The following is a 56,248-nucleotide window of genomic DNA, read 5'->3' on the forward strand; positions in this document are numbered from 1 at the left end:
TTGTCGAAGATCGTGATTTTCGGGAACTTGCTGCCAGCTTGCTGCGGGTGGGCGTTGGTCGGCGAACTCGATACCCCGTTGCCGAACATGTTCATCGAGACGATAAAGTGCGTGCTTGGATCGAGCGCTCGTCCTGGGCCGAAGAAGCCCTCATTGCGACGATGCGTTCCGGTCATGAACGTTGGCAGCACGACAACGTTGTCCTTCCGGGCGTTTAGCTCGCCGTAGCTTTTGAAAGCCAATTGCCCGTCGAGCAGAACTTCACCGGACTGCAGCTCGACATTCCCGAGCCTGAATACTTCGTAGTCCAAAATATCTCTCTCCTTGGGTCCGTCTAAGTCGGCGCGCGCCATCGTGACATGGCGCGCGCCTGAACGCCCTTAGTAGAGGCGGAGATATTCTTTGACCTCCCAATCGGTCACCGACTGATGATAGCGCTCCCATTCGTCGACTTTGTAGGCGAGGTAAGACTTGAGCATCGTGGGTCCTAGCACCTTCTCAGCCAGATCGTCTTTGCTCAGATATTCGAGTGCTTCGGAAAGATTTTTCGGCAAGCGGCGGATACCAGCTTGATCCATTTCCTCTCTCGTCATGCTGTAAAGGTCACGATCCGTCGGCTTTCCGGGATCGATCTTCTCGGTGATCCCTTTGACCGCAGCAGCTAGCGTCAGACCAAGGGTCAAGTAGACGTTCATGGTCATGTCAGCCGCTCTGTTCTCGAGGCAGTAGCGACTCTGCGGCAGCCGGAACTGCGCCGAGCGGTTGTTGAAACCGTAAGTGATGTTGGTCGGTGCCCAAGTTACGGTGCCACCTTCGAAGCCACCAACTCGAGGGACGAGGCCATTGTAGGAGTTGACCGTGGCACATGCCAAAGCGGTGATCGCCTCGGAGTGCGCGATGAGTCCGCCCGTTGCGTAGCGCGACTCGTCTGACCAACCACCCTCTTTCGTCTGGAACAGGTTTTTGTCGGGCGACGACGTCGGCCGCAGCGAGAAGTTGATATGCGCGCCCGAGCGCCAGTCTCCGGTCGTCGGCTTCGGCATAAAGGTGACGAACATCCCATGCTTCTTCGCGACTTCCTTCAACAAAATGCGAAGGAACACGAGACGGTCCGCCATCTCGAGCAAGTGCGTGTAATGGAAGTCCAATTCGAACTGCGAGTAGGCGCCCTCCGCGACAACGTCATGAAGGCTCCAGCCCAGTTCGTTCAAAATGTCGATCATCTCTTTGAGGAACGGCATCGAGTTCGTCGTGTATTCCACGTCGTAGCCGAATGCCTGCCTACGCGGACGCAGTCCCTTTCCTGGCGCGGGATCGTCGTCGAACGCCTTGACCGGCTGCCCTTCCTCGTTCCACTTCATAACAATGAATTCAGGCTCAATGCCCGCATAGCCAACGTAGCCAGCGTCATGCGCCTCACTAATCGCGCGCTTCAGCGCTTGGCGAGGGCAAACATTGTAAGGCTTATCTTCCCAAAACAAGTCGGCAAAGATGAAGGCTGTCGTTCGATCCCAGGGGCAGATGTAAACGGCATCCAAGTCGGGGACCATCACCTGATCCGAATCCGCAGACGTCAATTCGGGCACGTAGGATATCGAATGCACCGCAAATTGCGGTCCTTTGCCGGCACACAGATCTTCAAAGTCCGTCATAGGCACGGGCTTCGTTTTTGGAACTCCAAAGAGGTCGATCCAGCAGGAGATCACGTATTTAACGCCAGCTTTCTCGAGCCGCTGGCGCACTTCCGCGACTTTCTCTTTACTCGGCAAGGCGTCGTTGAAGGACTGATGATATTTCGGAACGGGATTGGTCTTTCCCGGGCCGGTCAGATTGACCGTTGGTTCGGCGCCTCTATCTGTCTTTGTTGACATAAGAGTTATCTCCCATTTTTTCTCTATTGGCCAAGTCTCATCCTGCTTAAAGCGTAACGATATATGACTTTAATTGATGATTGCGTAATTGCAAGAGCGCTACACTGCGCTTTGCGTATTTTGATGCCGCCTTGAAAAAGTGAAGGCCGAAGCACATCACGAGCGTGTGCTTCGGCCGCCAATTCTCAGGGGAGCTGGAAAAATTCGTTCGAAACCAAAACTACGGCGACGCCTGCAATCAGCGCCACGTAAGGGAGGATGCCGGCCCGGCGCTCGCCAAGAGAACCTTGCGCGACACCCAAGTCGATGAGCGCGCATGCCGGAAGCTGGCCCTTATCCTGAACGTAATGGCGGAAGATAAACACCGGTATGATGAGGGCCGCAAAACCGAATCCGACCCAGAGAGCATTTGAATAACCCCAGACCTTCGCACCAGCTCCAAGCAGGACGCAGTTCACAAACGCAAGGAGGGTATTGAACCCGATTAGGAATGTGGGCGCACGCCAGGGACGCTCTACATGCGGAGAATCTATACGATGGATCCAGCCCGCATTGAGGTTGAGGAAGTTGAATATGATGTAGCCGACATTGGCCACTGCGAGCACGAAGAAATACCCAGCGGGATCGGATGCGAGCGCTAGTAGGCCAAGATTGAAAACTAGATCCGTCCACATGGCTCGCGTAGGTGCGCCGTTTTCATTCACGTGGCTAAGATACTTCGGCAGCCAGCCATCGACGGAGCCTTGGTAGAGCGTGCGCGAGGAGCCTGCCATCGCAGTCATAATGTTGAGCACTACTGCTAAAATCATTAGCCCCACGAGCAGCGAGAGCACCACAGGCCCGCCCCCGACCATGCCGGCCAAAGCAGCGCCAACGCCGGAACCATCCAAAATCGAGGGATCAAGCATGCCTTGCACGCCTAGGACGCCCTGGAATGTGAAGGGCACCAAGGAGAACATCACGAGGCAGAGGAGACCCGAGTAGAAGATCGCTTTGAAGGTATCTCGCTTCGGATCCTTGAGTTCGCTCGTATAGCAGACGGCGTTCTCGAACGCGTAAGTCGACCAAGCGGCAATAAACAAACCGCCCAAAAACAATGTCCAGCCCCCATTGCTCCAGGCACCCGGCTCGGCCGAGTAGGGTGCAGCTGGCGGCACGAGGTTGGCAAAATTGCTCCAATCGATTTTACCCATGAGAATGGGCGTAACCCCGACCACCGCAATGGTGCCGATCACCACCATGCCAATGAGTTTCTGCACGCCCGCTGTGGCGGCGACGCCGCGATGTTGGATCGCAAAGATGATCAACATCAAAGCCGCGCCGATGAAGAACGTCGCATTCAGATGCGCGCTCGCAAGGCCGAGGATATCGAAAGATGCGAGTTCCCAGGTTCGAATGGCGGGCGTCAGAGCAGCTACTGCATCCGACTGCAGTAACGCTTGCTGAGCGTCGATAGCGGTCTTGCCAGCGTTTGCCGCCAACCACTCCGTGATACGCTGCGCATCGATCGCAGTTCCCGCATGTGCACTCACCCACTCTTTGACGACTGAGGAGTCAACCGAGGGAATCGGCGCAAAAGCGTTGAGTAAGTAGGCCGCAGCGATGGCGCAGCCGAGAGAGAGGACCGGCGACCACGCAAACCAGTTGCACCAGACCGACAGCGGCGCAACCAACTTCGAATATCGGATCCAAGCAGTTGCACCGTAGACGGATGCGCCGCCGGACTTGTTTGCAAACATTCCCGCAATTTCTGCGTATGTGAACGATTGAAAGAAGCCCATCGTGATGGAGATCATCCACACGAGAAAGGCAAGTTTGCCCGTGGTTCCCGCGATGCCGCCGATAGAAAATAGAAAAGCTGCCGGTATACCACTCGCGATCCAGAAAGCGCCCGTCCAATCGATAGAACGGATGAGCTGTCGCTCCTCGGAGCCAACGGTGGCTCCTCCTCCCGTAGGTGCCGGCACCACCGTCTCTTGCATCATATCCCTCCGCATGTGCGCTGCCCGATCAGCATTCAAGCTACACGCTGAATGCGGTATCCACACTAAAGCGATGCGTATGATGTGTAAATCGTAATTGCGTGCCGATTGCGCTGCGCTTTGCGTAATAATCAAGCATCGCAATGCAGCAATTGATTAGTCATTGGGCCTCCCATTGGTCTCGGAGCATTTCGGGAGTGCGATCACGCGAGATCCAGTTGCCAGCGTCGAAGATAGCTTCTGTTGCGCAATGCTCCGAGACTTGCCGGTGAGTCGAGCGTTGCTCGGCCCCCGTCGGCGGCAAGCCTAGCTGACCGATAACCCAATGCTGCTGTTATAAAAGGGACCCAACTGATGTGGCTAAATTCTCAGGCGTCGGCTGGGACGCGCGTGAACTCTCGCGCCAGGCAGAGCAGCAGCGCCGTGGCGATCGCAGATGCGGGGGCAATGATCATAGCAGTGCGTGGCCGGCCGTGAGATCGATCGCACTACAGACCCGCGCAAACCCGGCGGATGGACCATGGGGCCTCATAATCGGGAGCATGAGCACCAGGTCGTCGCGGCGCGTCACACACACCCGCAGGAGGAACCTTGAGGAATTCGCCGGTCCGATAATTACGGTTCTCGGCTGGCTGCGACGCCTTCTTTGAAATCGGTGCATTCAAGCCACCGCTCGTCACCTTTGACGGACTTGGTTCTACAGACCTGCCGAGGCAACATTGACCCCACAACTCTTCCTGCCGATTACCGGCGCTCATTGTGGTTGTCCTTCGCAGTCAATCGAATTTGCCCATCTTGCGGCTGCCGGATGCCCCCCCTTCTCAGCCAAAGCTGAAGTCGTCGGGAGCCGATCGTCCGGACTCGGAATTTCTGCAAAGGGTCAAAATTGACGGTTGGTAACCAGATGACGGAAGAAATTGCCCAAAACCAGCCGTTAGATCCGCTGCTGGGTTGCGACGGGCGCATGCTGTTCTGTCTCTCAATGAAGGAGACAGAGCATGGAAGACCATACTGAAGAGCTGAACCCCTCACGCCGTCCGCCCTGGAACAAAGGCAAGCTTATTGGCGCAAAGCCGCCCCTCAGGCCCAGTCACGTCTGGTCGATAAGAACCAAGCTCCAGATGACTGGGCGAACGCGCGATCTCGCACTGTTCAATCTCGCCATTGATAGCAAGCTGCGTGGCTGTGATGTCGTAGCCGTCCGGGTCGATGACGTTGCGCCGAGCGGCTATGCAATGGACCGCGCGACCATCAAGCAGAAGAAGACCGGCAGGCCAGTGCGCTTCGAGCTAACCGACCAGACCCGTCTAGCGATTGATGAGTACCTGCGATGGACGGGACGAAAGCCGGGTCAGTTTCTGTTCGCGGGTCGAGGCGATGGCTCAAGTGGGCTCACCACTCGGCAATATGCCCGGCTTGTACACGAGTGGGTGGCCAGCATCGGGCTCGATCCGGCCAAGTTCGGTACCCACTCATTGAGAAGGACAAAGGCGGTGTTGATCTACCGGCGCACCGGAAATCTGCGGGCAGTCCAGCTTTTGCTCGGGCATTCGAAGATTGAGAGCACCGTCCGGTATCTCGGGATCGAAGTCGATGATGCCATCGAGATCGCAGAGAAGATCGACACCTGAAGCAATGCATTCATTAGCGGACGTGGTCGGCGACGGCCGCCGCCTCGCCGGTCATGTAGTAGGCGACTTCCGCTTCTGGGATCTTGTAGCCAAATTGCAAATCTGTGGGCGTCGAAAATTCCGACCTACGCTTACGATTTCACTTACACGAGGGCGCCGTTCAACTTCCCGCAGATGCCGAACGCCTACTCTCCAACGGGTCATTTCCAGGCCCTCGCCTACCACACCGTGGATATTCAGTTCCTGTTCCAGAATTTTTCGGGCGGAATTCTCGGCGTGAATCTCGATCAGCAGACCGGCCTGCCGCGCGAGCTGCAAGGCACCGAGGTCAAGCTGTCCGACCAGCCCGTGGCGGCTTGGACCAACTTTGCAGTGACCGGCAACCCGAACGGACCCAGGGCTCTCGAATGGGCACTGTTCAAGGCCAACTCTGGACCATTCCTCCAGCAGGATATTCCCACCTCGAAATATCCTCGACTGCGCCCTATCGTTTGGCGCAGTCGATGACGAGAACCATACCTAATTATCGGCCCGCATATCACCGTGTGCCATTCGATAATGGTGCTCGCGAAATCGTGAAACCCCGCCAAGCCCTGCCAAACCCCCCAATTCCCCAATCGCAAACATCGGGGGTTGTCGGAGTTATGAGATCGATCAATATGCGTGGGAAGATTGGTAAGCGAAGGAGATCAGCTAGCAAAACCATCGAAGTAAAAAATGTTCGCAGACTTCGAACGCGGTTATGAGGATCTCGAACTCAGAACCCGCAAGCTGAAGGACGCGCGCTTCGCTATAAACGAAGCCCACACTGTTACGCCCAATTTCACGGCGTCGCGGCGATTGTGGCTGAATTATGGCGCCCCGTAGGGGACTCGAACCCCTGTTGCCCACGTGAGAGGCGGGTGTCCTGGGCCACTAGACGAACGGGGCAGGCGCAAAGGACGTGTAGTCGAGTGTTCGCGGCCGATCAAGCCCTGAAGCGCGTGGCAATTACAACCTGAATGAATTATGTGCCCACCGAGCCGACCCGGGGCTGCGCCCTTCGCTAATTGTGCGGCAACGCCTCCACGAGCTTCACGTCGGCGACGCGCTGCCCCGTGTCGATATCGACAATTGCGATTCCGGAGCCACTCGGTCCCTCATGATGGACGACGAGACGGTTGCCGGACAGTGACACCGACACGATCCGCGCACCCTTGGGGATTTCCAACGAAAGCGTCGCACCAGTTGAAACGCTGACCGTTCGCGACGATTGCACGGCCGCAGGGCCGTGCGAGGCAAGACCGATGACCTTGACCGCGACCGCGCCGAGGCCGAGGAGAATGAGGGCGGCCAGACCACCAACGACGATCTTGAGATTGCGCTGAAGGCGCTGTTCGCGCAACAAGTCGGCCGAAGTTGACTGCGGCTGATCATTGGTCATCACGAGGATTTCTTTCTGATAGTTTCGAGCACCGTGCCCATCGACGAAAAAATACCAAACCCCATCGAGGTTGTTGCCGGTCCCGAGGATGCTGGCCAGCGCGTTGATCGTTGGCTCGCCTCGAAGATCGATGGCATGAGCCGGGCTCGTATCCAATCTCTCATCCGCGATGGCCATGTTCGCGCCGGCGAGACGATAGGGGAGCCGCGCACACCGGTCAAACCGGGCGTTACTTACTCGGTCAGTCTCCCCGAGGCGGAAGAGACCGGCGTCGAGGGCGAAGATGTTCCGCTCGACATCGTCTATGAAGATGACGATCTGATCGTGATCGATAAGCCCGCTGGTCTCGTCGTGCACCCTTCGGCGGGCCACGCGTCGGGCACTCTCGTAAACGCCCTGATTGCCCACTGCGGGGACAGCCTCTCGGGTATCGGAGGTGTCAAGCGGCCGGGCATCGTCCATCGTTTGGACAAGGACACGACGGGTTTGCTGGTTGTCGCCAAGTCCGACGCGGCGCATCAGGGATTGGCGGAGCAGTTCCAGAGCCACGGTCGCGATGGCCGCCTCCACCGCAGCTACCTCGCTTTCGTTTGGGGAAGGCTCCCGCTGCCGGCCGGTGCAATCGATGCCCGCCTGGGCCGCAGTCGAGCCAACCGCATGAAAATCACCGTGACGCGAGGCGAAGCCGGCCGCAGCGCCAAGACGCACTATGAAGTGATAGATGTCTTTCCCGGAGAAAAGGCTGGCGGCGACGTCTCGCTTTTGCGCCTCGTCCTCGAAACGGGTCGGACGCACCAAATTCGCGTGCACTTAGCGCATATCGGCCATCCGGTTGTGGGAGACCCGACCTATGGCGCCGGATTTAAGACGCGTCTCGCATCTCTCCACGAGGGCGCAAAAGATGTGGCTTCGAGCCTGACGCGGCAGGCGCTGCATGCGGCCGAACTCGAGTTCGAACACCCGATTTCTGGCAAAAAGCTTAAGTTTAGCAGTAAATTGCCCGCCGACCTTCAACAGCTTGGAGAGGCGTTGAAGCCTAGCCAAAGACTGGCGACGGATAAGAGACGCGGCCGCCGTTTGAAATAGCAAGCTGGCATATGTGGGATATCGTCACGTCCGATCAAGACGAAGTGACGGGAACCCATAGTGAATTTCTAGATTTCACTACTATGTAACACCAAGCGTTGGGGGAGCGTAGAGACTCCCGCAATATGAAGGGAGCACGGGCCGAACCGGAAACGGGTGAAGGTCCGAGCAGAGGGCAATGGCATCTAAAGGTCTTCCGTCACTGGCCGGCGGTTCGCTGGGCCTCACGCGTTACCTCGAAGAAATTCGCAAATTCCCGATGCTTGCGCCTGACGAGGAATTTATGCTCGCCAAGCGCTGGCAGGAACACCAGGATTCTGACGCCGCCGAAAAGCTGGTGACGTCGCATTTGCGGCTCGTCGCGCGGATCGCGATGGGCTACCGCGGCTACGGCTTGCCAATCGGGGAAGTGATCTCCGAAGGAAACGTCGGCCTGATGCAGGCCGTCAAACGCTTCGATCCCGATAAAGGCTTCCGCCTCGCCACATATGCGATGTGGTGGATTCGTGCGTCGATTCAAGAGTACATCTTGCGGTCGTGGAGCCTTGTGAAGATGGGCACCACGGCAGCGCAGAAGAAGCTTTTCTTCAACCTGCGGCGCGCGAAGAGCCAGCTTCAGGCGCTGGACGACGGCGATCTGAAGCCCGAACACGTGAAGACGATCGCGACGAAGCTCGGCGTGCCCGAGGAGGACGTGGTGAACATGAATCGCCGCCTCGGCGGCGACGCGTCCCTCAATGCGCCGATCCGGGCTGAATCGGAATCCGGCGAATGGCAGGACTGGCTGGTCGACGATACGCCCACGCAGGAGGATCGCCTTGTCGAGGACGAAGAGCTGTCTCGGCGGAAGTCCTATCTCTCGTCCGCGATGTCGGTCTTGAACGATCGTGAGCGCCGGGTATTCGAAGCTCGCCGGTTGAGCGAGGAGCCTGCAACACTCGAACAGCTGTCGGAGGAGTTCGGCGTCAGCCGCGAACGCATCCGCCAGATCGAGGTAAGGGCCTTCGAAAAGGTGCAGAAGGCAGTCACCTCGACCGCGCGGCAGGCCGAATCCCCTGCGGTGCTGGAGGGGGCCCGTCCCTAAACCAGCCGCTGGCTCACCGCGAGCTTGACGGGACCGTTGAAGGCGCATACCCGCTTCTACTCATAGGCTTTCGATGGCGGCATCAGGTGGTGCCGCCATTGTCTTATGGGTACGGCTTTAAAATGCGCAGCCGCTTCGCACTCGTTTATAATTCGACGGCTGGTGTCGCCGTTCCGCGCCTACTTGATGGCGTGATCACCCGTCTGCGCCAAAGCCAATCGGAAGTCTTCCAGGTCCCCGCGCGTAGCGCCGCGGAAGCCGCGGAGCGCGTTTCAGATTTGGCAAAACTGAGCGCGTGCGACGCCGTCATCGCAGCGGGCGGAGACGGCACATTCCGCGCCGTTGCGACGGGGGCGGCCGGAACCGAGTTGCCGGTCGGTCTCATTCCACTTGGGACGGGCAACGTTCTCGCTAACGAGATCGGCCTCCCGAAGAGCGTGAGAGCCATCACCGATGTTCTGCTGCATGGTGAGCACATCGAAGCGCGAGGCGGCCTCGTCAACGGTGAACCCTTTTTCCTGATGCTGGGCGCTGGGTTCGACGCGCGCATCGTCTCGAAGCTGAATTACCGCACGAAACGTGCTTTCGGCCGCGGCGCGTACGTCTATCCCGTCATCCGGACGCTCGCTGAAACGCCCACGATTTTCGACGTCGAGCTCGACGGAAGACGCTTTGACGCCAGTTGGGTGATCCTCACATTCGCGAGCCGCTACGGCAGCTTGTTCAAGTTGACTGAGGATGCCGGCTTCGGTCGGGACACTCTCATGGCCGTGGTGATGGAAGCGGGCTCGCGGCGCGCAATCGCGGCCAATCTCGTCTCACTTGGCCTCGGCTGGCTGGCCCGTCCGGAAACGAGACCCAAGGGCGTGCACGTCTTGCCGGTGACGACCGCCACGATCGGCCGGTGGAATGCCACGCCTTTCCAGATCGACGGCGACCATGGCGGCATCTCGAAGATCGAGGTTCTTGCCGACGGTCCGCGCGTCCGGCTGATTGTCCCTCCGCGATATGTTGCTGATCTCACGAATTGTCACGCGAATCGCGTAGCCTCTGAATCGTGAAGCGTTGTTGGGTGTGTCCTTACAACTTTGTGCGAGCGTCAGAGCGAGAACCAAGGGTCGATGCCCTTTTTCTCTCTGAACCGGATCCGGATGGACCGGCAGATGGCTTCGAACGGCGCGTGGCAGCAATGGATAGGGCTGCCCGAGGGAGCGTCGTTCTGGTCCAGGTTCGGCAGCTTCACGTTCCTATCCAACCCTTTCCGCGATTCCGATACTGAACTTCAGACGTTAGCGCGCCGCTCAGCGAGCCCGTGTGCTGAGAGTCCGCGTGCGTTGTCTCGATATCGGAACACTCGTTCTCCTGAGCGAGCTGGCGGACACCTGGAAGATGGAGTGCCTCATGCAGAAGCGCTGTCACCAGCCAACCGGTTTTCTCCGATCAAGCGAGGCCCGCTCCTCGCACGATTTGCCGAGGAGACGCTGGCTGTTTCTGCTCTGGCGACAACACAACAAATATCCTCCATGTAGGAGGTAACTGATGCATGCAGGAGTCGGTGCGACGAACTCCTGCCACGCAAAAAAAGAGGCCGGCTCTATTTGAGCCGGCCTCTTTTTTGTTTGCGCCTCGCGACTCCCCTGCAGGGAGCCGGCCGCGAGACGCGCGCTTCCGGCCGGCGCCGCGCAGCGGTGTCGAAAGCGCCAATCACATAGGAAGTCGTGCGATATCGTATGAGAAGTAATTGTCGATCGCGGTCGCGATCGATTGCGCAACCTTCTCGCGCCAGCCGCCGGATTTGAGGTTGCTGGCGTCTTCGCGGTTCGTCACGTAGGCAAGCTCTATGAGAACCGATGGAAACTGCGCCGTCTTCAGCACGCGGAAAGCGGCCTGCTGTTCGGGCTCCTCGCGAAGCGGCGTGCTTTCGCCCATGTTTTCGATGACCGTCTTCGCGAACATGCCGCTGCGTTCACGCGTCATTTCCAGGTCGCGGTTGGCGAGATCGGCAAGAATGTCTTTGATCATATCGACATCGCCGTTGGCGCTTTTGACGGTGTCGATTTCGTCCTTGGTCAAAACCTTTTGCGCCGAGCTGCCTTTGGCTGAACGTTCGAGCGACTTCGCGACGCCGTCGCGCAGCGAATAAATCGTAGCGCCGCGCGCGCGCGAGCCGTTGTCCGAGTAATCGGCGTGAATGGCGATGAAGAGGTTCGCTTTGTTGCGCTCGGCATAGTTCGTCCGCTCATCGAGCGGGATGAACGTGTCGTCGCTCCGCGTCATCAGCACCCGGTAGCGCCCGGTCTTCTCGAGAATCTCGCGCAGTACGAGACCGAAGGCGAGAACGACATCCTTCTCGATCGTACCGAATTTTTCCGCGCCAGAGTCATGACCGCCGTGGCCAGGATCGAGAACGATGATCGGCTTGAAAGCCTTCGCCGCACGCTCCCTCGGATTTTCGGCGAGGCGCGGCACGGGCGGCTGCAAGGTGGCCGTCGCGCCGAGAGCCGAAGGCTGCGCCATGCCTTTCTGAGGAGCCGCGATTCCGGCGTCGGCCGGAACGATTGCAAGCGAGAGCCGGAACTGGCCGTCCTTGTCTTTGTTGATATTCGAGCTTTCGACGACGACGGGCTGCGTAACCTCGATCACGACGCGCGTCTTGCCGCGAGCCGCGAGACCGGCGCGAAAACTTTTGACGAGACCTGTCGGTCCTTTGCCTTCGAGCGCCGGTAGCCGTACGCTGATTTCAGGAAGCTCGACGACGACCCTGTTCGGGTTCGCAAGCGAAAAGACCTGGTAGTCGACCTTGCTTGCAAGCCCGATGACGAAACGGGTCCCGCCGGCGCGGGCTGCGGGAGTTGGTGCCGGAACCGGTGATACCGTCGCCATCTGCAGATCGGTTGCCTGACCGGTGGGAGCCGTGTCGCTGGCGTACGCCGGGCATACTGCCCCGGCCGCGAAAGCCGCGGCGAAGACGCTGCATAATGCGCGTCGAGCCAAGCTACGCATAAGTGCAATCCCCCTAGGCGCGCTCATCCAACCAAGTGCGCCGTAGACGCACCTATGTGCCGAGGGATGATGGCGTTTTAGCGGTCGGAACAGTCGGTCGTTAAGGTTATCGGGCAACAGCAGTTAATCTCTCGTTAAGGGCTTTAAATGGAATTTTCGAGAGACGACGTGAGCGGCGTTTATTCGCTTTTTGCAGCCCATGCAGCGGCCGCTTCATCATCGCTTGCGCGTGCTGCTACCCATCTAGAAGCGCCGCTGGCAAGTGTCTCTTTTTTCCAGAATGGCGCATACATCTTGAGGTAGTCCATGAGGAACTCTGCCGCAGCAAACGCATCCTGCCGGTGTGGCGCGCACGCGATGACGAGCACGATATTGTCGCCGGGTTTCAGCTCGCCAACACGATGGACGATTAACGAGCCCGACAGTTTGAAACGGCATTGGGCTTCGCCTTCAATGCGTTCGAGTTCGGCTTCCGTCATGCCGGGATAATGTTCGAGCGTCATCGAGACGAGCGCTTCGCCTTGGACTTCGCCACGGACCTTGCCGACGAAAAGTGCGACGCCGCCGATTCCGGTGTCGCCTGCCGTCAGCCGGGACATCTCTTCCGAGACGTCGAAATCAGCCTCCGCAACGCGAACGGTCATCTCAGCCTCCGGTCACGGGAGGGAAGAATGCGATTTCACGCGCGGAGGCGATCAGCGCAGCTGGCTTCGCGTGCGTGTGGTCGATCGCAACGCGGATCGCTTCGGGCTTGGCGAAGGCCTGGTCGAAAGGATGCCCGCGCCGCGACTGCCAAAGTAGCAGGTCGCCAACCGTCAGAACTTCCGGCGGCAACACTAAGCGCTCTTCGCTGAGGCCAGTGCGCTCGCGCAGCCAAGCGAAATAACGCAGGATGATCTCGCCGGCGCTCGGCTTCAAGTTGTTCGGTTTTTCGGTCATGGCGCCCTCAGCGATCGATCGCGTGGCGAATTCCAGCCTTCAGATAGTCGTAGCCGGTCACCAGCGTAAGAAGTGCCGCAATCCACAAAAGCAGAACGCCGGCTTCCGTCGTTCCGGGCACGATGCCTTCAGCGGCCGGTCCAGCGAGCAGCATGGCAAGCGCAACGAACTGAACGGCCGTCTTCCACTTCGCAAGTTGCGTAACGTGAATTTTGACGTTGAGCTCGGCGAGAAATTCCCGAAGCCCAGAAACCAGAATTTCGCGCGAGAGGATGATGAGCGCCGCCCAGATGGCCCATCCGCCGATCGTGTCGGTGTAAACAAGCATAAGCAACGTGGCGCCAACGAGCAGCTTGTCAGCGATTGGATCGAGCATGCGGCCGAGGTTCGACTGCTGCTCCCAGATCCGCGCGAGATACCCGTCGAGCCAATCGGTAACGCACGCCACGACGAAGATCGCGAACGCCAGCCAGCGCGCAAGTTCCCCGGATCCGAAAAACAGGACGCCCGCGAGCACGGGTACCGCCACCATCCGGCCGTAGGTCAGGATATTTGGCAGGCTCGTCGAAATCGAGCGGTGCGCGACGTGATCCATGAATTTGGGTTAGCCGCAGCGGCGAGGGGCCGTCAATCCCCAGACAGCAAGCGTCGGTCCCAATTGATGAATCTCCGGGCAGAAAGCCGCACCGGCGGTCAGGAAGCCGCCGCGGGCACCGCAGTCGCCCCGACAATACCCGAACGCCGCAGGGCCTCGTAGACGGCAACTCTGAGATCCGACTGCACCCTGAGCCCATGCGTGATATCGGGCAGCAGGACCCTGAGTGAGTAGTCCGTCGTCTCGGTCGTATAGCCTTCGAAAACCGCTATCGGCGCGGGCTCGCGCAGAATGGTCGGATGCCGATTGGCGCACTCCGTCAGAATTGCGAGCACGCGCCGCGGGTCGACGTCAGGCCCGGCCGAGAACTTCATCACCACGCGGCCAAGAGCGCTGCGGTGCGTCCAGTTCAAAACGCGGCCCGTAATCAACTCGGAATTAGGCACGATCAGGCTCGCCCGGTCGAATGTCTCGATTTCGGTCGAGCGGACGGAAATGCTTCGAACGGTGCCTTGCTCATTGCCGATCACCACCCAGTCACCGACCTTGACCGGCCTCTCGATGAGCAGGATGAGGCCCGAGACGAAATTGTTGACGATCGACTGCAGGCCAAAACCGATACCGACCGAAAGCGCACCGGCGACGATGGCGAGATTGGTAATGTTAAAGCCCGCATACGAGATCGCGATGACCGCGGCGAGACCCGTACCGGCGTAGCCGACGGCGGTGTCGATCGAGTTCGCAATACCGGCGTCCATCTTTGGAGCGATGAGTACGTTGTCGCGCAGGCGGCGCTGGATGATGCGCGTGGCGAACACGAGCGCGACGAAAATAGCGATGCCGACCAGAATTTTGACGATCGAGATCCGGATTTGTCCGATCTCGAAACCGAACAGCAATCGCTGCAGCCAGTCCCGGATGTCAGGCGCGGCGAAACCCCATTGCAGCAGCAGGATCGGGATCGTGACGAACGCGACGCCGAGCGTCAGGACGACCTCGGTCAACCAGCCGAGCTGTTTGCGGCGAAGCTCGTCGAACCCCATCCGCTCTTCGAGGATCACGCTGATGTGCCCGCGAGACGTCGTACTTCCGCGCGTGAACGCCCGAATGGCGAGGTAGAGAAGCATTGCGATGAGACCGACGACGCCGGTCATCACCAGCTGCTGCGCCAGGAAGCGTCCGAGGGCGATGTACCCAAACAGGCAGCAGCCGATGATCGCCGCTGCAGCGATCCAAAGCGGCAGCTTGAGCCAAATGGGCTCGCTGCGCCCGACGGGCCGCGCGAGCGTGGCCTCACTCGACTCGAACGGCGTGAGCAACAATCCGATTAGAACGAACGCGAAAGCGAGGCTCGTGAAGAGCGATTGCGCCACGCTCATCGACAGCGGGAAGTAAAGGATCTGTCCGAACTTCGAAAGGAAGAGATCGATCGAATAGATCAGCGCCAGAAGGATGAGGAGCACAGTGATACGCCGCGCACTGCGATCCGAGAGCGCCATCAGCCGCCGTTCGGGCCGGTGCGGGGCGAACACGGAAATGATGAGAGCCGAGACAGCGGTGAATACGAGCGCGTAGCGGAAGAACGCACCGCCGACGGGTGCCGCGGTCGGATAGTAGAGCAAGCCCAGGTATTCGAACCCGCCATAGAGCAATAAGACTGCGGCCACGCCCGGAATGGCTCTGACGGGCGCAATCCACGCAGCCGATGCCGCACGTTCGAAAAAGCTCGGCGGGGTGGCGTTGGGTCCTGGCCTGTATCGCGTTACGGCGAGCGCAACCGCCTTCAGCAGCAGGTAGAGACCGATAGCCGCCGCGAGGAGGACGAGCACACTGCCCTTTTGCCGATTGATCGAATTCCACCAATCCTCGGCATTGTATTTGAGGCGCCATTGCACGCTCGACTTCTGCCGCTCGATGTCGCTCCAGAAATCCGGCAGCAACGGGCTCGACATCTGCTCCGTCAAGCTGCGCACGAACATCTGCAACCTGAGATCGGTGATTTTGTCGATGGCCTGACGCGCGCGCCACCACGTCACTTCGAGCGTCTTGATTGCGCCCGAAACCTCGGATGCCTGAACGTCGAGCCGCGCGCGCTCGGCAGCGACGGCGGCTGCTTCCGGCGGCGCATCTTTTGCGGGCGGATCGCCGAGACGTTTGATTTGAACTTGCAGATCGGAAAGACGTGGGCGGAGTCCGTCCGCCGTCTGTGTCGTCTTCGAGATCACGCCGTCGATATCATCGCGCAGCCGGCCAAGATCGCTGTTCACGCCCGAAATCGTCGACAGGGTTTTTTCAGCCCCATCCATTTCGCCGACGATGTTGCTGATCGTCGAGCTGACTTCGGGAGGAAGCGCAGGCGGAGGCGGCGGTGGGGGCGGCGCAGGCTGCGCCTCTGGCGCCGCTGCTGCTGCCGGTTCTAGAGCGGGCGCAGAAGGGGAGACTGCAGGAGCATTCGTTGCGGCAGGTCCTGCAGGCGCAGCCTGTGCATTCGCTGGAGCAGCTTGAGCGGGTTGCGCAGCCGGCGCTGGTGCTGCGGCAGCGGGTGCCGTAGCTGCAGCTGGCGCAGCATTCGGTGCCGGTGCCGCCGACTTCGCAGCCGCGACAGGTGTGACGGCCGGAGTCCATGCTTCGTCCGCGGCGAAGGCGCCCGGAACGGCGAAAAGACCGGCTATCGCAACAATCGCAAATGCACGTCTCAGCATCGGCAGAACAGAGCCTTTGAATGACAACAATGGAATGACAATCAGTAGGAAGGCCCATCGCCCCCAAGTGCCGCGAAATTAGGGCAGGGGGCATGCATCTGGCTAGCCTCTAAAGGGACCCCCGCGACTATCCCGCGCGTTCGTGGAAGAAGTCGTAGATTTTCTTGGCCATATCGGCGGAAATACCGTCCACAGCCTTCAAATCTTCGATACCGGCCCGCGATACGGCCTTCGCCGAGCCAAAGTGCGTGAGAAGCGCCCGTTTGCGCGTCGGTCCAATGCCTTCGATCTCGTCGAGCGGGTTTGCGCCCAGTGATTTCGCGCGCTTCGCTCGATGCGTGCCGATCGCGAAGCGATGCGCTTCGTCGCGGAGCCGCTGTACGAAATAGAGAACCGGATCTTTCGCTTCGAGCATGATCGGCCGCTCGCGATTGGGAAAATGGAAATGCTCGCGCCCAGCATCGCGATCCGGACCCTTGGCGACACCGATCAGCGCGATGTCATGAAGCCCGAACCCGGCAAGAACTTCGCGCGCAACCGAAAGCTGGCCAAGCCCGCCGTCGATCAGAACAAGATCGGGCCGATCGGGAAACGCGCGCTCTTCGGCGGTATCGTCTTCGGCAACGACGACGGGGGATAAAGGTCCTCCGCTGACGTCCGCCGTGATCTCGTCGACTTCGGTTTCGATTTCATCGATGACTTCAGCTTCCGCGATGCGCTTGAAGCGTCGTGTCAGCACCTCGCGCATCATCGCATAATCGTCTCCCGGCGTCGTATCCGGAGACTTGATGTTGAATTTCCGGTACTGCCCTTTGACGAAACCTTCCGGTCCCGCGACGATCATCGCGCCCACCGCGTTCGTCCCGGCGGTGTGGCTGTTGTCGAAGACTTCGATCCGGCGCGGTACCGAGGACAGTCCGAACCTCTCCGCGACGCCTTCGAGAAGCCGCGCTTGCGACGAACTCTCCGCGAGCTTGCGTCCCAAGGCCTCGCGCGCGTTCGATAGCGCGTGCTCGACGATCGTCGATTTGGTGCCGCGCGACGGCACGCGGATTTCGACTTTCCGCTCCGCCTTTGTCGACAACGCTTCGGCGAGAAGATCGCGATCCGGAATGTCGTGCGATAGGAGGATCAGCCGCGGCACGGGCTTATCGTCGTAGAACTGCGCGATGAAGCTATCTAGAACTTCTTCGACATTGAGCGAGCGATCGGCCTTCGGATAATAGGCGCGGTTGCCCCAGTTTTGGCCGGTTCGGAAGAAGAAGACCTGGATGCACGTCTGCCCGCCGTCTTGGTAGGCGGCGAACACGTCGGCTTCCTCCACGCCTTCCGGATTAATCGATTGGTCCGCCGTGACATGCGCGAGCGCCCAAAGCCGGTTCCGGTATCTGGCGGCAGTCTCGAACTCGAGTTTGTCGGCAGCCTCCTGCATCAGCTCCTGGTACATGCGGCGCACCGTCTGGCTGCCGCCGCTCAAGAACCGCTCGGCCTCATCGACAAGAACGTTGTATTCGTCGAGCGCGATCTCGCCCGTGCATGGCGCCGAGCAGCGTTTGATTTGATAGAGCAGGCACGGTCGCGTGCGGCTCTCGTAGACACTGTCGGAACACGAACGCAGAAGAAATGCCCGCTGCAGCATGTTGACCGTGCGGCTGACAGCTCCCGCCGAAGCGAAGGGACCGAAGTAGTCGCCTTTGCGATTTCGGGCGCCGCGATGCTTCATCACCGCTGGCGCCGCATGGTCGCGGCAGATGAGAATGTACGGAAACGACTTGTCGTCCCGCATCAGCACGTTGAAGCGCGGACGAAAGCGCTTGATGAGGTTTGCTTCGAGCAGAAGCGCTTCGGCTTCGGTCCGAACCGTCACGAACTCCATCGACGAAGTCGCGAGGATCATACGGGCTATGCGGTTCGTATGACCCTGGAGGCGCGAATAGTTCGAGACACGAGCGCGCAGTGAGCGCGCCTTGCCGACATAGATCACCTCGCCTGCGACATCGAGCATCCGGTAGACGCCCGGGCTCTGCGGCAGGTGCTTCAGATATGCGCCAATCACCTCCGTCCCCGTCTTTGCGGGCGTTTCCGGCGGCGATGTGAATGTGGTCGGCTCTTCGGTCATGGCGCACCTAAAGTTGGGCTGCCGCCGAGGTCAAGCAAGGCATGGGCGTTGCGCCACAAAATCACCACGCCAGGGGCGTGGTGTGCAAGCTCTTTACGACATTGGGGATTAAGGCAGCGCCGAGGGGGTGTTATGCGTCGCGTCATCGCCGTTCTCGGCCTATTATTGATGGTTATCTTACCGGCCTTTGCGCTCGCGAAGCCGATGAAGGAAAAGCCGCCCAAGCCATTTCAGAATAGCCAAGAGCTTCTAAAATGGATCAACGATTATCGCAAAAATCCTGAGCCCCGCCGCGTGTCGGAGGCTGTCAAAGCGATGTCGGCGCTGGGCGCGATCAAAGAAATGGATCAGGCCGGCGTCTACATCGGCTTCGTGGCCGGCGTGCTCGGCGCCAATCCAGAAATTTCCGACGATCTCATCGCCAAGATGTTTCCGCTGCCGCCGGAAGATCAGGTCCTTGTCGTCAAGGCGATCGCCTACTCAGGCCTCCCGCGGTGGCGCGACACGATGTCGAAGTTCGTCGAACGCATGCCGGCGCGCAAGGTTCTGATCGACAAGTACATGTTCGGCGATAAGCCGACCCTTACGGGGCTTTCGATCAAGGATGACGCCGGCGTCATCGATCTCAACTGGGGCTATTACTTCGCGACGGGCTGGGAAGCACCCATCCGCCGCATCGTCGCGGCGCTGGAGCTCTCCCTCGATAAGGACAAGGTCGACCTATTGACGGTCGGCGCGATGGCGAAGTGGACGCTCGCGCAGAATGCCTCGCGCAACGACGATCTACTGACGCTCCTGAAAAAGATTTCGACCGACAGCGATCCCAAACTCAAAAAGCCGCTGACCGAAGTCATCGACGCCGCCGAAACCCTGGAACTTTCGAAACTGCGCAAGGACGCGCTCGCATCGATCGATGAGTTAAAAGCCAAAGGGCCGGAAAGTCTACGTAACTACAACTGGTGGGGACAGGCCGGACAAACCGTGTTCGCTCTCGGCTGCGTCGCAGCGGGCGTGATGGGGCAGGTCGAAGCTGGCATTCCCTGCGTCCTTGGCGGCGCGGCGTCCACCGCCGCACTCAAATATCTAGCCCCGTCTTCGGACTGAATCGTTGCTCGAAACGTCAGATGGAATTTTACGCTTCAGTCGCCCAAGCAATTGAATTTGGCGTCAGTGAGAGCCGCATCCTGCGTCTCATATTCGCCGATGACTTCGGCCCCGGCGGCTTCGGTTCGCGCATAAGCATCGAACATCGACTTTTCGAACCCATCGATAATCGTCAGCGCGGTGTATTGCGTTTCCTCGCCCGAATACGAACGGAGCAACAACGTCTTGGTGCCGCCGTAGCTCGCGGAAAGCACTTTGCATGGGCCTGAAGGTGCCGACTGCGCAGCTTTTGCGGCCGCGCCAAGCTCCGCGGGAAGCGGACCGCCGAGGCGCGAGGGCTCTGTTGGTGCAATTTTAAACGTCGGAAGCCACGGCATCGAAAAGAAGCCGGATGATGCCGCGGTTTGTTGCACGGCGGGTTCGGCCGCTTGCGCCTCACCGGTGCTCTCGCTCGCGTAGCTGCCTTGAACAGGCAATTGCCGCTCGACGATGGTCGTGCCTGCCCATGAAGCGTCGGTGACTTTCGGTGTCGCATCACTGGCGACGTTCTTCTTGCTCGTCTCGTGCTTCGCTCGAACGGGTTTCGCGTTCGAAGGGGATTTGGAAGCCACAGACGACTTCGGTTTTGCCTTCGACGACTGCTTTCCGGCATTCGGCGTCGTAGCTTTATGTGGAACGCCGGTCGCCGAAGGCGCCTTGACGGCAGCAGGCGCAGGAGCAGCCGACACATCATCGGGCTTCGGACCGCCGAGACCAGAAGGCGCACGGAACGGAGCGCGCCATTCGTTTCGCATCGGCAGCGGAGCCGGAACGTCGGCGCTTTCGGCGGAACGCGCCGACGGATCGCAATAGCGCTTTTGATAAAGACCGGCGATGAAGTCGATCGATTTGCCATAAGCGCGGTCGGCTGCCCAACGACGCGCGAGATCGCCGAACGTCACGGGCCGTCCGAGTCGCTTCGATTGCGCGGCGATGTCTTCCTGGTTCTCACGTGTGCGCTTGGCGACTGGAGCCGCAAGGCGCTCACCCGAATAGGCGACAAGGTGTTGGATTTGGGCATGCACGCCGGTCTGAACGCTGGGAAATTGCTCGCCGCGAACGCCACCGCCGGTCGCGCCGATTCCGGCGAAGTTATTCTGGGTTTCCCAAACGTCGCCGCGCTTCCCGTCTTCGCGACGGAACTTCAGGTAGTTCGTCTCGATCGCCATTTGGAAGAACGCGTAATCCCAACGCACGCGCCAACCTTCGCCGTAGTACTTGTACCAGTGCGCAATTTCGCGGAAGCGCGGGTCGATGTTGGGATTTCGCTCGCCCAGAAACGCCATGAGCCGTTCAGGCGTGACGCAGGCGGGAACTTGGTTGCCGGCGCCCGTCCTGATCGGCGGCGCAGCGAGCGCGACATTGGCCGCAATCGCAAACAACGCAGACGACAAGGCGACGACAGTCAGACTCCGGGATACAAGCGACTCTGTCGCCATGAATGCTGCCCTCACGACGTTACTCAGTTGTCCGGGCAGAGTTCGAAAGCCTTATCGAGGGCTTGCGATGGATTGGAGAATTCCCCGACGGTCTCGCCACCTTTGGCGTAGGCGGCGATATAAGCTTCCGCTTCACGTTTTTCGGAACCCTCGTTGACATCGAGGACCGTGTAATTGTCCTGATGATCGGCGCGCGCGCGGATGATGACGGAATGACCACCGCCGTAGCTCGCCGTCCAGACTTTGCAGTTCGATTTTGCGCCTGCAGGTGGCACTATGATTGCCGACTTCGTGGCGACGCCCGACGTGACGGAAGCCTTCGTTCCGGCGCCCAAAGCTGCGGTCTGGATCTTCTTGGTTGAAGTCTTCTTCCCGGGAGCTTCGACCGGAGCTTGATCTGCCGGGCCGCGCGTCTCCGCGGTTGCGCCGGATGCTGTGCCGGCCGACGCCGAAGCATCGTCCGACGGTGCGGACGCATTGATGATTTTGAAGGACGTCGGTGCCTGGTCCGCCACCGCGGGTTCGCCGACGACGGGCGCAGTATCAGCTGCCGGAATGAGCGATTCAGCTCCGAGACCCGAACGCACGAAAGATCCGGATTTGCGAGCTTCTTCGACAGCGCGCCGGGCGAGATCGGCGCCGGAAAGTTTGGCGCTCGGTTTGGCCGGGTCTTCCGTCGAAGCCGTTTGGATCGGCGAAGTTTGATCGTCCGCGTCAGCCTTTGCCGGTACGCTGCCCGTTTTGGCCCAAGCCATAAGCTCAGGCTTCGGATCGGAACCCTTGCACGGGCTCCCGTAGAACGCTTCCGCGAGACCCGCGATGTCCCGTGCGTAATGGCGGGACGTCGGAGCCCACTGCTTGGCAAGCTGCGTATAGTCGATCGGGCCGTTGAGAGATTTCTGCCAATCCGTCAGCACGCCCCATTCCTGGACCTTGCGCGTGCGCTCGGCGACGGGATTGTCGAGATGCTCACCGGAATAGAGCAAGAGATGCTGGAGATGGGCTTTGACGCCGGTGCTGACGTCCGGAAAGCTTTCGCCGGAAACATGGTTGCCCGTTGCGCCCATGCCGGCAAAGTTGTTCTGCCTGGCGGAGACGTCGCCTTTGAAGGTCAGATTGCCCGTCTCGAGCATCATCTGAAAGAAGGCAATGTCCCAGCGAATCTTGAGCTCGTTGCCGACGCGCATGTAGTCGGCAGCAATTTTTTCAAAGCGCGGATCGATGCCAGGGTTGCGGCTTTCGAGAAAGCCCATAAGCCGTCCCGGCGTGGCACACGCAGGAACCCTGTTCTTAGCGCTGAGTTTAACCTGAGGAAGATCCGCTGCCTGAGCCGGCAGAGACATAGCAACCAAAGGCGCGGTTGCTGCGATGACGAACGCCAACGGCGCTCGAACACGGCCAATCATGGATACACCTTTGAACACGCGGCACCCCCGTAAAGGCGCCCAACAAACCATTAAGGTTCGTAAGCGCTTAACGTTAATAAAAAGTTGATAAACCCCCATCCGGGTCCCGAATCGAGAGTCGCGGACCAATTGGGCCGTAATGAGAACGATGCGCGGTCAGATTGCGGCAGAGGCGAGCCGTCGCGGTGGTTGGTTACGTTAAATGTTGTCCCCCATCGAGCGCGATCATCTGGCCCGTCAATGAAGGCGTGGCGAGAATAAACCGCACTGTTGCCGCGATTTCTTCGGCGGATGCGCCGCGCTTGAGCAGCGTCGACTGGCTTTCGCGAATGAAGTCATCGTCGGTCTGATGGATGCTGCGCATCACGGGGCCGGGACCGATGGCGTTGACGCGAATGCGCGGCGCGAGAGCTTGGGCGAGGGTTCGCGTCGCCGTCCAAAGCCCGGCTTTCGAAATCGTATACGAGAAGAATTCCGGCGTCAGATTCCAAACGCGCTGATCGATGATGTTGATGATGTTGCCCTCGCAACCCGCCGGCAGGCTCGCGGCCATAGCCTGAGCGAGGAACATCGGCGCCTTGAGATTGATGCCGAGATGAAGATCCCAGGTGGCATCCTCAAGACTCTGGATTGTGTCGGGCAGAAATTCCGAAGCGTTGTTGATGAGGACTGTCGGCGGGGCAAGATCACGTACGACGTCGGCCATCAATCGGCGGGGTGCATCGGCGTCGGCGAGATCGGCGCGGAAGGATTTTGCGCGACCACCCCTGTCCACGATTTCACGGACGAGACCCTCGGCTTCGTCGTCCGATTTTCGATAGTGGATGGCAACGGTCCAGCCGTCGCTCGCGAGATCGAGCGCAAGCGCCCGGCCGATACGGCGTGCTGCGCCGGTAATGAGAGCAGTGGGAGTTTCGTTCTGAGTTTGCTTCATGATCACTGTTTCGAGAATCGGTAGTGGAATTAGTGTCCTATTGAGCACAGTGGGCTTCAGAGCGCGACAAGAGGTTGTCAGCCGAGCCTACCGGCGAGATTCCCATAGGCTGAATGGCGTTCTTTTCGGCATTTTTGGAATCTGCAGATGATCCGGACACGGATTTTCTGCATAAATTCAAGGCATACATATGCTGTGGCGGCTTCGAATCGGAGCACAGTTGCTGGGGGGTGACATCGTCAGGGTAAGTCATAATCTGCGACGCATAATGACTTGTATGGTTTGCGCGAAAAAGATTTCCTTACTCCAGAGCGGTTGAGAGAGTCGCGGTGTCCGCATAAAGCGGGCGTCGCGAGCCGCAGAGCTGGGACGGGGGTTTGTCTTATGAAGAATATAAAAGGTTTTTTGGGGGCTGCCGGTTTCGCCGCGATTGCAGCGATCGGCATGTCTTCGGCTGCACTTGCTGACGATGCGGCGGACGGTGAGCGGAAGTTCGGCTACACGATCACCATTACGGGCGTGAGCGACTATATCTTCCGTGGTATTTCGCTCACGAATAACGATCCGGCTTTCCAGCCTTTCATCGAGTTTACTTACGGTACACCCAGCCTCACATGGTACCTCGATTTCTGGGGATCGAACGTCAACGATGGTCTCGGCGATCCGTGGGAATTGGACGTTTATGCTGGTGTCCGGCCTGTAACGGGGCCAATCAGCTGGGATTTGGGCGTGTTGTACTACACGAACCCGAGCCACCAGGCCTCGACAATCAATCCGACGAACGCAGGCACGGACTATGTCGAGTTCAAAATTGCGGCGACGATCACTCCCATTACGAACCTGAGCCTGACCGCCGTTGGATACGCAACGCCCGATGTCGGGTTCGCCTCGCCGGTAACGGAAACGGGAGAATTCGACGCGGCTTACACGCTTCCTGCCTTCGGGATATTTACACCGACGATCAGCGGCGCGATCGGTTATACTCATGCTGAGCGAGCGGGTACGTTCGATGCATTGTGCCCGAGCGATCATTGCGACGATACGCAAATCAATCGCGGCACAGACTCCTACACCTACTGGAACGCTGGCGTGAAGCTCACCGTAGACAAGTACTTCATGGACTTCCGCTACTGGGATACGACCATCAGCAAGCAGGATGACCAAAATGGCTATGCCGATGCTCGGTTCGTGTTCTCGGCTGGCGTGAACCTTCCATAACCGACACGATCTATCCCGTCGTAGTATTGGACCGGGGCCTGTGCGGGCCCCGGTTTTTTATTGCGTGCGTCTGCGATCCGAAAGCCAAATGCATGCCCGGCGGCCGGCTCGCGGAACGCGTGTCGGCGGGCATCACTCAAAGCTTCATGCCCGGCGGCCGGCTCGCGGAACGCGTGTCGGCGGGCATCACTCAAAGCTTCATGCCCGGCGGCCGGCTCGCGGAACGCGTGTCGGCGGGCATCACTCGAAGCCCACCACTTTTCACCAACGGGCTTGACGGCATTACTTGAGAAATTGCGCAACTCAGGCCAGAGATTGAAGCGAGGTCTTCTGGTCATCTTGCGGCTCAACCCGTGCTCATATCGGTCTTCGCGCTCGTAATCCTGACTACGGTGATCGCCGGCAAGGTCCTGGTGCCGCGTTTCCTGACGCACCATGTCCGGCTGGCGAACGCACCCGACCAGCCGCGGGCATTTGGCCGGGACATGGCTTGGCTTGCGATCCAAACCGAAGACAGCGAAGCCGTGGCTGCGGCGCTGGGATTGACCGGCCTGCGTCTGGCGAATTGGGATTCAGGCATCGGCGCGATTTACGATCCCGAAGTGTCAGACGGCCTGCTTTTCATTTCGCCACCCATCCGGGGCTGGACGATCGTCGCCGGGGAATCCCTGCCATTACCGGCCGGATCCCCATTCATCGACAAGACGACGCCGCTGCTAAAGCACCTCGGAAAGCAGTTTCGGAGTGTGCAGTACTTTGCGTCCTTCCCGATCATCGATTTCTACGCGTGGGCGCGCGTCGATAAGGGGCGTCCCAAGAGAGCCTTCGCGATAGGTGAGGGAGGCAACGTCTGGGACTCTGGTAAGCCGACCTCCGAGGAGCGGCGGCTGGGGCTGTCCTATGTCGAGGTCCGTGGGATCGCAGAGCGCCACGGCGATCTCGGCGGACAGCTGTTGCTACATCCAACCGAAGAGAACGTGTTCGCCGTCGCCGCCGGTTGGAGCCTCAATCCGATGGCGCTGGAGGGCTTCACGCAACGCCGCAGCGTCGGCTGGATTGCTGACGCGCCGCGGTCATGGCGGCCCGAGCGCGCCAGGCGCGTTGCCTAGAGCTACACGCTAAGCTCCGTCGCCGGGGCAATCGAAACCGTTACAATCCGGTTCCTGACTACTGGGCGCGACGGCCGTAATCGTAATCCATGCGCGGCCCGGGAAGCGGAGATGATCGATCCGTTGCGGCAGGACTGCTGTTCGCCGATCCCGATTGTCCGCTTCCCCCCGATTGTCCCCACGTGTTGTTGTCCTTCGTGGAACGCGACGGTGGAATGAAAACCTGATTGGCCGTGCAGAGCCTGCGCCGCGTTTCATTCTGGCCGCACGAGCGAGGCTTGCCGTCTTTTGATAGGCAAAGCCGAACCTCTCGGAGGCTTCCGCCCGCGCCGCCGCAAACGACCGCGATCATATCCGGCCGAAACTGCGGATTGGCCCGCAAGAACTCCCGCTCGACGTCCGCCGCCGACACGATCTGAGACTCGAACGGATTGCGAAACCGGTCGGGAATGTTGATGCCGTCAAACAGTCGATGGGCCGTCGCGAAGTATTGCGCGGGATCCATCCCCGAGCACGTCCCGTGCGTCTTGTACTCGTGAATGACAAGGCCCCGGCTCGGCATGATGTCGAGCATGCTGGAGATCACGGGCTCAGGCACGAAAGGGCGTCGCGACAATCGGCAATCCGACGGATAACCGCTTTCGTATTGCGGCCATAAGCCATGCAGAACGAACGAATACCGGCGTCCGTCGCGACGATTGCATTGCGTGTCGTCATCGCGACCCTGATCGGAGCAGTATGTCGGGCTCCAAGAAAGGACGAGGGCATAGTAATCGAACTTGCCTGGCTCGTCTTCGCCGTAACCGCCGCGGTTCGATCGCGAGCCGTAATCATAATTATCCGCGCGTTTGTATGAACCGCTCGAGCCGCTGCTCGCACCTGTTCCGCTGCCGCTCGGGATGGTTTCGGGCGACAACGCCGTCCGCTGGCCGGCGACGAAATGCGCGATGTAGAATCCGAGGAGCGCAAAGACCAGGATCGTGAGGAAGAGGTGCGGTCTCAGCATTTCATCGTCTCGATGTTTTGCGTTTCAGAACGCGCCAAGGTGAACGGCGCTTCAGCCTATGCCGATTGCTTTGCGAGCGCCGCAAGAATGCGCGCCCAGCTGCGAGCGCCCTTCTCGAAGCTCCGGATATTATATTTTTCGTTGGGTGAATGAATGCGATCGTCGTCGAGGCCGAAACCGATCAGCAGGCTGTCCATGCCGAGCGCGTCCCGGAAAGACGAGACGATAGGAATGGACGCGCCGCTTCCCATCAGCACGGCAGGCTTTCCCCATTCCTCTTCGAGCGCCTGCGCAGCAGCACGCATCGACGGATCGCTGGTGTCGAACATGATCGCGCCCGAACCGTGATGGCCGAGCCAGGTCGCCTTGCAATCCGCGGGAATGAGCGTCGCGACGTAATCACGGATGGACTTCATGACGTGTTCGGGATCCTGTCCCGTAACCAAGCGGCACGTAATCTTCACTGACGCTTTCGCTGGGATCACCGTTTTCGATCCGACGCCCTGATAGCCGGCTGTCACACCATTGAATTCGAGCGTTGGCCGCGACCAGAGTTGCTCGATGACGGAGCGGCCTTCTTCACCGGCGGGAACTTTGAGTCCGACCGATCCCAAAAATGTTTCCGCCCTGACGTTCAGCGATTGCCATTGCGCGAGCTGTTCCGCCGTCGGCTCCTTGACCCCGTCGTAGAAGCCCGGAACAGCCACCTTGCCGCTGTCGTCGTGGAGCGCAGCCATGACCTTCGAGAGAACGCGAATGGGGTTTGCGACGGGACCGCCGTAGATACCTGAATGGAGGTCGCGGGATGGACCCGTGATGACGAGTTCGTCACCCACGAGGCCGCGCAGCATCGTCGTGATGGCGGGCGTGTCCTTATCCCATTGTCCGGTATCGCAAACGAGCACGAGATCGGCCTTGAGCTCGTCTCCGTACGCGGCGAGGAAATCCGGCAGAGATGGCGACCCGCACTCTTCTTCGCCCTCGATCAGCACAGAAACGGCGATCGGCAGATCGCCCGCAACTTTCTTCCAGGCCCTGGCCGCCTCGAAAAAGGTCATCAGCTGACCTTTGTTGTCTTCGGCTCCGCGGGCGACGATCACGTCGCCGTTGCCCGGCTCGTTGGTAATGCGCGGCTCGAACGGCGGCGACTTCCACAATTCGAGCGGATCGGGCGGCTGAACGTCATAATGGCCGTAGAAGAGGACATGCGGCATATTCGGATCGCGATTGAGCCGGTCGTGGGCGACCACCATCGGGTGTCCGCTTGTGGGCACAACCTTCGCCTCGGCAAAGCCGATGTCCTTGAGCGTCGCCGCGCACCATTCGGCGGCTTTAACGCAGCTTGCCTTGTAGGCCGGGTCGGTCGAGACGCTATCGATGCGCAAAAGCTCGAATAAGCGATCGAGGCCGGCCGATTTCGACTGGCCGAGGGTATCGAGAACGGTTTCAAGCGTGCTCATCGTGCTAGACTTTCCAACTTGTTGGCCTGCGGCGGGGGAACTGGGCACCTAAGCTAGGAATACCCGGTCTCATTTGCTATGGCACCTCTCCCTGCGCCGGTCACTCCTGACGAGAATGATGGGCGGCATGAAGACCGCATGGAGGTCTGATGGCACAGCCGAACGCCGACGGCAAAAAGAAATGGGTTTATGCGTTCGTGCCCGGCAATGCCGAGGGCAGCGCCCGCATGGCCGAACTCCTGGGCGGAAAGGGGGCCAACCTTGCTGAGATGGCGTCCCTCGCTCTGCCGGTACCGCCGGGCTTCACGATCACGACAGAAGTTTGCAAAGCCTTCTTTGCTGCGGGCTCCGAGCTGCCTGAGGCCCTGAAGGGCGAGGTGATGCAAGCGCTCGAAGCCATAGGCAATACGGTTTCGGCAAAATTCGGCGACGAAAAGCGTCCGCTGCTCGTTTCGGTTCGATCGGGCTCGCGCGCTTCGATGCCGGGCATGATGGACACGATCCTGAACCTCGGTCTCAATGACAAGACTGTCGAGGGCTTGGCCGCGCTGACGGGCGATCCGCGCTTTGCGTTCGATAGCTATCGCCGCTTCATCCAGATGTACGGCGATGTTGTGCTCGGCGTCGATCACGGTGCGTTCGAGGACATTCTCGAGAATTTCAAAAACCTCAACGGCTTCGCGGCCGATACGGACCTCGACGCCGAAGCGTGGCACGAAATCATCGCGGATTATAAAGCCGCGATCGAGCGCGAACATGGCGCACCGTTTCCGCAAGATACGAGCGAGCAGCTGTGGGGCGCGATCGCGGCAGTTTTTGACTCCTGGCATAATCCGCGCGCCGAGACCTATCGCCGGCTGCACGATATTCCCGATGACTGGGGAACAGCCGTAACCGTTCAAGCAATGGTCTTCGGCAACCTCGGCGACAACTCCGCGACCGGAGTCGCATTTACGCGCAACCCGTCGAACGGCGAGAAAGAAATCTTCGGCGAATATCTGCCGAACGCGCAGGGCGAGGATGTCGTGGCCGGTATCCGGACGCCGCACGCGCTGACAAAGAAGAGCACAACCAACACGCAGGAGACCTCGCTCGAAGCCGCCATGCCGGACGTGTTCGAGGAGCTGCGAAAGATCTTCGATCGCCTCGAGCAGCACTATCGCGACATGCAGGACGTCGAGTTCACCATTCAGCTCGGCAAGCTTTGGATTCTGCAGACGCGCTCCGGCAAGCGCACCACGGAGGCAGCGCTCAGGATCGCGGTCGACCTTGCAGCCGAGGGCCTGATCACTCAGGACGAAGCGATCCTGAGAATTGAGCCCTCGCAGCTCGACCAGCTTCTGCATCCGGCGATCGACCCCGTAGCCGAACACGACCTCATCGCCAAAGGGCTGCCAGCGTCGCCTGGGGCTGCTTCGGGCGAGATCGTGTTCCATTCGGAAATGGCGGAAGCGCTGAAGGCCAAGGGCCGCGATGTCATCCTCGTCCGTTCCGAAACGAGCCCCGAGGATGTCCACGGCATGCACGCGGCCGTCGGCATTTTAACGGCGCGGGGCGGAATGACCAGCCACGCCGCCGTCGTCGCGCGCGGCATGGGGCGCCCCTGTGTGTCGGGCGCCGGAACGCTGCGGATTGACGCCAACGTCGGCATCATGCGGGCGGGCGCGCGCACATTCAAATCCGGCGATATCGTCTCGATCGATGGCAGCTCGGGCCGCGTCTATGCGGGCAAGGCCAAGATGCTGCCGCCCCAGCTTTCCGGCACATTCGCGACGATCATGGAATGGGCTGACAGCACGCGCCGCATGAAGGTGAGAACGAACGCCGACACGCCGCGCGATGCCCGCCAGGCGCGATCGTTCGGCGCGGAAGGCATCGGCCTATGCCGCACCGAGCACATGTTCTTCGAGGAAAAGCGCATTCTCGCGGTTCGTGAAATGATTTGCGCGGAAGACGAGGAAGGGCGCCAGCAAGCTCTCGATAAACTTCTGCCTGTCCAGCGCGCCGACTTCGAAGAGCTGTTCGAGATCATGGCTGGACTGCCGGTGACGATCCGGTTGCTCGATCCGCCGCTTCACGAATTCTTGCCCCACGAGGATCGCGAGGCGGCGCAAGTCGCAGCCGCCCTCGGCATGGACCTCATGCGCCTCAAGGCGCGCGTCGCCGAACTCGAAGAATTCAATCCGATGCTCGGCTTTCGCGGCTGCCGCCTCGGCATCAAATTTCCCGAGATCACGCGCATGCAAACGCGCGCGATCTTCGAGGCGGCCGTTAATGCTCAGAAGAAAACCGGCGAGGCGGTACGGCCGGAGGTCATGATCCCGTTCATCGCCTACCGGCGCGAGTTCGATATCTTGCGCGAGGTGATCGCCGAAACGGCAAAAGCCGTCGCGGCCGAGACCGGCGTTACAATTCCCTATGACATCGGCACGATGATCGAGCTGCCGCGAGCCGCGCTCCGCGCAGCCGACATCGCGGCGGGCCCGCTAGGCGCCGACTTCTTCTCGTTCGGAACGAACGATATGACGCAAACGGTGCTCGGGCTCTCGCGCGATGACGCGGCGCCGATACTGTCGAACTACCTCGAGCACGAGGTGATCGCGACGGATCCGTTCGTGTCGATCGATCAGGCGGGTGTCGGCGAACTCGTCAAGATCGGCGTCGAACGGGGCCGCTCCGTAAAGCCCGACCTCAAGACGGGCATCTGCGGTGAGCACGGTGGCGATCCGAAATCGATTGGCTTCTTCGAGACGGCAGATCTCGACTACGTTTCTTGCTCGCCCTATCGCGTGCCGATCGCGCGTCTCTCTGCGGCGCAAGCGACGATCCGCCGAAGACGCCGCGAGCAGAAAGCTTCCTAGTAAGGACCGTTCTCGCGCCGGTCGATCTCATCGAGGCGCGGCTGGCGCGGCCGCGGACCTTTGTACTTCGGAAGGAACAGCAACCAAACGACGGCCGGCGGGAAGATGAAGCTCCACCCGATCCAGTAGGAGAGGTCACGATTTTTGATGCCGGCAAAAACGCCCGCGAGAACTGAAGCCGCGATTGCGATCCCGCCCCAAAGCACGATCCACTGCATCGCCATGGAATTTCCCTCCATGTCCAACCGGACGCTCCTATCCTAGCACATGCTGGCTGACGCGAACTGCCAGGACGCGACTTGCCAAATGCTCAGTCAGTGTGGCGAATTCAAGCTCTGGCGGCGGAAGTCTACCCGCCGGCAACAAAATCCAGCCCGAGATCAAGAACGGGCGCCGAATGCGTCAACGCGCCGACCGAGATCATGTTGACGCCGGTCTGAGCGATCTCCCGGACGGTATCGAGGTTAACGCCGCCCGACGCTTCCGTTAGACAGCGCCCGCCGACAATGGCCACGGCTTTTCGCAATTCGGCAGGCCCCATATTGTCGAGAAGCACGCAGTCGACGTTTTCCCGCATGACGACTTCCAATTGATCGAGCGTATCGACCTCGACCTCGATTTTCGTCATGTGCCCGGCAGTCGCCTTCGCGGCTTTGATCGCAGCTTCGATGCCGCCCGCGGCAACGATATGATTGTCCTTGATGAGAATGGCGTCGAACAACCCGAACCGGTGATTGTGACCGCCGCCGCAGCGGACAGCGTATTTCTCGAACGCTCTCAATCCGGGTGTCGTCTTGCGCGTATCGACGATTTGAGCGCCCGTGCCCTCGACGGCATCGACATAACGGCGAGCCAAGGTCGCGATGCCGCACATACGGCCCATGAAGTTCAAGGCGACGCGCTCTGCGGAAAGAATGGCGCGAGACGTTCCGGAAATGCGCGCGATCGTATCGCCGGCCGACACAGCGCTTCCGTCCTCGATCAGGATCGTGAAAACGCACGTCGGGTCAAGCTCGCGGAATGCGGCCTCCGCCAACGCGAGACCGGACACGATGCCGGGCTTCCGCGCCGCGAGCAAAGCGTCCGAGCGCGCGTCCGTAGCAACCGTCGCATCGGTGGTGATGTCGCCCGAGAGCCCAAGATCTTCTTCAAGCGCGTTTCGAACCGCGGTCAGAACAAGATTGTGAGGGAGCGTCGCGAAGAGGGCGGGAGCTGCCGTCATGTCCCGCATGGTGCCAGCGCCGGTGGTTCGCAGTGAGTTTTTTTTTGCTTGTCGCTAATCGCTTCGAGGTCGGCCAGCGTGATGAACGTCCGCTTTTGAAGCGCGGGATTGGCTTTCGGATAATCTGTGCGGTAGTGGCCGCCCCGGCTTTCCTTGCGCAGCAGCGCTGCTGCCGTAATCAACTGAGCGGCAAGAAGCATGTTCGACAGAACGCGATCATTCAAAACGGCCGCACTCAGCACCTGGAGTTCGGAAAGGGCGGTCTCCAAGCCTTTTCCGGAGCGCTGAACGCCGACATACTTCGTCATGATCGCCCGCAGCGTATCCATCGCCTCCCGTCGCGAAGCCGTATCGGCAGCGCGGCCGCTGCCCGGAATGCGGTGCGGTACGACGAAGTGCCCGACGCGATCATGAGGAAGCAGCCCGCGAATATCGTTCGCGACGCGCGCACCGAACACGACGGCCTCGAGCAGCGAATTCGACGCTAGCCGATTGGCGCCGTGAAGCCCGGTCGAAGCAACTTCGCCGACGGCCCAAAGCCCCGTGAGACTCGTGCGCCCGTTCCGATCGGCCGCGATCCCGCCCATGTGATAGTGCTCGGCGGGTGCAACGGGGATCAGATCCTTCGAAGGATCGATACCGGCGCGCTGACAGTGGCCCCAGACGGTCGGGTATTCCTTTTCAAAGTCGGCGATCGCCGTGCGGCAATCGAGAAAGACGCCGCGTCCCGCGTTGAGCTCGTTGTAAACGCCGCGCGCAACGACGTCGCGTGGTGCAAGTTCGCCGCGTGGATCGATGGCCAGCATGAAACGTTCGCCGTCCGAGTTGACGAGCGTCGCGCCTTCGCCCCGGAGCGCTTCCGTCGCGAGCGGCGCGGGATCAATGCCCGCATCAATGGCCGTCGGATGAAATTGCACGAACTCCGGGTCCGCGATCACCGCGCCCGCGCGCGCAGCCATGGCGAGAGCCTCGCCTTTTGCGTAGGACGGATTGGTCGTCAGCGCGAACAACGCTCCGACGCCGCCCGTCGCGACAACGACCGCTGAAGCCGGAACGAACGCGTAGCGTCCATTGCCGAGAGCCGTCGGGCGGATCAACCGGACGCCTTCGACGCGATCGTTTGCGACAATGAGATCGTCGGCCTCGTATCCTTCAAGCACGCGTATCGACGGCGTCGCGCGCACGGCGGCGATGAGCGCCTGCATGATCGCAGCGCCCGCCTTGTCGCCCGAAACGCGGACGACCCGCTTTTCGGAATGAGCAGCTTCCTTCGAAAGAATATAGTGACCTTCGAGATCGCGGTCGAACGGCACGCCATAGGCGAGAAGATCGCGGATACGATCTGGGCCTTCCTCGGCAACCAGTCGTGCGACTTCCGGATCGACGATGCCCGCACCCGCTTCGATCGTGTCGGCGGCATGCTTCGCCGTGCTATCGCCTTCGCCGACCGCAGCCGCGATGCCACCCTGCGCCCACATGCTCGATGCGCCTTCGCCGAGTGGCGCTGCCGCGATGACCGTTACCGGAAGCGGCGCAAGCTTCAACGCCGTGAAAAGTCCCGCGAGTCCGGCGCCGATGATCACGACGTCGCCGGGGCCGGGCTCACCCGTAAAGCCATTGAACTTTGTAGCAGAGCGACGCTTCGTCGATGCAGCCATGAGATTGCCCTCCCCGGGCAGGTGGTCCCGAAGAGTTAGTTGGTCAGGTTGACCATGCGTTCGACCGCGCGACGCGCGCGTTCGGCAACATCCGGATCGACGGTAACCTCGTACTGCATATGCACGAGGCTCTCGTAGATATTCTCAAGGCTGATGCGCTTCATGTGCGGGCAGAGATTGCACGGCCGGATGAACTCGACGTCCGGGACCTCAACGGCGACGTTGGACGCCATCGAGCATTCGGTGACGAGCATAACTTTTGCCGGGCGCTTCTCTTTCACCCAATGAATCATGCCGGACGTTGAGCCCGTGAAGTCCGCCGCCGCGATCACGTCCGGTGGGCATTCGGGATGCGCGATGATCTTGAGGCCGGGCTCGTCGGCGCGCATGGCGCGAAGCTCTTCGCCCGTGAAGCGCTCGTGCACTTCGCACGCGCCCTTCCAAGCGATGACTTCAACCTTCGTTTGCGATTGGACCCACTTCGCCAAATACTGATCAGGTATGCAAAGAACGCGGGGCACGCCGAGGCTTTCGACGACCTGAACGGCGTTGGAGGACGTGCAGGTGATATCGCATTCGGCCTTCACCGCCGCCGAAGTGTTCACGTAGGTGACGATCGGCACGCCGGGATACGCCTCGCGAAGCATGCGAACGTCCTCGGGTATGATCGAAGATGCGAGGGAACAGCCCGCGCGCATGTCCGGGATGAGAACGGTTTTTTCGGGCGAGAGCAGTTTTGAAGTCTCGGCCATGAAGTGCACGCCGGCCTGCACGATGACCCGGGCGTTGGTTCGCGCAGCTTCCTTGGCGAGCTGCAGCGAGTCTCCGCGGAAGTCTGCCACGCAATGGAAGATTTCCGGCGTCATGTAATTGTGCGCGAGGATGACGGCGTTGCGCTGTGCCTTGAGCGCGTTGATCGACTTGATGAGCGGCGCATAGTGCGGCCACTCCATGGGCGTGATGATATGCTTCACGCGTGCATAAAGAGGAGCCATCTCCGCCTCGAGCGCCGGCGACCATGCGAAAGCAGGGGGCGTCTTGGCGGCCGTCCGGGGGCTAACCGGCGTCGCAAAACTTGAAACCAAGGCAGTCATTGTAGTCGCCCTCCATATATGCTCTAATCGAGCATATTCAGGATGTGAAATTCGCCGGCAGACCTGCCGCTCACACCATCTTCGCAATGCTCAATTCGAGCATTCCTGAACGTGTTTAAGATAATAGATGCGCGAACAAATTTCCAGGGCGGAGGTTCCCGCCCTGGAATTTAGACGATGCCGATTAGCTTCGGCTCGGAGGCGCCGACACCCTGACGCCAGGTGCCGGACGCTCTAGAAGGACCTCACGGCGGAAACGGAAAAGTTTCGCCGGTCGTCCACCCGTTCGCGTTTTGACTTCTCCAGTCGGCTCGACAAGGCCCGCACCTTCTACAAGCCGGCGGAAGTTTTGTTTATGGAGATGCGGACCAAGAATGGCTTCGACAGTCTTCTGAAGCTCGTAGAGCGTGAACTCGTCGGGCATCAATTCGAAGACCACGGGCCGGTATTTGATCTTGGCTCGCGTACGGCTGATGGCGGTCGCCAGTATCCGCCGGTGATCGGACTGCATCGGCAAACCGAGTTTGGGCCTGTCGGTCCATTCTGCGGCGCCGGGCTTTCCGTCCCGAACGGCTTCGTCGGCAAGACCCGCTTCGTAGAGAAGCTCGAAACGCTCGAGAACCTTCTCTTCGTCCCAGGCAGTGCCATCGAGGCCAAAGCAGATACGTGCGCGATCGCCACGTGCGATCGACGGTTGGGTGCTCGTCAGGGGCGTAGGCTTGTCAGCCCATGCCTTGAGACGAGGTTCAATGTCCCGGGCGATGATTTCAGGCCGCCCGCGACGCCAGTCTTCCCAGGGAAAATACTGGTACCAACTCCGCCAGAGACCATTGGTTAATCCATGGTGTCCGACAGCCTGCGTCAATGCAAGATAACCGATCGAAACAATATTAGGAGTGGCAACGCCTGCGTCAGCGTGGCGGCCACGATCAGCAAATGTATAAAGTTGCTCGGCATAGCCGAGGTCCAAACCGGTCTGGTTCTGAACCCAGGCTCGTAAGCCGCTCTCCAATGTTCTGTGCTCGCGCGGATTAAAAGGCCCGAACGGCAATACGTCTGTTGCACCAATACTGTCCGGTTCGCCCCGGACGACAAGTGCGACTGGTTCGTTATCGGATACGGCGACGATCGCCGCATTTAGTCCGATGCCAAGAGAAGGCTCCAACTCGTGGTCGTCTTCCGGTGCGAGTTGAGACTTTTCAGGCGTCGGTTTTCTCCTGCCAGAAAGTTCCATGTTCATGTGTGTCTTCCCCGTGCTCCCCATGAGGCGAGCTAGAGGGCGATAATGGCGAATTTCAGATAGATCTTCTAAATGAAAACCGCGAATTAGCCCCAAAATCGCCAAATTGTCAGTGTGGTGACAAACTTCCAAACCGCAAAAGAAACTGCCTTTGGGCGTCTTTTGCCGGAAACGGTTTTAAAACCATTAAGGCGCTGTGAAGTTCCGCCGGCACCTGTGGAATTCCGAAAAATTCTTCAGCCTCGCTCGTTCCGAAACCCGCAAGCAGCGTCGCCTCATAATAGGCCGCGATTGTGTCGGCATCTTTGATCGCTGCCGCCGCAGCGACACTTAATCGCCCAACATCGAACCGCTGATGGATCGCTTCGAGCAACTTGAGTTCGAACGCCTTGTAGTCGAGACCGATCGCAGTTTTGAAGGGGCTGATCAGATCGCCGATGACGTATTCTGGCGCATCATGCAGCAACGCCGCGAGGCGCTCATTGACCGTCGAACTGGGCCATAGCGCTTCGACGATATCGGTGACGACGACGCAATGTTGCGCGACGGAGAATGCGTAGTCGCCCTTCGTCTGTCCGTTCCATCGCGCGACGCGCGCGAGCCCATGAGCGATATCCTCGATCTCGATGTCGCGAGGCTCGGGTGAGAGTAGATCGAGCCGTCGCCCCGACAGCATCCGCTGCCAAGCTCTCGGCATCTTTGTGTGTGATGGATTCATAGTCCGGCGATCTTCAGCTTCTTTTGAAGTTTCGCACATGGCGCGTGCCTAAAGCACGTGACGAGGTGATCGTTGACCATGCCCGTCGATTGCATGAATGCGTAGAGCGTCGTCGATCCGACAAAACGAAACCCATCGGCCTTGAGAGCTTTGCTCATTCTCTTAGAAACGTCAGTCTCGGGCTTGATCTCTTTCGTGGACGTAAGCGCGTTGACTATAGGGCGTCCATCAACAAAGCCCCATATATATTGAGAAAACGGCATCCTCCCGCGAATTTCAAGAAAGACTTTTGCGTTCGAGATTGTCGCTTCGATCTTAGCACGGTTGCGGATGATGCCCTCGTTCTTGACTAGGCGGTCGATGTCGCGCTCCGAGTATCTCGCGATACGCGCGGCATCGAAATTATGGAAGGCCTTTCGAAAATTTTCGCGCTTGCGAAGGATTGTGATCCACGAGAGGCCGGCTTGGAATCCTTCGAGCATCAACTTCTCGAAGAGCGCGCTATCGTCCGTCATCGGCACGCCCCACTCTTCATCGTGGTAGCGGATGTAGTCGGCATCGCGACCTGCCCACGGGCAACGTTCGATCTCTCTTGATGTGATCATGACGACGGTAGAGCCGTCGAGGCGCGCGCAGCTGCAGATGCGGCGTAACTCTTGAGGATGACATCGTCGACGGTGATTGCGACGCCGCCTGCTGCGAGCGTCTGGTTTTTCTCCTTCGCCTCGAGCGCGCGATCGAGGCGAAGCATCGCGATGGCAGCGCTTCCGTCGACTGTCCCGACGCGTCCGATCGAAACATCTCCGAGAAGCACATCTTCGTTTGAGGCGAGAGGAGCTGAGCTCGAAATTTTTACGGCGCGCTTTCGAACGACAGTCTTGTTTTGCATTCGCGCCACGATCTCCTGACCGACGTAGCAGCCTTTCGAGAATGACACCCCATTGAGGAGATCGAAGTCGGCTTCATGAGGATAGGTGTCACCGAATTTATAGTCGCGGCCACCCTCAGGCACGCCGAGTGAAACGCGAAGCGCGTCGTACTCGCGGAGGCGATTTTGGTTATCCGCGTCGGCGAAAGAATCGTCGCCCGATTGGCTATCGAGCAGCAGCCGTGTCCCGAGTGAGGAATGCCTGGGGTCCGAAAAACGCATGGCCCTATCCACAGGTAATGCGTCCACCCCGTCGCCCCACACGGCGAAGATTCGAAACGAGTCCGAAACATCCGAAATGATGACATCAGCGCGAAGCTTATAGAGCGTGAGCCGCTTCACCAGATCGCCCGCGCTCGAGCGAAGAACATCGAGCAGGAAACCATCGCCACGGCGAACGATAAAAAAGTCGAAGAGTATTTTGCCCTGCGGCGAAAGTAGCGCCGCGTGACGTGCCTCGCCGTCGCGAAGGCCTTCAACGTCATTGGTCACCAGGCCTTGCAACAGCTTTTCACTGTCCCGGCCGGTCACGCTGACGACTCCGCGATCTGCAAGTCGCGCTATCTTTGCGGCAGACATGAAATTCACGCCTCGGTTGCAAATGGGGGAAGAGTTACGTATGCGGGGTTTTTCTCGTATGCAAGCCTAAGGAGCACCGCAAGATGGTTGAGACGTTCGACGTCGTTATTCGAGGCGCGACAGTCGTCAATCATGATGGGGAAGGGGTTCGCGATATCGCAATCCGGGGCGGTAGGATCGCCGCCGTTGGCGATCTCGGCTCCGTCACTGCGCCTGAGATCATTGAGGCGGAAGGGCTCCACATTCTACCGGGCGTTATCGACACACAAGTGCATTTCCGTGAACCCGGCCTTGAGCACAAGGAAGACCTCGAGACGGGCAGCCGCGCGGCCGTCGCAGGCGGTGTAACGGCGGTTTTCGAGATGCCGAACACGAAGCCTCTCACGACGAGCGCGGAAACCCTCGCCGATAAGGTCCGCCGCGCCCGGCACCGGATGTTCAGCGATTTCGCCTTCTTTGTCGGTGGGACGCGAGAAAACGTATCCGATATTCCGGCCCTCGAAAAACTCGAAGGCTCGGCGGGCATCAAAGTGTTCATGGGCTCTTCGACCGGCGATCTCCTCGTCGACGACGGCGTTACGCTCGACCGGATCATTGCCAAGATATCCCGCCGGGCTTCCTTCCATGCCGAAGACGAAGCGCGGCTGAAGTCGCGGATGCATTTACGGCGAAAGGGCGATCCGTCTTCACATCCCGAATGGCGGGACCCCGAAGCGGCCCTCATCGCGACGAAGCGGCTTGTCGGGATGGCCGAAAAGCACGGCAAGCGCGTCCACGTGCTCCACGTTTCGACCGCCGAAGAGATGGAGTTCCTGCGGGATCATAAAGCCTATGCATCCGTTGAGGTGACGCCACATCATCTGACCCTCGCCGGTCCGGAAGCCTATGAGCGCCTGGGTACCTATGTGCAGATGAACCCGCCCATTCGCGATGCCCGTCACCGCGCCGCGATTTGGGCCGCGCTTCAATCGGGCGTCGTCGATATTCTGGGGTCCGATCACGCGCCGCATACGCGGGAAGAAAAGGATCACGTCTATCCCGACACGCATTCCGGAATGACAGGCGTCCAAACCCTCGTTCCAATCATGCTCGACCACGTCAACGCTGGACGGCTGTCCTTGCAGCGTCTCGTCGATCTGACGAGCCATGGCCCGCAACGACTTTTCGGAATTCGCTCGAAAGGACGCATTGCCGTTGGCTATGACGCCGACTTGACCGTCGTCGATCTGCATCGAACCGAAACGATCACCAACAGCTGGATCGAAAGCCGCGCCGCCTGGACGCCTTACGATGGCGTGAAAGTCAAAGGCTGGCCGGTCGGGACGTTCGTCCGCGGCCGGAAAGTCATGTGGGAAGGTGAGATCATCGGCCCGGCCGGCGGAGAGCCCGTCGGTTTTCTCGAGGGCTACGCCGGCTGAGGCCTGAGTGTGTTGCCGGTCAGCGGTCAGCCTTCGCTGCCGGTTTTCGCAACGCGCGACAGGTCCGGCGGCAGCCGCTTCAGCACGTGAACGGTCGTGCCGACATCGGCAAGCGTCGCCAGATGCATGACGTGGCCGTTCGTCATCCGAATGCAGCCCGACGATGACGCAGTTCCGATTGAGGAAGCTTCGTTCGTGCCGTGGATGCGGTAGAGCGTGTTGCCGAGATAAAGCGCCATCGCGCCGAGCGGATTGCGAATGCCGCCTTCCATTCGCACGGGAAGTTCAGGCCTCCGGGCACGCATCTCGGCAGGCGGGATCCAATCGGGCCACGCGGCCTTTCTCGTGATCTTCTCCGTGCCGGTCCATGCAAAGCCCTGCTTCCCGACCGCGATCGGATAGCTATAAGCCGCCGAAGAAGAGAGCACATAATAGAGACGTCGTCCGGCGGTATCGATCACGATCGAGCCGGGCTCATAACTGCTTTGAAAGTGAACCTTGGGGGGCGTGATTGCGGCGATGCGTGGCTGTCCACCGCCGGTGAGGGAACCGGGGCCACGTCCGGCCGGACCATTGCGAGCATCCTCATCGGCTGATCGATTGGATTGAGGCTGACCCCAATCCCAGCCCATACTGAAAAGCTGCTGCCCCATTTCCTGGGCGCTCTCGCGTTGCTTGCGATCGAGCTTTTTGGGTGCAACGTATCCGTAGGTCTCTTCAGAGGGATGAAAGGCAAAAGCCTGTCCTGCAATGGAGCAACTCAAAACCGCCGCAACCAAAAAGGATATACTCCTCATCAACAAATCTCCGCATTTTCATCTAATTTATGAGAAGCGGAATAGACCCATTGATCCGTCGCTGAATACCCCAGTGCGGCAATTGGTAATACAAGTCGGACGTGAGCGGTTAAACGGCGAGGGTTTCAGTTGCCCTTCTTGAACGAGGTCCAGCTTCCATCCGCGGCGATGACGAGCCGCCACCAGAGCCACTGCTTCTTTTCCCGCATCTCCTGAGCCTTCGCCGGAGTGACAAGACGGTAGAGATCGACCTCTTCGGCTGGCGTGAGCTTGTCGAGCGGACGCTCGGCGAGATACGGCCAGACGTAGATCAGATTATTCTCGATGTCGTTGCCGAGGGGGAGGGCGACAGGCGGCATATCCAATGCCTCGACGAGAGCTGCGAGAATTTCCCGGCCCTGATGATCTTCCGAGTGCTCCTTGAGTGCCTTGATAGGATCGGCAGACGGCTCGATGCCAAGGTCAGGAACAAATCCGCTGACTTCGAATGCCGTCTTCAGTTCATCGATATTTCCCGACCGCGCAGCGGTCAGGATGACATCCCGAAGATCTTCAACATGCGGCGGCAATTTCGTGGCATCGCCGGCTTGGTCGGCGCTCACTCTACCAACGTGGACAAGTGCGCTTCCCGCCACTACGAGTACAATGAGTAGCTCGAACAGGCGTTCTCTTCGAAGGAAAGCCTGCCGGAAAAACCAAAGACGCCTTTTGCAAGTCGCTCGAGGGATTCCCCACATTGCAGTTGCGCCCTCCGTTGATCCCTGTAGCCGCGGTGCTCGAAGCCGTGTTGGATGTGAGTATGCCGCCTAGCGCTAGTGGCCCCCAACTCAGATATCGAGCACATACCCCTTGCTGAGTTATATCCCGAATCCTCTCATCATCCCTGTCGGTCTGATCGTGGGGATGCTCATTGCCGCCCCCGTCGGACCAGTCAATGTGCTCTGCATCCAACGCGCCATCGAACGCGGGTTCTGGGGTGGGATAGCGGCCGGCATAGGCTCGGTGATGGGCGATGGGCTCATCGCCCTGTGCGCTGGCCTGGGCGTCGGAACGGTTTCAGGCGTCGTCCAAACCCATCGCGCAATCATTCAGCTCATCGGCGGCTTGGCGCTGATCGCTTTCGGGCTTCGTCTCTATTTCAGCGCGCCGCGGCTGAAAATGACACCAGACGATGCGGCGAAGGCTCGCCTCAGGGACTTCGCCTGGGACATCCCTCAGACATTCTTCCTGACGATCACCAATCCCGGCGCTGTCCTTGGCCTCTTCGCCGTTTTCGGCGGGGTCACCACATTCGTCGAGGTTCATTCCACCATCGACGTCCTGCTGATGGTCTCTTCGATCATCTGCGGCAGTATGCTGTGGTGGATTACGTTGTCGAATTTCATCAGCCGCTATCGGCACCGGATCGACCTTCACGTCCTTCAGGTCGTCAATCGCGTAGCGGGCATGCTGCTCGCGATCTTCGGCGGTGTGCTCATCGCCGAAGTAATCCTGAAGGCCGGCCACTTCTGAGCAGCCGGTCGCTTCGATGAGGGGGCGCTTCCGATGCCTGCGCGCCTCTGATTATTGGTCGCGGCGCGTCAGCGTGAATTCCCCTTCGACGACACGCTTCTCGAGGCCGCGCGTCAGATGGATAACCGCGTCTTCCCCGTAGATCGCGACGAGATCGGTAAGTGCTGTGAAAAGCGCCGCATAAGCCATCTGCTGCGGCTCGACCCCCGTATCGACACCTTCGTCCCACGCAGCGAGAATAAGATCCAGCGCCTTCAGCGTCGGATTCTTCGTATCGATGTCCTCAAAACACTGCATGTCGGTCCCAATCTTCCCTCTACCCTGGCCGTCGCATATGCAAAACGGCTCCCACCATTTGTCACCTAGCACGACCTTTTGCGATAGGTCGGAGCTGCCACTATTCACAGTAAACCTTGTGAAAATGCATGACCTGCGCGTTAAGCGCGTTTTCGCGTGCTCAGTTTGGAAAGGCTTTCAGAAGCCCGTCCGATAGTTCCGAGCCCTCCGAGAGGAACCGGTTGATGGCCGTCTGGGCCGACGGGCTGCAGGTATTATAAGTGCGGCTGTAACTGCGATACCCCTGGTTGAAGGCGCGCGTGAGCTTCGCGCGGCGAAGCGCCGTCGATCCCTCGGCGTCCATCAAGTCGCGCATGCGGTCGCGCCAGTACTGGCCTTCGTTCGCCCCGCAAAGCTCGCGAAGATAGTGAACGGCCCCGAGGATCTCCGACAGCCGAAGCAGCCGGTCGTCGTACGGCTTCGTGTCGGGTGCAGCCGACGCCGGACCGCTGGCTGCCATAAGGAGCATGCTCAGAGCCAGAAGAGGGGCCACAAGGTATCGGCTGCGACGTGTCACGTTCGGGTCCGGCTTTCTCATGCGGATCGCTTAAAGCAGATTCTGGGCGATCGATCAGCGAACGCTTATATTCAACTTTCATTCGGCATCAAAAAGGACCGGCCGGCCTTGTGCGCGCGCTACAGCTTGACCACTCCGGCAGAGGCCGTGCGGGCTTTCTTCAAGGCGCCAAGCGTCGAAGATTTCCCGCCCCGCTACAGTATCGCGCCGTCCCAGCCCGTTCTGATCGCCCGAAATGACGTGCATGGCCGCCCCGAGCTGCAACTGGTGCGCTGGGGCCTCATCCCGTCCTGGTTGAAGGATCCACGGACGCTCGGCTCGCCGCTGATCAACGCGCGCGCCGAAACCGCGGCCGAAAAACCTGCCTTCCGAGGTGCGATGCGCCATCGCCGATGCCTCGTGCCGGTGACGGGCTTCTACGAATGGACGGGCAATCGCAAGGCCCGCCAGCCGCACCTCATCCGCATGAAAGAGCAGGAGCTTTTTGCGCTCGCCGGGATTTGGGAAGATTGGCTTGGCTCCGACGGCAGTCAGATCGAGACGATGGCCATTTTGACGACGGCTGCGAACGACGAGATGGCCCGCCTCCACGACAGAATGCCGGTGATCATCGAGAGGCCGGACTTTGACCGATGGCTCGACTGCCGCCCCGGAACCGCCGAGGTCGTGCTCGACCTCTTGCAGCCATTGGGCGGCGGACGACTGACGGCTACGCCGGTCAACCCGAAGCTCAATGATGTGCGGGCGGAGGGGCCCGAACTGCACGAGCCGGAATTTTCGACGCTCCTTTAAGGATCTGCCCGTCGGTGCGGCTCGCACGTCACTGAAATCGGCGCTAACCTAAAGATAATCCTTAAAGTGAAGACCTATTTGTTATCCAAGTGTAGATAGCTACGAAGGGATCGGCCGACTGTTGGCCGCGTGGCTCGGCGCCGCTCGGGCGCCACGGGGCACATGGGGAGAGCGCGATGGCGTATCACGGCGAAGACCTCGACCTCAGAACACAGCAGACCTGGACGCCTGCCGATGTGATCCCGGGCGAAACATCTTTGGCCAACGGCAAGCGGGGCCCCTTGCACGCTGGGCCGGTCCTCGTCGACGACACCGTGCTTGCGTGTTTCAATCAGGCTTACGACATCGCGTCCGCACATCGCTCAGGCGACGTCCGCATCGAGCACTTGCTCAACGCGATGACGCGCGTCGACCAAGCCGCAGCCGCGCTTGAAGCGCACGGGGTTCGCGTCGTCGCTTTGAAACGCGAGACGGCAGCCATCATCGCGGGCGATATACCGGCAGTTTCAGGCGGCGGCGCCGTATCGCCGCGCCGTTCCGACGAACTGGCGGAGCTTCTTCGCCTCGCATCCTCGTTCGCGGCTCGAAGAAATGCTGCCGTGAGCATCGATGATCTTCTGCATGTGCTGCTAGATCAGAGATCGGACATCGCCCAGTCCGAATTGCTTTTCCGCTTCTCGTCGCGCTACGCACCGATGCCTGAACCTTTGCCGCCGTTGACGCGCGCCGAGGGCCGCTATCAGCCAAGCGCGCTTCGCTACTCTGCGGAATACACGCGGCCCTCATACCGTAACGACTATTTAGGAGCACCGGCGGACGCATTTCAAAATTCTCGCATCGAAGCGCTCGAGCAAACGGTGCGCGCTCTGAGCCAGGATTTCTCCAACGAGCGCCACATCCTGGCCGGGCTCATTCGCGATCTGAGCCGCGATACGCTCGCCCATCAGGAAGATCAGGGACGCGGACAGGCCGTGTTGTTCGACCGGATCGGCGCGCTGGAGGCGGCACTCCGTGAAGGCGGCACCGGTTCAAGCGAAACACTTCCGCTCATCTCGAAGCTCGAGAATATCGAAGCCGGGTTGGAGCTTCGTCTTCAGGAGATGTCGCAATCATGGGCGGTGCTCTCGACCCGCCTTCAGGAACTCGAAGCCTCAGTTAAGGCACGCCCAGCTTCCGAGGCTGCAGTGGTCGACTTGAAGCCGATTGCCGATCGCCTCGACATCATCGAAGAGGCGGTGCTCGGCCATAATGAGCATCGCGGGTTGGGGGAGGTCACAGACCGGCTTTCGAAGCTCGATGACGACATCGGCCGCGTGCTCGCGACGGCAACCGAACCCCGAGGAACCGAGGGGCTGCTTGGCGGCTTCGACAGGATCGATGGCCTGTCGGACAAGCTCGAGAAGATCGATGGATTGTCGAACAAGCTCGACACGCACAATGGAGCGCTGACGGAACTCAGCGTCGCTCTCATCGAGCGCATGAATGCCGTCGAGCGCGCCGTCGAAGCCGAGATCGAAACGGCAGCCGCAAAACATCAGGCCTATACGCATGATCTCACCGAGGTTCATGAGGCTCTGCTGAAGGTCAACGAGAACCAGCACACCCTTGCTGGCTCGATGGATCAATGGCGCTCGGAATCGGCCACCGACGTCGCGAATATTCTGAACCGTCTCGAAACCATCGATCGGGACGCGGGCCTGCCCGCGGAAACGCTCGCAGCGCTGAACAATCACATGGAGGCGACGAACCGTTTCATCATCGAGCGGTACCATCGCCGTCATCGCTTCATGTATTGGTTGTTTGGAACGGACGATTGGATCAGCGCCAGCTGGCCGTCGACCAAGGCAACGATCGACGCCGAAGAGCGCCGCCTCAAAGAGGCCGGAGCGTAAAAGTCGTTCGCCGCATCAAAGCGATGCTCGGCGTAAGCGCTGGTTAACCTGACTGAGAGGTTAGTGTTTACCGATTTGGCTTAAAGCGGGTGCTCCATTTCCGTTGGAAGTCAGCGCACCTCGCCATGCCATCACAAAAACGTCCCGCACTATACCTCGCCGATATCATGTCGCCCGAGGCGAATAGCTTCGGTGTCCTTCGTCTGCTGATGGCGACGTTCGTGCTGATATCCCACAGCTATATGTACGCAGCCGGAACCGATGCCGCCGAACCGCTGCAGCCGTGGCTCGGCCGGTCGCTCGGCGAATACGCGGTGCAGGTATTCTTCATTTTGAGTGGTGTGCTGGTCGCGCAAAGCCTCGATCGCAGCCGCAGCGTGCTGAAATTCGCAGCCGCGCGTGCGCTTCGAATTTTTCCTGCACTCATCGTCTGTGTCGCGCTCACATCGTTTGTACTGGGCCCGCTGGTCACGCGCTTGACCCTGGGTGAATACTTCTCAAGCCCCGGCCTCTATGCCTACGTCGCCAAAACTCTGGCGCTGACGACGGGCGCTGCGCCATTGCCGGGCGTCTTCGAAACGGTGCCCTACGCTGGCTATGTCAACTCATCGCTCTGGACTTTGAAATACGAGGTCCTTTGCTATCTCATCCTCGCCCTTCTAGGGCTCGTGGGCCTTTTCGAAGAGCGCTGGCGCAAGGTCGCAATGATTGGCCTCGCCGTCCTGGTCGGCACCGTGACGCTAGGCTTGCCCGCCGATGCGGGGGCCTTCGGCTTCTCAGACAATCTCCGCTACTTCGTCACCTTCTTCTTCGGTGGCGTCCTCGCCTATCTCGGCCGCCGGCATCTCGTCATCCACGGCGCAGTAATGGTGCCGCTCTTCGTGCTTTTTATCTGTCTCGCGAAAACGCCGTTGGCTGAAGTCAGCAGCACGCTCTTTCTCGGCTACGCTGCGCTGTGGCTGGCGACGAAGACGCTCGGATTGCTGCGCGCCATCTGCAACAAGGTCGACGCCTCGTTTGGCATCTACATCTTTGCGGGCCCGACGCAGCAGACACTGCTGTGGCTGATGCCGAGCCTGCCACCCGTCTGGCTGTCGCTCGTCGCCTTCTCCATTGTCCTGCCTGCGGCCGTGTTCTCGTGGATCATGATCGAGAAGCCCGCCTTGAAGCTGCGTGCGCTCATCACTGGGCGCATCAAGCGGCGACAATCCACCGACCCGTTGCCTGTCGGCTGATCGACCGTTCACCAAGCTTCGCTGAAAAACCTTGAGTTCAACTCGGCGTCCGTGCTTTCCTTAAGAAAGTGTAAACGGGTGTCGGGGGTCAGGGCATGTTGCGGCGGTACTTGATTGTGAACGGCGCAACGACGGCAGTCCTTTACGGCGCAATCTACGCGCTCGCCCCTTCCATGAAATCGCTCGATTCCCTGCGTGCGAGTTTCGACGGCTTCGTCATGCAAAGCCCGGTGCTGGGCCCGCTCCTGAACAAGATCATCCTGGTGACGAGCGCTCTATAATCGGCCCTGGTCAGTCGCGCGGTGCTGCCGCTCGCTTCAGCCTGTCGTTGATCGCTTCACCCAATCCGTGCTTGGGGATCGGCGTCACGGCAATTGTCGATGCGCCGGAAGCATCAAGCGTCCGGAGCGCCGCAAAAAGGTTCGCGGCAGCCTCCACGAGGTCCCCCGACGGACTGAGATTGATGAAGGTCCGCGCTGGTCTCTCCGCAATTCCTCCGAACGCCAGCACAGCTTCGTCCGGCCCCCATTCGTAGGCGTTGAGACGCAAGCCAGCTCGCGGCGCGTAATGGCTCTCAAGCTGCCCGGGTGAGGTGAGTTTGCTGCTCGTCTCGCTCCCGCGTGCGAGGCGCTGGCCTAAAACCTCTTCGATCGCTTCCACCGTCACGGCGCCCGGCCGCAGCAGAACAGGCGTCTCACCTACAAGGCTGAGAACCGTCGATTCCAATCCGAGAGACGTCGGCCCTGCGTCCAGGATAAGCGCAGCCTTATCGCCAAGGTCCGCCGCCACATGCTCGGCACGCGTCGCGCTGACATGGCCCGACCGGTTGGCGGAAGGCGCGGCGAGCGGCCGTTGCGCCTCGGTCAGCAAGGCACGCGCAACAGGGTGATCAGGTGAACGAAGTGCAACCGTCGGTAGCCCGGCCGACACGAGATCGCTGACATCCGAATTGACGGTCCGCGGCACGACGAGCGTCAGCGGTCCCGGCCAGAATGCTTCGGTCAGTCGCCGTGCCACAGGCGAAAACTGGCCGATGATGAGCGCCTGCTCCAACCCGAGCACATGCACGATGAGGGGGTTGAACGTCGGACGGCCTTTGGCTTCGAAAACGCGCGCGACAGCTTCGCTGTTTGTCGCGTCCGCCCCAAGCCCGTAGACTGTCTCGGTCGGAAATGCGACGAGCGCACCCGACCTGATCATTTGTCCCGCTTCGGCGATCCACTCGGCGTTGGCGGGGACAATTCTGCCTTGCTTCAATTTTTCACCCGGTTTGCTCGCACCTTTGTTCGGCATAGTGTTCGGAAGCAGAACCCGAGCGGCATTGAGAGACGATCCATGACTTATCAGGCTCCAGTAGACGACATCGTCTTTTCACTTAAGACCGTGGCAGCTCTCGATGAAATGGACACCAGCGGGCTCTATCCGGGGCTTGACGCCGACACAGTCGTGGCCGTCATCGAAGAGGCGGGAAAGTTCGGCGCCGAGGTCCTAGCACCTTTGAACGCGATCGGCGACCGTATCGGCTCGAAATTATCTGAAGGAAAAGTGACAACCCCGCCTGGTTTCGGGGCTGCCTACCGGCAGTTCGTGGAAGGCGGATGGAGCGCGCTTCCTTGCTCAGACGCGTATGGCGGGCAAGGCCTCCCCGAAATTGTGGCGACGCCCGTCGGCGAGATCTGGAACGCGGCGAACGTATCGTTCGGGCTTTGTCCGCTCCTGACGCAAGGCGCCATTCACGCCATCGAGACGGGCGGCAGCGAGGAATTGAGGGCCAAATTCCTGCCCAAGATGGTGGCCGGTCATTGGACCGGCACGATGAATTTGACGGAGCCTCACGCCGGTTCCGATCTCGGACCCCTTTCGACACGCGCCGAACCGCAGGGAAATGGAACGTACCGCATCACCGGTACAAAGATCTTCATTACCTACGGCGAGCACGACCTGGCCGAAAACATCATTCATCTCGTGCTCGCACGCCTGCCGGATGCGCCGCCCGGCACGCGCGGCATCTCGCTCTTCTTGGTCCCCAAATATCTGGTGAATGACGACGGCTCGCTTGGCGATCGAAACGACGTCATTTGCGCCGGTGTTGAGCATAAGCTCGGCATCATGGCGAGCCCAACGTGCATGATGAAGTTCGGCGAGAACGGCGGCGCGACGGGCTATCTCGTCGGCGAAGAAAATCGCGGCCTCGCAACGATGTTCGTGATGATGAACGCGGCACGCCTCGGCGTCGGCGCTCAGGGCGTCGGCGTCGCCGAGCGCGCGACGCAGCACGCAGTCGCCTACGCGAAAGAACGCCGCCAAGGCAGAAGCTTCCCGGCGAACGGCTCAGGCGGCATGAGCCCGATCATCGAGCACGCCGACATCCGTCGCATGCTTTTGACGATGAAAGCGCTGACACAAGCCGCGCGCATGATCTGCTACGCGACGGCGAAAGAACTCGACATCGGTCATCGCGGTGCCGACGAGAAAACGCGCAAGGATGCGCTGAACCGCGCCGCGCTGTTGACGCCGCTCGCCAAGGCCTTCTCGACTGACATCGCAAACGAGGTCGCGTCGCTTGGCGTTCAAGTCCACGGCGGCATGGGCTTCGTCGAGGAAACGGGTGCCGCGCAATATCTCCGCGATGCGCGCATTCTGCCGATCTACGAAGGCACCAACGGCATCCAGGCAATCGACCTCGTGACGCGCAAACTGACCCTGGATGGCGGCGCGACGGCAACGGCATTCCTGGCTGGTCTTGCCGGGATCATTGCCAACGTTCGCGCGGCGAACCGCAGCGATTTCGGCCACATGGCCGACCGACTTGGAGAAGCCCTGGTCAACCTGCAATCGGCGACGCTGTGGATGGCGCAAATGCTGCCCGGACACACTGAAAAAGCACTCGCGTCGGCGACACCCTATCTGAGGCTAATGAGCCTGACGGCCGGAGGCGCTTACCTCGCGAAAGGCGCTTTGACCGAGCCTGCTGGATCGCCACGCGTTGCGATCGCGCGCTTTCTCGCGGAAAATCTTCTGACCGAAACGAAAAGCCTCGCAGAGGCCGTGCAGCACGGCGCCGACTCCGTACTTGTCGACGCCCACGGCGCGGTGTTCGCATGACATCAGAAATCGCAGAGGTCGCCGTATGGCGGGGCGACGGCGTTCAGGTTCTCCGCCTAGCGCGGCCGGAGAAAAAGAATGCGCTGACGGGTGCCATGTATCGCGCGCTCTCTGACGCGATTGAAGCGGGCGATGCAGACGATTCGATCGCTGCGCACGTCATAACGGGCTCGAACGGTATCTTCACCGCCGGCAACGACATAGGGGATTTTCTTGCCACCTCGCGAGGCACCGGTGATCTAAACAAAGACGTGGTGCGCTTCATCCGGCTTCTACCCGTCGTCAAGAAGCCCCTGATCGCCGCCGTAAATGGCCCCGCGATCGGCATTGGGACGACGATGCTCTTCCATTGCGATCTCGTTTACGCGGCGCCGGACGCGACCTTCGCCACGCCCTTCTTGGATCTGGGCGTTACGCCTGAAGCCGCCTCGAGCCTGTTGATGCCGCAGCGCATAGGTTACGCCCGCGCTTTCGCGATGCTCGTGCTCGGCGATCCGATGTCCGCTGACGACGCGGTTGCAGCCGGATTTGTGAACGCGATCATTCCCGCGGCGGATCTCGAGAAGGCCGCGCTCGACGCGGCACGCCGCCTCGCGAAGAAACCGCCTGAAGCATTGGCCGTCGCACGCCGCCTGCTGCGCGGCGATACAGCTGAGATCTTGAAGCGGACCGATGAGGAGGTGTCGGCCTTCCGCGAGCGTCTGAAGTCGCCGGAAGCGATCGAAGCTTTTACGGCCTTTTTCGAGAAGCGGCCTCCGAAATTCGGCAAATCCGTCTAGGTCCGGGGGCGAGCCTAATCGATGGGCTCGTTTCCCCTTACGCAACCGATGCCAACATATTAAGTTGATCTCTGTGTTCGGCAGGGAATGAGAGCAGCGGAATGGCGTCACTCAAGGGCAAGACCCTCTTCATTACGGGCGCGAGCCGCGGCATAGGACTGGCAATCGCGAAGAGAGCGGCGAGGGATGGCGCCAACATCGCCATCGCCGCCAAAACGGCCGAACCAAATCCGAAGCTCGAAGGCACCATACATTCCGCAGCGAAGGAGATTGAGGACGCAGGCGGCGCCGCACTTGCCCTCGAATGCGATATCCGCAACGAGGATGAAGTTCAGCGCGCCGTAGCGCAAACGGTCGAACGCTTCGGCGGCATCGACATTTGCGTCAACAACGCCAGCGCGCTTTCTTTAACTTCCATCGAGAAGACGGAGATGAAGCGCTTTGATCTGATGTTTGCGGTCAATACGCGCGGCACTTTTCTCACGTCGAAGACCTGTTTGCCGTATCTGAAACGCGCCGAAAACCCGCACATTCTGACATTGTCGCCGCCTCTCGACATGCACTCCAAATGGTTTTCCGGGCACGTCGCCTATTCAATCGCAAAATACGGCATGAGCCTTTGCGTGCTCGGACTTTCCGACGAGCTAAAGAAGGACGGCATTGCCGTCAACGCGCTTTGGCCCCGGACAACGATCGCGACGGCGGCCGTGCAGAACATTCTAGGCGGCGACAAGCTCATGCGGATGAGCCGCACACCCGATATCGTCGCCGACGCGGCATATCTCATCTTCAGCCAGCCAGCGAAAACATTCTCAGGTCACTTCCTGATCGACGATACGTTCCTTTCGGAAGTCGGCGGCGTAGGGGATTTTGAAAACTACCGGGTCGATAATTCGATGCCCTTGGCACCTGATTTCTTCGTCCCCGCAGAAAGCAAACCGCCGCCAGGAGTTAAAATCGCACGGCTGTCGGAATTGGCGTGAGTTCAAGTCGGAGCGCGACAAAGCATATGACGACAGCATTGATCACGCATCACGCCTTTCTCAATCACGACACCGGAGAACATCATCCTGAGCGGCCCGACCGGATGCGGGCCATCGACGAAGCGTTATCGCATGAGAGCTTCGCGCTTCTTGATCGCCGAGAGGCGCCTCTCCGCGAAGATGATCAGACCTATATCGCGATGGCGCACGGTGCGGACTACGTCGAGAGTCTGACCGCGGCGGTTGCGCATATTGAGCAAGGGCGCAAATACATCGACGGCGACACGGTGGCTTCACCCGGCACGTGGGAAGCCGCCCGCCGCGCCGTTGGCGCATCGCTCGACGCTGTCGATATCGTGATGACCGGCGAAGCGGCGAACGTCTTTTGCCAGGTTCGCCCGCCAGGACATCACGCGGAGAGCCAGCGGGCGATGGGCTTCTGCTTCTTCAACAACGTGGCGATTGCGGCCCACTATGCGCGGGAGCGGTACGGCGCTGAGCGCGTAGCCGTCGTCGATTTCGACGTCCACCACGGAAACGGTACACAAGAAATTTTCTGGTCCGATAAGGACCTTTTTTACGGCTCGACGCACCAGATGCCGCTCTTTCCCGGCACGGGCGCGTTGCGGGAAACGGGTGTCGGTAATATATTTAACGCGCCGCTGCGTGCAGGCGACGGACGCGAGCGGTTCGAAGAGGCGTTCAGAAGCCGAATCCTCGAGCCGTTGCACAATTTTGCCCCTGACGTGCTATTGATCTCGGCAGGTTTCGACGCGCACCAGAGAGATCCGCTCGGCTCGCTCAATCTTGTCGCACAAGACTTTCATTGGGCGACCGAATCCCTCTCTGAAGTAGCCCGGCGACACGGCAACGGGCGGGTCGTCTCCGTTCTCGAAGGTGGTTATGATCTCACGGGGCTTGCCCAATCCGCCGCGGCCCACGTAAAGGCGTTGATCGACGCGGGCCACTGAGCAGCATGCCGCTCTCAACGCTCGGAAGCAGGACAATATGAATACAAAAGCACCGGAAAAGAACTTCGCCGACATCAAGGAGATGACATTCGAGCGCGCGCTGAAGGAGCTTGAGGCCATCGTCGGCAAGCTCGAGCGCGGCGATGTCGAGCTTGAGGAAAGCATCACGATCTACGAGCGCGGCGAAGCGCTTCGCGACCACTGCGATCGCCTGCTGAAGGCGGCAGAGGCAAAGGTCGAGAAGCTGACGCTCGGGGCCGACGGTACACCGACGGGTACCACCCCGCTGGACAAGGACGGCAACGCGCCGTTTTGACGGAAGAGCGCTCAGAAGAGCGCATTCAATCGGGCGCAGCCCGGCCCTCCAGGCAAACATTAACTTCTCTGCGGCACGCAAGCGCATTATGCCATCTACGGACCTCCGCAGTTGGGCGGATCGACGATAGGCGTTATGAATGCCCCGTACGTTCGGGGATGTTTGATTACCGCCCGCTTTCGCAACGGCACGTAAGTGACCATCGCATCAAGGTTTTACCGTGAGCCAGACACCGTTACTTGATCGTATTCAGACCCCGCATGATCTACGCCAGTTGGGGGAAGATCAGTTGCCGCAGCTCGCAGCAGAGCTTCGCGACGAGACGATCAGTGCCGTCTCGGAAACCGGTGGCCATTTGGGCGCGGGCCTGGGCGTGATCGAGCTGACGGTCGCTCTGCATTGGGTGTTCAATACGCCGGACGACCGCTTGATCTGGGACGTAGGCCATCAGGCCTATCCGCACAAGATTTTGACGGGACGCCGCGACCGCATTCGCACCCTGCGCCAGCCGGGCGGCCTCGCGGGCTTCACGAACCGTGAAGAAAGTCCCTACGATCCGTTCGGCGCCGGACATTCCTCGACGTCGATTTCCGCAGCGCTCGGCATGGCCGTCGCACGGGATCTGAACCAGAAATCGAACAACGTCATTGCCGTCATCGGCGACGGCGCGATGAGCGCCGGAATGGCCTACGAGGCCATCAACAATGCCGGCGCACGCGACGAACGATTGATTGTCATTCTCAACGACAACGACATGTCAATTGCGCCGCCGACCGGCGCGCTCTCGGCCTACCTCGCGCGTGTAACGTCCAGCGGCACCTACGTGCATTTGCGCGATTACGCGAAGCAGTTGGCGAAGATGCTGCCGAAGGCGTGGGAACGCCGCGCGGCCCGCGTCGAAGAATATACGCGTCACCTTTGGCAGGGCGGCGCCTGGTTCGAGGAGCTGGGATTCTATTACGTCGGCCCGATCGACGGACATGACCTCAATCAGCTTCTGCCCGTCTTGAAAAACGTGCGCGATCTCCAGCAGGGCCCGATCCTGCTGCATGTCGTGACGAAGAAGGGCAAAGGCTACGCTCCGGCGGAGGCGGCTGACGACAAGTATCACGGCGTCAACAAGTTCAATGTCATCACCGGCGCGCAGGTCAAGCCCAAGCCCAATGCACCGAGCTACACGAAGGTATTCGCCGACAGTTTGATTGCGGAAGCCCGGAAGGACAAACGTATCGTCGCGATCACCGCAGCGATGCCGTCCGGCACGGGTCTCGATCACTTCGGCAACGAATTTCCCGATCGCACGTTCGATGTCGGTATCGCCGAGCAGCACGCCGTGACCTTCGCAGCAGGGCTCGCGACCGAGGGTTACAAGCCCTTCGCGGCGATCTACTCGACCTTCCTACAGCGCGCTTACGATCAGGTCGTTCACGACGTTGCACTCCAAAGCCTGCCGGTTCGCTTTGCGATCGATCGGGCCGGTCTCGTCGGCGCCGACGGCGCAACGCACGCAGGATCGTTCGACGTAACCTACCTCGCGTGCCTCCCGAACTTTGTCGTGATGGCCGCGGCCGACGAGGCCGAACTCGTCCACATGGTCGCGACGCAAGCGCAAATTGACGACCGGCCGAGTGCGCTCCGCTATCCGCGCGGAGAAGGCGTCGGCGTCGAGTTGCCCGAAGAGGGCATTCCGCTCGAAATCGGTAAGGGCCGCATCGTCCGTCAGGGATCGAAGGTCGCTCTTCTCTCACTCGGAACGCGGCTTGCCGAATGTCTGAAGGCTGCCGATCAACTCGCAGCCGCTGGGCTTTCGACGACGGTCGCCGACGCGCGTTTCGCAAAGCCTCTCGACGTCGCGATGATCCGCGATCTGGCCGCAAATCACGAGGTTCTGGTGACCGTCGAAGAAGGATCCATCGGCGGCTTCGGCAGCCACGTGTTGCAGTTCTTGTCCGACGAAGGCCTGCTCGATCGCGGCCTTCGCGTCCGCGCGAAAGTTCTGCCGGACGTTTTCATGGATCACGGCAAGCCTGAAGCCATGTACGAAGCCGCACGGCTCAACGCGTCCGGTATTGTCGAGACCGTTTTCTCGGCACTAGGCCGCGCCGATGCAGTGGGGGAGCGCGCCTGAAGCATACTTAGAAAGCAAAACCTGAACGTCGGAGGGTGAAATGAACGCGATTGCGAGCCTCGTCGGGCGAGTTCTTCTTTCGGCAATATTCATTACCGCAGGGATCAACAAGATCTCGGGTTATTCCGGTACGCAAACCTATATGGAATCCCACGGGCTACCCGGCGGGCTTCTGCCCGTCGTCATCGCATTCGAGGTTGTCGTCGGTCTCGCAGTTCTCCTCGGCATCTTCTCGCGCTGGGCGGGCCTACTGCTTGCGGGTTTCTGCCTTGCTACTGCGGCGCTCTTTCACTTCGACTTCGGCGATCAGGCTCAAGCAACGAACTTCATGAAGAACCTCTGCATGGCAGGGGGATTTCTGCTTCTTTTCGCGAACGGCTCCGGACGCTACGCGCTGAGGCCCGACTGAGAGCCGGGCCCCGCGTCGTTGCTTATTCTACGGTGATCGTCACGACGTCGGACTTCACCGGCGGATCGTGCGGAATGTGGTTCTTGTCGCCGAGCAGGAGCTGCAGCGTGTGCTTCCCGGGTTTAAGCTCCACGGACGCTTCCGTCTGGCCTTTCCCGTAGTGAACGTGATTTTCGTCCTTGGGGATCGCCTCGCCGAGGGCGGGGAGCGGTGCATCGATCAAGAGATGATGATGGCCGGTGTGGGGCGTATCGCTTCCCGCCGGAGCGACCTCCATGCCTTCGATGCCGAATTTTATGGTAACCGGGCTCGAAACGGTCGCGCCGTCCTTCGGCTCGATGATAAAGACTTTCGCACCCGCGGGAGACGGCGTGCGCCCGCTGTCTGCCAAGGCCGCGATCGGCAGCATCAACGCGACGAGCGCCGCGGCGAAGATTGCAGGTTTCATATGTGTGCTCTCCATCCTAGACCCATCAGACAGATGGGTCGGATGACCAGCAACGTCAATTAGGTTGGCAAAGGATTATGCGTTTGGATCAGATGCTCGTGACGCGCGGATTGGCGCCGTCGCGTGCCCGCGCCCAGGATCTGATCAAGCGCGGCTTCGT

At 60.1% G+C, this 56,248-nt stretch carries 54 protein-coding genes and 1 tRNA gene (2 of these 55 running past the window's edge); 25 read left to right on the top strand and 30 right to left on the bottom strand.

The window, feature by feature from the left end; all coding sequences use genetic code 11:
• The 3 genes from G359_RS07005 to G359_RS07015 all read right to left on the bottom strand — a co-directional run.
• Positions 1-314: the 5' end (the start) of an alpha/beta fold hydrolase gene (locus G359_RS07005; RefSeq protein ID WP_197077626.1), read on the bottom strand. 697 nt of this gene lie to the left of the window's left edge; the window shows 314 of its 1,011 coding nt (coding positions 1-314); its start codon is at positions 312-314; its stop codon lies off the left edge, out of view.
• 66 nt (positions 315-380) lie between these two features.
• The gene (locus G359_RS07010) at positions 381-1,871 is read right to left on the bottom strand and encodes a glutamine synthetase family protein (RefSeq protein ID WP_082072852.1); all 1,491 of its coding nucleotides are present in this window, start codon (positions 1,869-1,871) and stop codon (positions 381-383) included.
• A gap of 185 nt (positions 1,872-2,056) precedes the next feature.
• On the bottom strand, positions 2,057-3,856 hold the full coding sequence (locus G359_RS07015; protein WP_371199044.1) for an APC family permease: 1,800 nt from the start codon (positions 3,854-3,856) through the stop codon (positions 2,057-2,059).
• Positions 3,857-4,851: 995 nt separating this feature from the next.
• Here G359_RS07015 and G359_RS07020 point away from each other — a divergent pair.
• The 3 genes from G359_RS07020 (at position 4,852) to G359_RS20395 (ending at position 6,351) form a co-directional block, all read left to right on the top strand.
• A complete protein-coding gene (locus G359_RS07020) occupies positions 4,852-5,484 on the top strand; it encodes a tyrosine-type recombinase/integrase (protein ID WP_045835537.1) in 633 nt (210 codons plus the stop codon).
• A gap of 93 nt (positions 5,485-5,577) precedes the next feature.
• A complete protein-coding gene (locus G359_RS07025) occupies positions 5,578-5,991 on the top strand; it encodes a carboxylesterase family protein (RefSeq protein ID WP_256363874.1) in 414 nt (137 codons plus the stop codon).
• A gap of 210 nt (positions 5,992-6,201) precedes the next feature.
• Positions 6,202-6,351, top strand: coding sequence for a hypothetical protein (locus G359_RS20395; RefSeq protein WP_156150701.1), 150 nt, complete (start codon positions 6,202-6,204; stop codon positions 6,349-6,351).
• Here G359_RS20395 and G359_RS07030 read toward each other — a convergent pair.
• Together G359_RS07030 and G359_RS07035 are read right to left on the bottom strand one after the other, a co-directional pair.
• Positions 6,339-6,414: transfer RNA gene (locus tag G359_RS07030), tRNA-Glu, on the bottom strand. The two genes, G359_RS20395 and G359_RS07030, sit on opposite strands and share 13 nt — an antisense overlap.
• Positions 6,415-6,529: 115 nt before the next feature.
• Positions 6,530-7,063, bottom strand: coding sequence for a hypothetical protein (locus G359_RS07035; RefSeq protein WP_245280150.1), 534 nt, complete (start codon positions 7,061-7,063; stop codon positions 6,530-6,532).
• Here G359_RS07035 and G359_RS07040 point away from each other — a divergent pair.
• From G359_RS07040 to G359_RS07050, 3 genes are all read left to right on the top strand, one after another.
• A complete protein-coding gene (locus G359_RS07040) occupies positions 7,043-7,993 on the top strand; it encodes an RluA family pseudouridine synthase (RefSeq protein WP_371199045.1) in 951 nt (316 codons plus the stop codon). The two genes, G359_RS07035 and G359_RS07040, sit on opposite strands and share 21 nt — an antisense overlap.
• Before the next feature lie 178 nt (positions 7,994-8,171).
• Positions 8,172-9,077, top strand: a complete 906-nt coding sequence (rpoH, locus tag G359_RS07045; protein WP_045835541.1) for an RNA polymerase sigma factor RpoH — start codon at positions 8,172-8,174, stop codon at positions 9,075-9,077.
• Positions 9,078-9,199: 122 nt separating this feature from the next.
• Positions 9,200-10,138 (top strand): diacylglycerol/lipid kinase family protein, encoded by a 939-nt coding sequence (locus tag G359_RS07050; protein WP_045835542.1) that lies wholly within the window; start codon positions 9,200-9,202, stop codon positions 10,136-10,138.
• 643 nt (positions 10,139-10,781) lie between these two features.
• Here G359_RS07050 and G359_RS07055 read toward each other — a convergent pair.
• The 6 genes from G359_RS07055 to uvrC form a co-directional block, all read right to left on the bottom strand.
• Positions 10,782-11,960, bottom strand: a complete 1,179-nt coding sequence (locus G359_RS07055; protein WP_245279952.1) for an N-acetylmuramoyl-L-alanine amidase — start codon at positions 11,958-11,960, stop codon at positions 10,782-10,784.
• Positions 11,961-12,259: 299 nt separating this feature from the next.
• Entirely contained in the window at positions 12,260-12,724 is a 465-nt protein-coding gene (locus G359_RS07060; RefSeq protein ID WP_045835544.1) for a molybdenum cofactor biosynthesis protein MoaE, read from the bottom strand.
• Position 12,725: 1 nt separating this feature from the next.
• Positions 12,726-13,019: a molybdopterin converting factor subunit 1 gene (moaD, locus tag G359_RS07065; RefSeq protein WP_082072854.1), complete on the bottom strand. Its 294-nt coding sequence runs from the start codon at positions 13,017-13,019 to the stop codon at positions 12,726-12,728.
• A 7-nt stretch (positions 13,020-13,026) separates the two neighbouring features.
• Positions 13,027-13,614: a CDP-diacylglycerol--glycerol-3-phosphate 3-phosphatidyltransferase gene (pgsA, locus tag G359_RS07070; RefSeq protein WP_045835545.1), complete on the bottom strand. Its 588-nt coding sequence runs from the start codon at positions 13,612-13,614 to the stop codon at positions 13,027-13,029.
• Positions 13,615-13,712: 98 nt separating this feature from the next.
• Positions 13,713-16,316, bottom strand: coding sequence for a mechanosensitive ion channel domain-containing protein (locus G359_RS07075; protein ID WP_082073070.1), 2,604 nt, complete (start codon positions 16,314-16,316; stop codon positions 13,713-13,715).
• Between the two features lie 127 nt (positions 16,317-16,443).
• Complete coding sequence (gene uvrC, locus G359_RS07080; RefSeq protein WP_052699242.1) at positions 16,444-18,435, bottom strand: excinuclease ABC subunit UvrC; 1,992 nt, start codon at positions 18,433-18,435, stop codon at positions 16,444-16,446.
• A 132-nt stretch (positions 18,436-18,567) separates the two neighbouring features.
• On the opposite strand from uvrC, the gene G359_RS07085 reads away from it, so the two are divergent.
• Positions 18,568-19,539: a hypothetical protein gene (locus G359_RS07085; RefSeq protein ID WP_052699243.1), complete on the top strand. Its 972-nt coding sequence runs from the start codon at positions 18,568-18,570 to the stop codon at positions 19,537-19,539.
• 35 nt (positions 19,540-19,574) lie between these two features.
• On the opposite strand, the gene G359_RS19950 is transcribed toward G359_RS07085, so the two are convergent.
• The 3 genes from G359_RS19950 to G359_RS07100 all read right to left on the bottom strand — a co-directional run bounded on the left by G359_RS19950 (position 19,575) and on the right by G359_RS07100 (position 23,357).
• Positions 19,575-21,017 carry a glucosaminidase domain-containing protein gene (locus G359_RS19950; RefSeq protein WP_082072855.1) on the bottom strand — a complete coding sequence of 481 codons (1,443 nt, stop codon included), beginning with the start codon at positions 21,015-21,017 and terminating at the stop codon, positions 19,575-19,577.
• A 23-nt stretch (positions 21,018-21,040) separates the two neighbouring features.
• Positions 21,041-22,423, bottom strand: a complete 1,383-nt coding sequence (locus G359_RS07095) for a glucosaminidase domain-containing protein (protein ID WP_045835546.1) — start codon at positions 22,421-22,423, stop codon at positions 21,041-21,043.
• 193 nt (positions 22,424-22,616) lie between these two features.
• Positions 22,617-23,357: an SDR family oxidoreductase gene (locus G359_RS07100; RefSeq protein WP_045835547.1), complete on the bottom strand. Its 741-nt coding sequence runs from the start codon at positions 23,355-23,357 to the stop codon at positions 22,617-22,619.
• 384 nt (positions 23,358-23,741) lie between these two features.
• On the opposite strand from G359_RS07100, the gene G359_RS07105 reads away from it, so the two are divergent.
• From G359_RS07105 to G359_RS07115, 3 genes are all read left to right on the top strand, one after another.
• Positions 23,742-24,575: a TorF family putative porin gene (locus tag G359_RS07105; RefSeq protein ID WP_045835548.1), complete on the top strand. Its 834-nt coding sequence runs from the start codon at positions 23,742-23,744 to the stop codon at positions 24,573-24,575.
• A 92-nt stretch (positions 24,576-24,667) separates the two neighbouring features.
• Complete coding sequence (locus tag G359_RS07110; RefSeq protein WP_045835549.1) at positions 24,668-24,865, top strand: hypothetical protein; 198 nt, start codon at positions 24,668-24,670, stop codon at positions 24,863-24,865.
• Between the two features lie 63 nt (positions 24,866-24,928).
• The gene (locus tag G359_RS07115; RefSeq protein WP_045835550.1) at positions 24,929-25,684 is read left to right on the top strand and encodes a hypothetical protein; all 756 of its coding nucleotides are present in this window, start codon (positions 24,929-24,931) and stop codon (positions 25,682-25,684) included.
• A 58-nt stretch (positions 25,685-25,742) separates the two neighbouring features.
• On the opposite strand, the gene G359_RS07120 is transcribed toward G359_RS07115, so the two are convergent.
• Together G359_RS07120 and G359_RS07125 are read right to left on the bottom strand one after the other, a co-directional pair.
• On the bottom strand, positions 25,743-26,690 hold the full coding sequence (locus G359_RS07120; protein WP_045835551.1) for a ribonuclease T2 family protein: 948 nt from the start codon (positions 26,688-26,690) through the stop codon (positions 25,743-25,745).
• A 56-nt stretch (positions 26,691-26,746) separates the two neighbouring features.
• The gene (locus G359_RS07125) at positions 26,747-28,150 is read right to left on the bottom strand and encodes a M20/M25/M40 family metallo-hydrolase (RefSeq protein ID WP_045835552.1); all 1,404 of its coding nucleotides are present in this window, start codon (positions 28,148-28,150) and stop codon (positions 26,747-26,749) included.
• Positions 28,151-28,299: 149 nt separating this feature from the next.
• Between G359_RS07125 and ppdK the strand changes: the two genes are divergently transcribed.
• On the top strand, positions 28,300-31,011 hold the full coding sequence (gene ppdK, locus G359_RS07130) for a pyruvate, phosphate dikinase (protein WP_045835553.1): 2,712 nt from the start codon (positions 28,300-28,302) through the stop codon (positions 31,009-31,011).
• On the opposite strand, the gene G359_RS07135 is transcribed toward ppdK, so the two are convergent.
• The 8 genes from G359_RS07135 to G359_RS07170 all read right to left on the bottom strand — a co-directional run bounded on the left by G359_RS07135 (position 31,008) and on the right by G359_RS07170 (position 38,450).
• On the bottom strand, positions 31,008-31,235 hold the full coding sequence (locus tag G359_RS07135) for a hypothetical protein (RefSeq protein ID WP_045837768.1): 228 nt from the start codon (positions 31,233-31,235) through the stop codon (positions 31,008-31,010). The two genes, ppdK and G359_RS07135, sit on opposite strands and share 4 nt — an antisense overlap.
• Positions 31,236-31,360: 125 nt before the next feature.
• Positions 31,361-32,242, bottom strand: coding sequence for a carboxylating nicotinate-nucleotide diphosphorylase (nadC, locus tag G359_RS07140; protein ID WP_371199046.1), 882 nt, complete (start codon positions 32,240-32,242; stop codon positions 31,361-31,363).
• Positions 32,230-33,891 (bottom strand): L-aspartate oxidase, encoded by a 1,662-nt coding sequence (locus G359_RS07145; RefSeq protein WP_045835554.1) that lies wholly within the window; start codon positions 33,889-33,891, stop codon positions 32,230-32,232. The genes nadC and G359_RS07145 overlap by 13 nt, the downstream gene beginning before the upstream one ends.
• A gap of 35 nt (positions 33,892-33,926) precedes the next feature.
• Positions 33,927-34,985, bottom strand: a complete 1,059-nt coding sequence (gene nadA / locus G359_RS07150) for a quinolinate synthase NadA (protein WP_052699244.1) — start codon at positions 34,983-34,985, stop codon at positions 33,927-33,929.
• Between the two features lie 184 nt (positions 34,986-35,169).
• Entirely contained in the window at positions 35,170-36,225 is a 1,056-nt protein-coding gene (locus G359_RS07155; protein ID WP_045835555.1) for an NUDIX hydrolase, read from the bottom strand.
• Between the two features lie 109 nt (positions 36,226-36,334).
• A complete protein-coding gene (locus G359_RS07160; RefSeq protein WP_045835556.1) occupies positions 36,335-36,943 on the bottom strand; it encodes an HD domain-containing protein in 609 nt (202 codons plus the stop codon).
• Entirely contained in the window at positions 36,940-37,548 is a 609-nt protein-coding gene (locus tag G359_RS07165) for a DNA-3-methyladenine glycosylase I (RefSeq protein WP_045835557.1), read from the bottom strand. The genes G359_RS07160 and G359_RS07165 overlap by 4 nt, the downstream gene beginning before the upstream one ends.
• Positions 37,545-38,450 carry a CAF17-like 4Fe-4S cluster assembly/insertion protein YgfZ gene (locus G359_RS07170; RefSeq protein WP_045835558.1) on the bottom strand — a complete coding sequence of 302 codons (906 nt, stop codon included), beginning with the start codon at positions 38,448-38,450 and terminating at the stop codon, positions 37,545-37,547. Before G359_RS07170 ends, G359_RS07165 begins: the two co-directional genes overlap by 4 nt.
• A gap of 83 nt (positions 38,451-38,533) precedes the next feature.
• Between G359_RS07170 and G359_RS07175 the strand changes: the two genes are divergently transcribed.
• A complete protein-coding gene (locus G359_RS07175) occupies positions 38,534-39,868 on the top strand; it encodes a dihydroorotase (protein WP_045835559.1) in 1,335 nt (444 codons plus the stop codon).
• A gap of 26 nt (positions 39,869-39,894) precedes the next feature.
• On the opposite strand, the gene G359_RS07180 is transcribed toward G359_RS07175, so the two are convergent.
• The gene (locus G359_RS07180; RefSeq protein WP_045835560.1) at positions 39,895-40,665 is read right to left on the bottom strand and encodes a L,D-transpeptidase; all 771 of its coding nucleotides are present in this window, start codon (positions 40,663-40,665) and stop codon (positions 39,895-39,897) included.
• 125 nt (positions 40,666-40,790) lie between these two features.
• Positions 40,791-41,267 carry a hypothetical protein gene (locus G359_RS07185; RefSeq protein WP_245279954.1) on the bottom strand — a complete coding sequence of 159 codons (477 nt, stop codon included), beginning with the start codon at positions 41,265-41,267 and terminating at the stop codon, positions 40,791-40,793.
• Between the two features lie 247 nt (positions 41,268-41,514).
• On the opposite strand from G359_RS07185, the gene G359_RS07190 reads away from it, so the two are divergent.
• On the top strand, positions 41,515-42,177 hold the full coding sequence (locus tag G359_RS07190; protein WP_082072856.1) for a LysE family translocator: 663 nt from the start codon (positions 41,515-41,517) through the stop codon (positions 42,175-42,177).
• Between the two features lie 51 nt (positions 42,178-42,228).
• Here the strand turns inward: G359_RS07190 and G359_RS07195 are convergent, their stop codons facing one another.
• Both G359_RS07195 and G359_RS07200 read right to left on the bottom strand, forming a co-directional pair.
• Positions 42,229-42,474, bottom strand: a complete 246-nt coding sequence (locus G359_RS07195; protein ID WP_013215949.1) for a hypothetical protein — start codon at positions 42,472-42,474, stop codon at positions 42,229-42,231.
• 160 nt (positions 42,475-42,634) lie between these two features.
• Positions 42,635-43,051 (bottom strand): TIGR02301 family protein, encoded by a 417-nt coding sequence (locus G359_RS07200; RefSeq protein ID WP_045835561.1) that lies wholly within the window; start codon positions 43,049-43,051, stop codon positions 42,635-42,637.
• An 87-nt stretch (positions 43,052-43,138) separates the two neighbouring features.
• Between G359_RS07200 and G359_RS07205 the strand changes: the two genes are divergently transcribed.
• The 4 genes from G359_RS07205 to G359_RS07220 all read left to right on the top strand — a co-directional run bounded on the left by G359_RS07205 (position 43,139) and on the right by G359_RS07220 (position 47,230).
• A complete protein-coding gene (locus G359_RS07205; RefSeq protein WP_045835562.1) occupies positions 43,139-43,822 on the top strand; it encodes an SOS response-associated peptidase in 684 nt (227 codons plus the stop codon).
• 176 nt (positions 43,823-43,998) lie between these two features.
• Entirely contained in the window at positions 43,999-45,714 is a 1,716-nt protein-coding gene (locus G359_RS07210; RefSeq protein WP_045835563.1) for a Clp protease N-terminal domain-containing protein, read from the top strand.
• A 125-nt stretch (positions 45,715-45,839) separates the two neighbouring features.
• Positions 45,840-46,949, top strand: a complete 1,110-nt coding sequence (locus G359_RS07215) for an acyltransferase family protein (RefSeq protein ID WP_045835564.1) — start codon at positions 45,840-45,842, stop codon at positions 46,947-46,949.
• Positions 46,950-47,044: 95 nt separating this feature from the next.
• Positions 47,045-47,230: a hypothetical protein gene (locus G359_RS07220; protein ID WP_045835565.1), complete on the top strand. Its 186-nt coding sequence runs from the start codon at positions 47,045-47,047 to the stop codon at positions 47,228-47,230.
• A gap of 10 nt (positions 47,231-47,240) precedes the next feature.
• Here the strand turns inward: G359_RS07220 and G359_RS07225 are convergent, their stop codons facing one another.
• The gene (locus G359_RS07225) at positions 47,241-48,242 is read right to left on the bottom strand and encodes an L-threonylcarbamoyladenylate synthase (RefSeq protein WP_045835566.1); all 1,002 of its coding nucleotides are present in this window, start codon (positions 48,240-48,242) and stop codon (positions 47,241-47,243) included.
• A gap of 42 nt (positions 48,243-48,284) precedes the next feature.
• Here G359_RS07225 and G359_RS07230 point away from each other — a divergent pair, with 42 nt between their 5' ends.
• The 7 genes from G359_RS07230 (at position 48,285) to G359_RS07260 (ending at position 55,640) form a co-directional block, all read left to right on the top strand.
• A complete protein-coding gene (locus tag G359_RS07230; protein ID WP_045835567.1) occupies positions 48,285-50,054 on the top strand; it encodes an acyl-CoA dehydrogenase in 1,770 nt (589 codons plus the stop codon).
• Complete coding sequence (locus tag G359_RS07235) at positions 50,051-50,833, top strand: crotonase/enoyl-CoA hydratase family protein (RefSeq protein ID WP_045835568.1); 783 nt, start codon at positions 50,051-50,053, stop codon at positions 50,831-50,833. Before G359_RS07230 ends, G359_RS07235 begins: the two co-directional genes overlap by 4 nt.
• Positions 50,834-50,934: 101 nt before the next feature.
• On the top strand, positions 50,935-51,816 hold the full coding sequence (locus G359_RS07240) for an SDR family oxidoreductase (protein WP_045835569.1): 882 nt from the start codon (positions 50,935-50,937) through the stop codon (positions 51,814-51,816).
• Between the two features lie 26 nt (positions 51,817-51,842).
• On the top strand, positions 51,843-52,787 hold the full coding sequence (locus G359_RS07245; protein ID WP_045835570.1) for a histone deacetylase family protein: 945 nt from the start codon (positions 51,843-51,845) through the stop codon (positions 52,785-52,787).
• A 37-nt stretch (positions 52,788-52,824) separates the two neighbouring features.
• Positions 52,825-53,103 (top strand): exodeoxyribonuclease VII small subunit, encoded by a 279-nt coding sequence (locus tag G359_RS07250; protein ID WP_045835571.1) that lies wholly within the window; start codon positions 52,825-52,827, stop codon positions 53,101-53,103.
• A 220-nt stretch (positions 53,104-53,323) separates the two neighbouring features.
• The gene (gene dxs / locus G359_RS07255) at positions 53,324-55,231 is read left to right on the top strand and encodes a 1-deoxy-D-xylulose-5-phosphate synthase (RefSeq protein WP_045835572.1); all 1,908 of its coding nucleotides are present in this window, start codon (positions 53,324-53,326) and stop codon (positions 55,229-55,231) included.
• A 40-nt stretch (positions 55,232-55,271) separates the two neighbouring features.
• The gene (locus tag G359_RS07260; RefSeq protein WP_045835573.1) at positions 55,272-55,640 is read left to right on the top strand and encodes a DoxX family protein; all 369 of its coding nucleotides are present in this window, start codon (positions 55,272-55,274) and stop codon (positions 55,638-55,640) included.
• A 22-nt stretch (positions 55,641-55,662) separates the two neighbouring features.
• Here the strand turns inward: G359_RS07260 and G359_RS07265 are convergent, their stop codons facing one another.
• Positions 55,663-56,088 (bottom strand): DUF4399 domain-containing protein, encoded by a 426-nt coding sequence (locus G359_RS07265; RefSeq protein ID WP_045835574.1) that lies wholly within the window; start codon positions 56,086-56,088, stop codon positions 55,663-55,665.
• 77 nt (positions 56,089-56,165) lie between these two features.
• On the opposite strand from G359_RS07265, the gene G359_RS07270 reads away from it, so the two are divergent.
• Positions 56,166-56,248 carry the start of a TlyA family RNA methyltransferase gene (locus tag G359_RS07270; protein WP_045835575.1) on the top strand. The gene runs 649 nt beyond the window's last position, so only the first 83 of its 732 coding nucleotides appear in the window; its start codon is at positions 56,166-56,168; its stop codon lies beyond the right edge, outside the window.

It is taken from the genome of Hyphomicrobium sp. 99, assembly GCF_000384335.2.
Lineage (GTDB): Bacteria > Pseudomonadota > Alphaproteobacteria > Rhizobiales > Hyphomicrobiaceae > Hyphomicrobium_B.

What these genes read in the sequence shown, in the direction of transcription:
- uvrC (WP_052699242.1), bottom strand. Translation starts at nt 18,435, where the DNA reads ATGACCGAAGAGCCGACCACATTCACATCGCCGCCGGAAACGCCCGCA.
- G359_RS07060 (WP_045835544.1), bottom strand. Translation starts at nt 12,724, where the DNA reads ATGACCGTTCGCGTTGCGGAGGCTGATTTCGACGTCTCGGAAGAGATG.
- G359_RS07225 (WP_045835566.1), bottom strand. Translation starts at nt 48,242, where the DNA reads ATGCCGAACAAAGGTGCGAGCAAACCGGGTGAAAAATTGAAGCAAGGC.
- G359_RS07170 (WP_045835558.1), bottom strand. Translation starts at nt 38,450, where the DNA reads ATGTCTGCCGCAAAGATAGCGCGACTTGCAGATCGCGGAGTCGTCAGC.
- G359_RS07055 (WP_245279952.1), bottom strand. Translation starts at nt 11,960, where the DNA reads ATGGCGACGGTATCACCGGTTCCGGCACCAACTCCCGCAGCCCGCGCC.
- G359_RS07040 (WP_371199045.1), top strand. Translation starts at nt 7,043, where the DNA reads ATGAGCCGGGCTCGTATCCAATCTCTCATCCGCGATGGCCATGTTCGC.
- G359_RS07100 (WP_045835547.1), bottom strand. Translation starts at nt 23,357, where the DNA reads ATGAAGCAAACTCAGAACGAAACTCCCACTGCTCTCATTACCGGCGCA.
- nadA (WP_052699244.1), bottom strand. Translation starts at nt 34,985, where the DNA reads ATGACTGCCTTGGTTTCAAGTTTTGCGACGCCGGTTAGCCCCCGGACG.
- G359_RS07245 (WP_045835570.1), top strand. Translation starts at nt 51,843, where the DNA reads ATGACGACAGCATTGATCACGCATCACGCCTTTCTCAATCACGACACC.
- G359_RS19950 (WP_082072855.1), bottom strand. Translation starts at nt 21,017, where the DNA reads ATGGCGACAGAGTCGCTTGTATCCCGGAGTCTGACTGTCGTCGCCTTG.
- G359_RS07265 (WP_045835574.1), bottom strand. Translation starts at nt 56,088, where the DNA reads ATGAAACCTGCAATCTTCGCCGCGGCGCTCGTCGCGTTGATGCTGCCG.
- pgsA (WP_045835545.1), bottom strand. Translation starts at nt 13,614, where the DNA reads ATGGATCACGTCGCGCACCGCTCGATTTCGACGAGCCTGCCAAATATC.
- G359_RS07260 (WP_045835573.1), top strand. Translation starts at nt 55,272, where the DNA reads ATGAACGCGATTGCGAGCCTCGTCGGGCGAGTTCTTCTTTCGGCAATA.
- G359_RS07220 (WP_045835565.1), top strand. Translation starts at nt 47,045, where the DNA reads ATGTTGCGGCGGTACTTGATTGTGAACGGCGCAACGACGGCAGTCCTT.
- G359_RS07240 (WP_045835569.1), top strand. Translation starts at nt 50,935, where the DNA reads ATGGCGTCACTCAAGGGCAAGACCCTCTTCATTACGGGCGCGAGCCGC.
- G359_RS07095 (WP_045835546.1), bottom strand. Translation starts at nt 22,423, where the DNA reads ATGATTGGCCGTGTTCGAGCGCCGTTGGCGTTCGTCATCGCAGCAACC.
- G359_RS07110 (WP_045835549.1), top strand. Translation starts at nt 24,668, where the DNA reads ATGCCCGGCGGCCGGCTCGCGGAACGCGTGTCGGCGGGCATCACTCAA.
- G359_RS07120 (WP_045835551.1), bottom strand. Translation starts at nt 26,690, where the DNA reads ATGCTGAGACCGCACCTCTTCCTCACGATCCTGGTCTTTGCGCTCCTC.
- G359_RS07015 (WP_371199044.1), bottom strand. Translation starts at nt 3,856, where the DNA reads ATGATGCAAGAGACGGTGGTGCCGGCACCTACGGGAGGAGGAGCCACC.
- G359_RS07250 (WP_045835571.1), top strand. Translation starts at nt 52,825, where the DNA reads ATGAATACAAAAGCACCGGAAAAGAACTTCGCCGACATCAAGGAGATG.
- G359_RS07085 (WP_052699243.1), top strand. Translation starts at nt 18,568, where the DNA reads ATGCGTCGCGTCATCGCCGTTCTCGGCCTATTATTGATGGTTATCTTA.
- ppdK (WP_045835553.1), top strand. Translation starts at nt 28,300, where the DNA reads ATGGCACAGCCGAACGCCGACGGCAAAAAGAAATGGGTTTATGCGTTC.
- G359_RS07180 (WP_045835560.1), bottom strand. Translation starts at nt 40,665, where the DNA reads ATGAGGAGTATATCCTTTTTGGTTGCGGCGGTTTTGAGTTGCTCCATT.
- G359_RS07105 (WP_045835548.1), top strand. Translation starts at nt 23,742, where the DNA reads ATGAAGAATATAAAAGGTTTTTTGGGGGCTGCCGGTTTCGCCGCGATT.
- G359_RS07125 (WP_045835552.1), bottom strand. Translation starts at nt 28,150, where the DNA reads ATGAGCACGCTTGAAACCGTTCTCGATACCCTCGGCCAGTCGAAATCG.
- rpoH (WP_045835541.1), top strand. Translation starts at nt 8,172, where the DNA reads ATGGCATCTAAAGGTCTTCCGTCACTGGCCGGCGGTTCGCTGGGCCTC.
- G359_RS07195 (WP_013215949.1), bottom strand. Translation starts at nt 42,474, where the DNA reads ATGCAGTGTTTTGAGGACATCGATACGAAGAATCCGACGCTGAAGGCG.
- G359_RS07230 (WP_045835567.1), top strand. Translation starts at nt 48,285, where the DNA reads ATGACTTATCAGGCTCCAGTAGACGACATCGTCTTTTCACTTAAGACC.
- G359_RS07210 (WP_045835563.1), top strand. Translation starts at nt 43,999, where the DNA reads ATGGCGTATCACGGCGAAGACCTCGACCTCAGAACACAGCAGACCTGG.
- G359_RS07010 (WP_082072852.1), bottom strand. Translation starts at nt 1,871, where the DNA reads ATGTCAACAAAGACAGATAGAGGCGCCGAACCAACGGTCAATCTGACC.
- G359_RS07160 (WP_045835556.1), bottom strand. Translation starts at nt 36,943, where the DNA reads ATGAATCCATCACACACAAAGATGCCGAGAGCTTGGCAGCGGATGCTG.
- G359_RS07075 (WP_082073070.1), bottom strand. Translation starts at nt 16,316, where the DNA reads ATGCTGAGACGTGCATTTGCGATTGTTGCGATAGCCGGTCTTTTCGCC.
- G359_RS07175 (WP_045835559.1), top strand. Translation starts at nt 38,534, where the DNA reads ATGGTTGAGACGTTCGACGTCGTTATTCGAGGCGCGACAGTCGTCAAT.
- G359_RS07200 (WP_045835561.1), bottom strand. Translation starts at nt 43,051, where the DNA reads ATGAGAAAGCCGGACCCGAACGTGACACGTCGCAGCCGATACCTTGTG.
- G359_RS07145 (WP_045835554.1), bottom strand. Translation starts at nt 33,891, where the DNA reads ATGGCTGCATCGACGAAGCGTCGCTCTGCTACAAAGTTCAATGGCTTT.
- G359_RS07155 (WP_045835555.1), bottom strand. Translation starts at nt 36,225, where the DNA reads ATGAACATGGAACTTTCTGGCAGGAGAAAACCGACGCCTGAAAAGTCT.
- G359_RS07165 (WP_045835557.1), bottom strand. Translation starts at nt 37,548, where the DNA reads ATGATCACATCAAGAGAGATCGAACGTTGCCCGTGGGCAGGTCGCGAT.
- G359_RS07215 (WP_045835564.1), top strand. Translation starts at nt 45,840, where the DNA reads ATGCCATCACAAAAACGTCCCGCACTATACCTCGCCGATATCATGTCG.
- G359_RS07050 (WP_045835542.1), top strand. Translation starts at nt 9,200, where the DNA reads ATGCGCAGCCGCTTCGCACTCGTTTATAATTCGACGGCTGGTGTCGCC.
- nadC (WP_371199046.1), bottom strand. Translation starts at nt 32,242, where the DNA reads ATGCGGGACATGACGGCAGCTCCCGCCCTCTTCGCGACGCTCCCTCAC.
- G359_RS07235 (WP_045835568.1), top strand. Translation starts at nt 50,051, where the DNA reads ATGACATCAGAAATCGCAGAGGTCGCCGTATGGCGGGGCGACGGCGTT.
- G359_RS07135 (WP_045837768.1), bottom strand. Translation starts at nt 31,235, where the DNA reads ATGGCGATGCAGTGGATCGTGCTTTGGGGCGGGATCGCAATCGCGGCT.
- G359_RS20395 (WP_156150701.1), top strand. Translation starts at nt 6,202, where the DNA reads ATGTTCGCAGACTTCGAACGCGGTTATGAGGATCTCGAACTCAGAACC.
- G359_RS07020 (WP_045835537.1), top strand. Translation starts at nt 4,852, where the DNA reads ATGGAAGACCATACTGAAGAGCTGAACCCCTCACGCCGTCCGCCCTGG.
- moaD (WP_082072854.1), bottom strand. Translation starts at nt 13,019, where the DNA reads ATGACCGAAAAACCGAACAACTTGAAGCCGAGCGCCGGCGAGATCATC.